This window comes from Duganella radicis, assembly GCF_009720825.1.
In the GTDB taxonomy this organism is placed as follows: Bacteria; Pseudomonadota; Gammaproteobacteria; order Burkholderiales; family Burkholderiaceae_D; genus Rugamonas; species Rugamonas radicis.
This window is the reverse complement of sequence record NZ_WNKY01000051.1, coordinates 1-41,848: the sequence shown is the minus strand read 5'-3', so window position 1 is coordinate 41,848 and position 41,848 is coordinate 1. Positions and strand designations below refer to the sequence as shown.

Below are 41,848 nucleotides of genomic sequence, written 5' to 3'. Positions count from 1 at the left end.
CCGGCGCCGCGCGCGCGCCGGACGAATGGCTGGGGCAGTTGCGCCGCCTGGCCGAGCCGATGCGCGACGGCGAGGCCCGCGCGGCGGCCCTGTTCGCCGAGTGCGCGGCGGCGTTCGAGGCCACCTTCGGCGTCTGGGACCGCGAGGCCATCCAGCGCAGCCTCGACCAGCAGGACTTCGAGGGCGCCTACGCCGCCCTGCAATGGGTGATCCACAAACACGAATTGACATTATGGTAAAGCTTTTCCTCATCGTGGCCGGCTGGCTGCTGGCGGCCGCCGCGCACGGCCAGCAACTGCCGCTGCGCACCTTCGGCCAGCTGGACGGCCTGGCCAACCAGGCGGTGCAGGCGCTGGCGCAGGACCGCGCCGGCTATCTGTGGGCCGGCACCGAGAACGGCCTGTACCGCTTTGACGGCAGCCGCTTCCGCCGCCATGGCGCCCGGCAAGACCTGTACATCACGGCGCTGCACGTCGATCCGGCCGGGCGGCTGTGGGTGGGCGCGGAGCAGGGCTTGTTCGTGCTGGACGGCCAGCGCCTGCGGCCGGTGCTGCGCGTCGACGGCCGTGCGCTGCCGGTGCGGGTCGGCCAGCACCTGTTGTCGGCCGGCGCCGAGCAGGTGCTGGTGCAGTCCAACGGCCGCCTGCACCGGGTGCAGGCGGACGGCAAGGGCGGCTGGCACGCGGTGCAGGTGTTCACCCCGGCGCAGATCGCCGAGCATCCGCAACTGGTCGACCTGGAGGGCGTGCTGCGCGACCCCGACGGCACCCTGTGGCTGGGCTGCGGGGCCGGCCTGTGCCGCTACCGCGCCGGCGCGCTGAGCGTGCTGGGCGGCGCGGACGGTCTGCCGGCCCAGCACTGGAGCGGCCTGTTGCGCGACGTCAACGGCGCCCTGTGGATCAGCAACGCCAACCGCGTGATGCAGCTGGCGCCCGGCGCGCAGCGCTTTGGCGACCGCACGCCGCGCGACTACGGTACCGGGGTGCAGACGCGGGCGGTGCCGCTGGCGCAGGACCGCGACGGCCGCCTGATCAGCGTGACCGACAACGGCTTCTTCCGCCTCGGTGAAAAGGGCTGGGAACACTATGGCGCGGCGCAGGGTTTGCGGCTGGGCGCCGGCTTCCATGCCTTGCTGCTGGACCGCGACGGCGACGCCTGGCTGGGCCTGCCGGGGCGCGGCGTGGCGCAATGGCAGGGCTACCGCCACTGGGAGAACTGGACCCGCCAGGAGGGCTTGCCGGACGACGATATCTGGTCCATCCTGCGCGGCCGCGACGGCGTGCTGCACGTCGGCACCGGCGCCGGGCTGGCGCAATGGCGCGGCCAGCGATTCGCGCACGCGGCCGACGCTGGCGCCGAGCAGTGGGCGGCGCTGGCCGAGGACGCCGATGGCGCGCTGTGGGCCGGCGACATGACCGGCCGCCTGATCCGGCGCGACGCCGGCGGCAGCGCGCGCACCGTGGCCCAGTTGGCCACCGGCGTGATGTACCAGTTGCTGTTCGATCCCGACGGCCAGCTGTGGATCGTGTCCGAAAGCGGCCTGTATCTGATGGCCGATCCGCGCGGCAAGGCGCCGCCGCGCCGGGTCGAGGCCAGCGTGGCCTTGCTGGGGGACGACGCCGGCTTCACCAGCGCCTGCCTGGACGCGGGGGGCGGCCTGTGGTTCGTCGGCGACCGCAAGCTGCTGCGCCGCCAGGACGGCCACTGGTCGCGCCCGGCGCTGCCGGCGGGCGCCGACAAAGTCTCGCACGTGGCGTGCGACGGCCACACCGTGTGGCTGGCGCAGGACCATGGCACGGCGCTGTGGCATGCCGACAGCGGCGCCGCGCAACCGCAATGGCAGCCGCACCGGCACGAGGCGCTGGAGGGCCGCATGCTGCAATCGATGCTGGTCGACCGCCGCCACTGGCTGTGGCTGGGGACCGATTCCGGCCTGATGGTGTGGAACGGCCAGCGCTGGCGCATCTTCGACCAGCGCAGCGGCATGGTGTGGAACGACAGCAACCAGCACGCCCTGTACGCCGACCGCGACGGCTCGATCTGGGTCGGCACCAGCAACGGCCTGTCGCACCTGCTGCGGCCGGAGGCGCTGTTCGAGCCGCGCGTCATCCCGCTGCAACTGGCGGCGGCGCGCTATGGCGGCCCGCTCGCGCCGGGCGCCGCCGTGGCGTGGAGCGGCGCCGCGCTGGAGGTGCAGCTGGCGGCGCCGCTGTACCAGAATCACGAGACGCTGAGCTTCCGCTACCGCCTGCTGGGGCTGGAGAGCGGCTGGTCGGCCAGCGAGAACGGGGTGCTGCGCTATCCGGCGCTGGCGCCCGGCAACTACCGCTTGCAGGTGATGGCCCAGCACAGCTCGCTACAAGCCAGCTCGGCCGTGCTGGAGCTGCCGCTGACCATCGAGCCGCCCTGGTGGCAGACGCGCTGGGCCTACGCCGGCGCCGCGCTGCTGGCGCTGCTGGTGATCGGCCTGCTGCACCGCTACCGGGTGGCGCGGGTGCTGCGCCAGCGCGCCCTGCTGGAGCGGCGCGTGGCCGAGCGCACGGCCGAACTGGAGGCCTCGCGCGAGGAGCACCGCCTGCGTTCGCTCAAGGATGGCCTGACCCAGGCCTGGAACCGGGTGGCCCTGATGGAGCGGCTGGCGGCGCTGATGGCGCCGGGCGGCGCGCCGTTCCTGCTGGTGCTGCTGGACCTCGATTATTTCAAGCGCATCAACGACACCCACGGCCACCTGGCCGGCGACGAGGTGCTGCGCGAGGTGGTGCGGCGGGTGCAGGGCCAGTTGCGCGCCAGCGACACCGTGGGCCGCTACGGCGGCGAGGAATTCATGCTGTTGCTGCCGGGCCTGGACCTGGCCAGCGGCGCGCCGCGGCTGGAGCAGCTGCACCGCGCCATCTGCGCCGCGCCGGTGCGCATCGACGAGCAGCTGCAACTGCCCATCAGCTGTAGCTGCGGGGTGGTGGCCGGGCGCGCCGGCGCGGCGTGCAGCGCCGAGCAGTGGATCGGCCTGGCCGACGCCGCCCTGTACCGCGCCAAGGCGCTGGGGCGGGCCCGGATTGAGTACGCGGCGGACGACGCCTGTTGTAGCGATGAAACACCCGATTGATCTCGTGCCGGTGCAGACCGCATCATAGCAAGCGTTACCGGCACTGTTTTTGGAAGGTAAGACCCATGATACGAATTTTGATCGCCGACGACCACGCCATTGTGCGCGGCGGCCTGCTCCAGCTGTTCGGCCTGGCCGGCGACATGACCGTGGTCGGCCAGGCCACCAACGGCGGCCAGGTGATAGACAGCGTGCGCACCCTGGCGTGCGACCTGGTGCTGTTGGACATGTCGATGCCCGGCATCAGCGGCATCGACCTGATCGGCCGCATCCGCGCCCACGCGCCGGCCCTGCCGATCCTGGTGCTGAGCATGCACAACGAGGCGCTGGTGGTGCGGCGCGCCCTCAAGGCCGGCGCCAACGGCTACATGACCAAGGAGGGCGACCCGGAGACGCTGTTGCAGGCGGTGCGGCGGGTGGCCGCCGGCGGTCGCTACATCGACCCCGGCCTGGCCGAGCAAATGGTGTTCGAGAGCGAGGGCGGGCAGTACGAACAGGCCCACGCGCAACTGTCGAACCGCGAGCTGAGCATCTTCCGCCTGTTCGTGCGCGGCAAGACGGTCAACCAGATCGCCGACGAGCTGGCCATCAGCAACAAGACGGTCAGCACCCACAAGGCGCGCCTGATGCAGAAGATGGGCTTCCAGAGCAACGCCGACATGCTGCGCTACGGCATCGATCACGCGCTGGGCGAGTAGGGTAGGGATTTCCTTACCGCGGATCGGCCTTGCCTGATAGGCGAGGACCGCGTCCTCCCGCATACTGGCCGCTGTCTTGGATGAATCTGGAGCGGGGGAATGGGGGACGGGCGCGCGCCCGCCGGCGGTTTGCTGCTGGCATTGCTGACTTGCTGGCTGGCGCCGGCCGTCGCCGCGGAATCGCTGCAACAGTGGCGCCTGGCGGTGACGCAGGCCGGGGTGCTGGCCGAGCAGGACGTCAAGCAGGCGCACGCGCAGGCGCTGCGCTTGCAGGCGGCGCCGCCCGACGCCAGCGGCGCCGACCGCACCAGCGCGCTGAACCTGCTGGCCCGCACCGAGATGTTGATGGCCAACACCGACGCGGCCGGCGAGCTGGCCGCGCGGGCGCTGGCCCAGGCTCGCCAGCAGGGCGACCGCATCGGCCAGGCCGAGGCCAATCTGGTGTTGGCGCGCAACACCGTGAATCAGGGCCGCATCGACCGCCTGTACGGCGTCACCACCGACGCCATGGCCAGCCTGGACGGCGTGGCCCGGCCGGCGCTGCTGGCGGAAGTGATGCTGCACACCTCCCTGATGTACAACCGCCAGGGCAAGCTGGACGAGTCGGTGGCGATTTGCGTGCAGGCGCTGGATATCGCCCGCCTCAGCGCGGTGCCGCGCGCGTTGGCGTTCGCGCACCGCTGCATGGGGCTGGCGTTCGGCCAGGCCGGCAAGAACGGCGAGGCCATGCCGCACTATCTGGCGATGGCCCGGATGGCGCGCCAGGACGGCTCGCGGCTGCTGCTGGGCGAGGCGCTGCTGGGCGAGGGCAATCTGCTGGTCAACAGCGGCGAGCCGCGCCGCGGCGAAGCCGTGATACGCGAGGCCCTCTCGCTGTTCCGCGAGCTCGACAGTCCGTTCAACACCAGCAACAGCCTGTACAGCCTGGGCGCCGTGCTGTCGCAGCAGGGACGGCATGCCGAGGCCCTGCAGGCGTTCGGCGAAGGCGCCGCCATTTACCAGCGCCATCCGAATCCGATCGCCCAGTGGTGGGCCCTGTCGGCGCTGAGCGCCGAGCAAGACAAGCTGGGCAACCCGGGCGCCGCCCGCGGCGACGCCGAGGCGGCCTATCGGCTGGCCCAGAAGGTGGGGCAGGAACCCTACCTGGGCAACAGCGCGCGCCAGCTGGCGGCGCTGGCGGCGCGCCGCGGCGATTACCGGCAGGCCTACGCCTACCTGCGCGAGGCCGGCGAGCGCGCGGCCCAGATCGCGCGCGCCCAGACCGGCACGCGGGTGATGGAACTGGCCGCGCGCTACGAATCCGAAAGCAAGCAGCGCCGCATCGACGCGCTGACCCGCAGCAACGCCAGCCAGCAGCTGGAACTGGAGCGGCGCGCCGGCCAGCAGCGCTGGATGTGGACCGTGCTGGGCGGCAGCCTGGCGCTGCTGGTGTGCATCGTCATCTTCATGACCCGGCTGCGCCGCTCGCATCGCCTGGTGGCCCGGCTCAACGCCGACCTCGAACGCACCGTGCAGCGGCGCACCGCCGAACTGCGCCAGCAAAGCCGCTACCTGCGGGTGCTGATCGACACGCTGCCGTGGTGGGTCTGGTTCAAGGACACCGACAGCCGCTACCTGGCGGTCAACCGCACGGTGGCGGCCACCTGGTCGCGCGGCGTGGACGAGATGGTGGGCCTGTCCGAGGACGACGTGATGCCGGGGCTGGCCGCGCATTTCCGCCAGGAGGACCAGGAGGTGATGGCCAGCCGCCAGGCGCGCACGGTGGAGACCCGGCAAATGGGGCCGGACGGCCTGCGCTGGGTGGAAACCTTCAAGGCGGCGGTGGTGGACGAGGATGGCAGCGTGCTGGGCACGGTGGGGCTGGCGCGCGACATCACCGAGCGCAAGCAGGTGGAGGCGGCGCGCGAGGCGGCGCTGGAGGAGGCGCGCCAGCTGGCGCGGCTGCGCAGCGAGTTCCTGGCGCAGATGAGCCACGAGTTGCGCACGCCGCTGAACGGCATCCTCGGCTATTCCCAGCTGCTGCGGCGCGATCCCGCCCTGAGCGAGCGCCAGCGCGCCGGCGCCAGCGTGATCCACGACAGCGGCGAGCACCTGCTGACGCTGATCAACGACCTGCTCGATTCGGCCAAGATCGAGGCCAACAAGCTGGAGGCGCAGCCGGCGCCGGTGGCGCTGCGCCAGTGCCTGCAGGTGCTGGCCGACATGGTGCGCGTCAGCGCCGAGCAAAAGCGGCTGCGCTTCGATTGCGAGATCGGCGCGGCGGTGCCGGCCATGGTGCTGACCGACGAGCGGCGCCTGCGCCAGGCCTTGCTCAACCTGCTGGCCAACGCCGTCAAGTTCACCGACCGGGGCGGCGTCAGCCTGCGCGTCAACGCGCTCGAGGACGGGCGCGTGCGGTTCGAGGTGCGCGACACCGGGGTCGGCATCGAGGCCGGCCAGCGCGAGCGCATCTTCCTGCCGTTCGAGCAGGCCGGCGAACTGCTGCGGCGCCAGGACGGGACCGGCCTCGGCCTGGCCATCAGCCGCCAGTTCGTGCGCCTGCTGGGCGGCGAGATCTCGCTCGACAGCCAGCTGGGGCAGGGCTGCCGCTTCTGGTTCGACCTGACGCTGCCGGTGGTGGAGGCGCCGGCGCCGGAGCTGGCCGCGCCGCAGTGGATCACCGGCTATCACGGAGCGCGCCGGCGCCTGCTGGTGGCCGACGACCAGCCCGGCAACCGCCGCCTGCTGTACGACATGCTGGCGCCGCTGGGCTTCGCCGTGGACCAGGTCGGCCACGGCCAGGCGGTGCTGGACCAGCTGGTGCTGGAGCCGCCGGACCTGATCCTGATGGATATCGCCATGCCGGGCATGAATGGCCTGGAGACGGTGCGCCGGCTGCGCGCCGATCCGGCCTGGGCGGCGCTGCCGGTCATCGCCGTGTCGGCCAGCGCCGGCGGCGCCGACCGCCAGCAATTGCTGGACGCCGGCTTTAGCGACCGCCTGTCCAAGCCGGTCGACCTCGACCTGCTGCTGGCCATGCTGCGCCGTTGCCTGCAACTCGACTGGCAGCACCGGGCGCCGCAGCCGGCGCCGGGCGAGGACGGCGGCGCCGACCTGCTGGCGCCGCCGCCGGAGGAAATGGCGGTGCTGCACGACCTGGCGCAGCTCGGCAATATGCGCGCCATCAGCGAGCGCGCCGACTACCTGCAGCGGCTGGACCCGCGCTACCGCCCGTTCGCCGCGCAACTGCGCCAGCTGGCCCGGGGTTATCAGTCGCAAGCCTTGTTGCAACTTGTGGAACGTCATCTGGGGAGTACATCATGACACAGCGGAAACTGGCCTGGGGTTGCCTGGGCTGCGGCGCGCTGGCGTGGGCCGCCTGCGCGCAGGCGCAGGAGCCGCCGCCGGCGGTGCTGGTGGAGGGCAAGCGCGCCAGCCTGATGACGGCGCGGCAGATCAAGCGCGACCAGCTGGCCATCGTCGACGCGGTGGTGGCGGACGAGGTGCAGGCGCTGCCCGACCTCAGCGTGACCGACGCCCTGCAACGGATCAGCGGCGTGCAGGTGGCGCGCGACCGCGGCGAGGGCGCCAATGTCGCCCTGCGCGGCCTGACCCAGATCGAGACCACGCTCAACGGCCGCGAGGTGTTCACCGCCGGCACCGGCCGCAACCTGGACTTCGCCGACGTGCCGGCCGAGCTGGTGGCCGGCATCGACGTCTACAAGAGCGCCAGCGCGGCCCAGGTCGAGGGCGGCCTGGGCGGCACCATCGATCTGCGCACCCGGCGTCCGCTCGACTTCGCCGGCGCCCATCTGGCCGGCAGCGCGCGCCTGGTGCGCGACGCCCTGGCCGGACACAGCCAGCCGCAGTGGTCGCTGCTGGCCAGCCAGCGCTGGCGCGGCGACGGCGGCGCCGAGTGGGGCGCGCTGGTGAGCCTGGTGCACCAGCTGCGCGCCTGGCGCGAGGACCAGTACAGCTTTGGCGCGCCGCAGTGGCGCGACGACCTGCTGCCCGGCCGCCGGGTGGCGGTGTCCGGCAGCACCACCGAATCGGCCAACGCCGGGCGCCGCCAGCGCGACACCGTGGCCGTCGCGCTGCAATGGCGGCCCGCGCCCGGGGTCGAATGGTATGCCGAGGGCAACTGGCAGCAATTCCTGACGCGCCAGGACACCGCCCAGCTGGTGCTGGGGACCGGGACCGCCTTCGTGCCGGGCAGCGTGGCGCTGTTCCCCGGCACCAGCGACGTCAGCCGCATTGACTGGCTGGGCGTGCCGACCAGCATCTTCAGCTTCGCGCGCGACACGGTGGACCGCAACCGCGCGCTGGCGCTGGGCGGCAGTTGGCGCAGCGGGGCGTTGCGGCTGGCGGCCGACCTGAGCTACAGCGACAGCCACAACAACCTGTACTTCGCCGGCCCGACGCTGAAAGGCACGGCCGACCTGGTGCGCGCCGATCTGTCGGGCCCCCACCCGGCGGTGACCGTGGCGGGCGACGGCCTGCGCGATCCGGCCCGCTTGCAGCTGGACAGCATCGCCTATCGCGCGCGGCCCTACGACGGCCAGTTGCAGGCGCTCAAGCTGGACGGCAGCTATGCCCCGGACGGCTGGCTGGACAGCCTGGCGGCCGGCCTGCGCCTGGCGCGCCGCACGGCCGGCAACGCCCCGGGCCAGATCAACGGCGACTTGCCGGCGCCCGCCGGGCAGAGCCTGGCGGCGTTGCCGGCGCTGGCGACGGCCTATCCGTATCCGGTGTTTTTCCCCGACGGCGGCGCCGGCGCCAGCAACTACCTGATCGGCAGCCTGGCGCTGGCGCGCGACGCCGCCGCCCTGCGCCGTCAGGCCGGCCTGACGGCGCCGCTGCCGCGGGCCGGCGGCGCGCTCAGCGTATGGCGCATCCGCGAGCAGACCGACGCCGCCTATCTGCAGGCGCGCTTCCACGGCGACGCGCTGGCGCTGGAGGGCGAGGCCGGGCTGCGCGTGGTGCGCACGCGCGAGGCGGTGGCGGGCACGCAATCCACGCCGTCGAGCGGCACGCTGGCGCCGATCGCGCTGGACCACGATTATCTGGACTACCTGCCCAGCCTGAACCTGCGCCACACGCTGGCGGACGGCTGGTACTTGCGCGGCGCGGCCTCGAAGTCGCTGACGCGGCCCAATTTCGATCAGTTGTCTCCCTCGCTGACGCTGACGCCCAACAGCATCACCCCCAGCGCCAACAGCGGCAGCGCCGGCAACCCGGCCTTGCAGCCGGTGCGCGCCAACAACCTGGACCTGGCGCTGGAGCGCTACGTCGGCGCCAGCGCCGCCGCCACCGTGACCGTGTTCCACAAGCGCATCGATGGCCTGATCGGCAACGCCAACCGGACCGAGTTGCACGACGGCGCGCTATACCAGGTCAGCCGGCCCTACAACCGCAGCCCGGCGATCGTGCGGGGCGCCGAGCTGGGCTATCAGCAAATGTACGACTTCCTGCCGGGCTGGATGAGCGGGCTGGGGACGCAAGTGAATTTCACCCTGGCCGACAGCGCCACCCCCAACGCCCAGCTGGGCGGCGACACCGCGCTGCCCAATCTGTCGCGCCGCAGCGCCAACCTGATCGGCATCTATGAAAAAGGGCCGCTGTCGGGCCGGCTGGCCTACAACTGGCGCGACCGCTTCCTCAGCAGCATTAACAGCAGCGGCGCCGGGGTGTTGCCGGTGTACACCGAGGGCTATGGCTGGCTGGATGCCTCGTTCGGCTACCGGGTCAGTCCGGGGCTGACGCTGGCCATGGAGGGCAGCAACCTGCTGCGCACGGTGCGCCGCGCCAACTTCGGCAGCGACAGCCGGCCGCAAAGCCTGTGGACCAATGACCGCCAGTGGAGCATCACTGCGCGCTTCCATCTATGACGCATGAAAAAGGAAAGAACATGCAAGTAATGTCGTTTTACGAGCAATACTTAACGGGGCTGCGCTCGGCCCTGCTGTTGCTGGAGCAGGCGCTGGAAAATCGTCAGCCGGCGCATGGCGTGGGCGAGCATTTCTTGCGCTTGCGCCTGCTGTTCGAGGACGCCACGGTGAGTTTCGACCACGTCATGCGCTGCATGCAGGCGCATGCCCAGACCGGCGGACCGCAGATCGAAGGCGAACTGGCCGCCCGGCTGGACGAATGCCGCGACAAACTGGTGGCGCTGCGGGTGCGCTGCACCCCCAGCCACCAGGTCTCGTAGCGGGGCGACCTTGCCGCGTGGTGTCAGGCGGCGGCCGGCGCGTATTCGATGCGGTTGCGGCCGTTTTCCTTGGCGCGGTACAGGGCCTGGTCGGCCAGCTCGATCAGTTGCGCCATCGACAGCGGCCGTTGCGGGTCGAAGGCGATCGCGCCAAAGCTGCCGGTGACGGCCAGGGTCTGCCGCTCGTCGATGCGGACCGGCTCATGGCGGATCGCGTGGCGCAGTTCCTCCACCCGCCCGTGGCCGTTGGCCTGGTTCAGGCCCGGCAGCAGCACCAGGAATTCCTCGCCGCCGTAGCGGCCCACCGCGTCGCTCTGGCGCACGGCCGCGCTCAGGCGCGCCACCGTTTCGCGCAGCACGGCGTCGCCGGCGGCATGGCCGTAGTTGTCGTTGATGCGCTTGAAATAATCGAGATCGAGCAACACCAGCAGCAGCGGCTGCCGCTGGGCCAGCGCCTGCGCCAGCGCGTGCTCGACGAGCTCCAGGATGGCGCCGCGGTTCCAGGCGCCGGTCAGGCTATCCCGCAGCGCGCGCTGGCGCAATTGCTCGCGTGACTGTTCCAGTTCGCGCGTGCGCTCGCGCACCAGTTGCTCGGTGTGCAGCTGGCGCTTGAGCAGATGCCGCACCCGCAGACGGTAGGCCAGCGCCAGCAGCAGCGCGCCCAGCGCCGCGCACAGCAGATAGAACGGCCAGGTGCGCCACCACGGCGGCAGGATCGAGACCGCGTGGGTCTGCACCGGCGACCTGCTGTGGCTGTAGTCATTGCTGGCGTAGTATTCGAATTGGTAGTCGCCCGGGGGCAGGGTGGCGTAGCGCAGGTGCGGCGTGGCGGTGACGGCCCAGTCGTTCTCCAGTCCCGCCAGCCGGTAGTGGAAACGCAGCGCGCCGCGATTCTGCGCATGCAGGCTGGCCAGCTCCAGTTCCAGCGGCGCGTTGGCCCATGGCAGTTGCCATTGCCGGTCCGGCGCCAGCGGTTCGGCGCCGCGCCGGGCCGTCTCGATGCGCACGCTCAGTTGCCGCGGCGCGAACAACAGTTCCGGATGCAGCACATGGGAGGCGCCGTTGCTGGTGGCGATCCACATCGACCCGTCCGTCGCCTCGTAAAAGCCCTGGCCGTTGGTGTCGTTCCAGACCAGGCCATCGTCCTGGTTGAAGAAGCGCCAGTGGGCGCGATTCCAGATGGCCACGCCGGCATCGGTGGCCACCCACAGCCAGCCGCGCCGGTCTTCCAGCAGCCCCACAATGCTGGCGCCGGCCAGCAGCGGACTGTCGACCGCCTTGAATTGCACGCCGGCGGCGCCGACGGTGGCGCGCCAGAGCCGGCCACGGGTGTCGCTGAGCCACAGCGCGCCGTCGGCGGCACAGCTCATGACCGACAACTCGGCATCGCCGTCCGGGATGGCGACGTGGCTGTGCCAGCCTGTGCTGTCCAGTTGCAGCAGTTGATTCATTTTCAGGAACCACAGGCTGCCGTCCGGCGCCTGGCATTGGCTGAGGGATGCGGTCGCATCGTTGCCTTTGGACTGGGTCAGGCCCTCGGGGGCGCGGACCGGCTGGCGACCGTCGCCGGTGCCGCTCACGGCCACGCCGTCGTAGGTAGAGAGCCAGAGACGCTGCTGGCGGTCGACCAGCAACGAGGTCACCCCCGTCAGATCCTGGGCGTGAATACGCGCGCGGCCATCACGGGCCAGGCGCGCCAGCACGCCGGAAAAGGTCGCGCCCCAGATCTGGCCGTCGCCGTCAAGCGCCAGGCTGGACCATCGGAGCGGGGGCAGGCCGGTGGCCACCGGCGCGAACTGCCGCGCCCCCGGCGGCAAACGGGCCAGGCCGGAACGGGTGCCGGTGTAGAGCACGCCGTCGGCAGCGTGCACAAAGGACAGCACCACATCGTTCGGCAAGCCTTGCGCGGTGGTCCAGTTTTCCCAGTTGCCATAACCGCGCCAGTTGACCAATCCCAGGCCGCGCGAGCCCAGCCACAGGCCGCCATCCGCATCGAATTGCAGCGCGGTGACGCCACCGGCCGAGCGCAGGCCATTGGCGGCGCCGTAGTGCTCCCAGTGATCCTGGCTCCAGCGTATCACGCCATCGTCGGCATTGCTCAGCACCCGGCCCTGGCGGTCCTCGGCCAGGACCGGCCGCAGCGGCTCCTGGCGGAACATGCCCGGCAGCGTGCGGTCGACAAACCGTTGCGCCCCGGCCGGCAAGGCGATGATGTGGCGATCGCCGCGCACCCATAACTGGCCGCCGCGGTCGCGCAGGAAGGCGCGCCAGTCCTCCTTTGGCACGCCCTGCGCCGGCCCCCATACGGTCAGCCCATCGGCTCCCTGGTGGCAGAGCGCGCCATCGCAGCCGAACCATAACGCGCCGCCGGCCTCGGCCAGCACGCCGCTGACGCGGGCCAGCGCCATATTCTGCGCGACGCGCTCCTCCGAATACACCGGCCGCACTTCCGTCTTGCCGTCGCGCAGCGTCAGCGTATAGATGCGCTGGCCGGTGATCAGATAACGCGTGCCATCGGGCGCGATGGACATGTTTTGCGACGGCCACATATTGATCTTGCGGCCGTCGTCACGCAACACGGGGCGCAGGCGGCCGCCGGTTTCGAGATAAAGATTGCTGTAATTGGAGACCCAGACATGGCCCTCGTGGTCCACCGTCACGCCGGTCACCTGTACTTCGCCCAGCCCCTCACGCTGCGCATAGCGCTGGAAACTGGTGCCGTTATGGCGATACAGGCCGTTCTCGGTGCCCAGCCACAGATAGCCGTCGGGGGACTGGGCCATTGCTGTGACGGCAAGGTTGCCCAGCCCTTCCTGCTGGCCATAGTAGCGCGCGGGCACCTGCTGCCCCATTGATATGGCCGGCACCAGCAGTGCCAGCGTCAGCGCGGCCGCAGCCCGCAACATGCCTTGTGTAATCGCTCTTCCCAGCAAAACGTATCCCCGTGATTCCTGACCGCATTATTGATGCAAGACAAGCTTATGGCGGAGTTCGGTTTTTGCCAAGCGGATTTTGCGATGCCGGCGTTCAGGGCCAGTGCGATGGCTTGAATTCCTCCGGGTGGCAACTGAGTTGCTGGGCCGCCGCGAAGCGCGCGAACTCCGCCGGCCCCACGCGATTGGCGAAGATCGACCAGCTGAACATGCGGGCGTACAGCCGCATGCGCTCGCGCGGCGCCTGGCGGAAGGCGGCGTCGGCCGCCAGGGCCTGCTTCAGGCTGTCGGCGTCCAGGCGCTGCATGCCGGCCCGCACGCCGCCGCCGGCCGCGCCGTCGAACAGCATCAGTTTATCGGCGCCGACTTCCTCGTTCCAGCGCGGCCAGGCCGGCCGTTGCAGGCGCTCGCCGCGGCCCGGCGCGCCGTCGCGGGCAAAGCTGGTCCAGTAGCCGGCCATGGCGTCCGACACGGCCTGGCGGCTGGCGCGGTTGCCCTTGGTGGCGCAGCGCAGCGGATCGAATTCGCCGTCGAGATCGCGCAGGGCGAAGGCGATCTCGATCACGTGGGCCGCGCCCAGCAGCAACTTCAGACGCAGCAGCGGCAGCGGCGGATGCTCGTCCCAGTCGAAGCGGTACACCCACACCTGGCCGTGGCCGCCGGCCAGCATGGCGCTGGCCGGGGCGTCGACGCAATTGGCCTTCCACAGGTCGGACATGTAGCGCGCGTACAACTGGTAGCGGGCCGGATCGCGGATCAGCGGCAGCTGGCCGCCGAGCAGGCGCACGAATTCCGGGTTGTTCGCCATGAACAGCTTGTATTCGTCGCGGTTGCAGCCGATGATGACCGGCACCGCGTTGTAGCGGGCCGGATCGGTGAACCATTGCTCCAGCGGCGCCGCCGGCAGCACCACGCCGTCGCGCAGCACCACCGGGGCGTCGAAGAAGCCCAACCCGGCCGGCGTGATGGCCGTCATCAGCTCGGCCGCCGGGCGGGCGCGCAGCGCGGCCGCCAGCGGCAGGTCCGGCGCCGGCGCCCAGCGGCCCAGCAGTTCGGCCGAGCTGAGCGCGTGCCCGGGTTCGGCGGCGTCGCTGGCGTTGCGCGCCTCCGCCAGGCTGTGGCTGAGCGTGATCGGCGATTGCAGGATGGCTTGGTGGAACAGCCCCTTGGCCAGCGGGCTGGCCAGCATGGTGTAGATGTTCAGCCCACCGGCCGACTCGCCAAACAGGGTGACGTTGCCGGGATCGCCGCCAAAGGCCGCGATGTGCTCGCGCACCCAGCGCAGGGCGGCAATGATGTCCAGCGTGCCGAAGTTGCCGGAGCGGTCCAGCGCCGCGTATTCGCCGTCGCCGGCCGCCTCGTCCAGCGCGGCCAGGCTGAACCAGCCGAAGATGCCGAGCCGGTAGTTGAGCGACACCACCAGCATGCGGTCGTGCCCGGCCAGATTGCGCAGCGCGGTGTAGGCCGAGGCGCTGCCGGCCGTGTTGGCGCCGCCGTGGATCCACACCATCACCGGCAGGCGCGGCGCGTCCTGCGCCAGCTGCGCCGGCGTCATGCGGGGCGCGAACACGTTGAGCGTCAGGCAGTCTTCCGAGCCGGTCACGCTGCCCCATTGCTTGCGCGGCGCGCCGATGGTCTCGCCGGCGAACTGCATGGCGACGGCGCCGTAGTGCAGCGCCTCGCGCACGCCGCTCCAGGCTTGCGGCGGCCGTGGCGCGCGCCAGCGCAGCTCGCCCACCGGCGGCTGGGCGTAGGGAATGCCCAGCCAGGCGTGGGTCTCATGGCGTTCGCCGTAGCCGACCACCGCGCCTTGTGCGGTCACGCGCAGCGAGTCCGGATCGGGCCGGCGCCGGGGCTGGCCCGGCAGCAGGAAGTGGGCCAGCGCCGGCAGCAGCACCAGCGCGCCCACCATATTCCACAGGAACATGAAGGCCAGCAGGATACCCATGTCGGCCTGGAACTTGATCGGCGACCAGATCCAGGTGGCCACGGCGATGGCCAGCGTGACGCCGGTCAGCATCACCACCTTGCCGGTGAATTGCAGCGCGTGGTGGAAAGCCTCGGACAGGCTGGCGCCGGCGCGCTGGCGCGCCAGCACCACGCTCAGCACGTACAGCGCGTAATCGACGCCGATGCCGACGCCCAGCGCGATCACCGGCAGCGTGGCGACCTTGACGCCCATGCCCAGCCACACCATCAGCACCTCGCACAGGATGGAGGTCAGCACCAGCGGCAGCACCGCCACCGCCACCGCGCGCCACGAGCGGAAGGTCAGGTAGCACAGCACGATCACCGCGCCGTACACCCAGTACAGCATGTCGTGCATGGCTTGCCTGACCACGATGTTGGTGGCGGCCTCGATGCCGGCGCTGCCGGCCGCCAGCAGGAATTGCTCCTGCGGCGTGTTGTTCGCGGCGGCGAAGCGTTCGACCGTGCCGACCACGCCGCTCAGGGTGGCGGCCTTGTGGTCCTTCAGGTAGACATACAGCGACAGCAGCGAGCAATTCTGGTTGAACAGCTCGCGCGGCGCGCGCGTCTGCACCGCCCCCAGCGCGCTCTGGTTGGGCGTCAGGTTGTACCACTTGAAGTTGCCCTCGTTGTAGCCGCTGGCGGCCAGCTTGCTGAGCGAGGCCATGGAATTGGTCGAGTCCACGCCCGGCAGCTGTTCCAGCTGCCAGGCCAGGGCGTCGACCTTGGCCAGGGTCTGGTACTGGGTGCACTGGTCGGCGCCGGTCTTGACCATCACCACCAGCACGTCGGCGCTGGCGGCGTAGTTGCGCACCATGAAGGCGTTGTCGCGGTTGTAGCGCGAGTCGGCCCGCAGTTCGGGCGCGCCGGGATCGAGGTCGCCCACCTGCAATTGCAGGCTGACCAGGAAGCCGGCCACCGCCAGCACCGCGCTGGCGATCACCGTCAGCGTGGCCCAGCGGCGCTGGGTGAAGCGGTCGAGCAGGGTCCACAGCCAGGGCTTGCGGCCCTGTTGTGCCTGGTCCGCTTGCAGGCTGCGCGCGGCCGCCCTGGCGCTGACGCCGGTGTACGACAGCAGAATCGGCAGCAGCACCAGGTTGGTGAAGATCAGCACCGCCACGCCGATGCTGGCGATCACCGCCAGATCCTGAATCACCTTGATCTCGATCATGGCCAGCACCAGGAAGCCGACCGCGTCGCACAGCAGCGCCGACATGCCGGCCGCGAACAGGCGGCGGAAGGTGTAGCGCGCGGCCACCACTTTGTGAGTGCCGCGTCCGACGTCCTGCATGATGCCGTTCATCTTCTGCGCGCCGTGGCTCATGCCGATGGCGAACACCAGGAAGGGCACCAGCACCGAGTACGGGTCGAGCTCGTAATGCAGCAGCGACAGCAGGCCGAACTGCCACAACACCGCCACCAGCGAGCACAGCATCACCAGCAAGGTGCTGCGCCAGCAGCGCGTGTACCAGTACAGCACCGCGCTGGCGATGGCGATGGCGGCCACGAAGAACAGCAGCACCTGTTGCAAGCCCTCGATCAGGTCGCCGACGATCTTGGTGAAGCCGGTGATGTGGATGTCCACACCCTCGGCCTGGTACTTGGCGCGGATCGCCTCCAGCTGCTGCGAGAACTGGCGGTAGTCGAGCGCCTGGCCGGTCTGCGGGTTGATGTCCAGCAGCGGCACGAACAGCATGGTGGACTGGAAGTTGGCGGCCACGATCTGGCCGATCTCGCCGGAACGCTCGACGTTGGCGCGCAACACTTCCATGCTGCGCGGCGAGCCGTCGTAGTCGTCCGGGATCACGGTGCCGCCGTCCAGGCCCTCCTCGGTGACGGCGGTCCATCGGGTGTTGGCGGTCCACAGCGATTTCATGAACGGCCGGTCCACGCCCGGCAGCAGGTAGATCTCGTCGTTCATCTGTTGCAGCGTGGCCAGGTAGCGGGCGTCGAAGATGCCGCCCTGGCGCGCGGCCACGGCGATGCGCAGCGAGTTGCCCAGTCCGCTCAGCTCGGTCTTGTGCTCCAGGTAGTTGCGCACGTAGGGATGCGAGGTGGGGATCATCTTGTCGAAGCTGGCGTTCAGCCGCAGGTGCGTGGCTTGCCAGCCCAGCAGCGCGGTCAGCAGCAGGCACAGGGCGATGATCAGCGGGCGGAAGTTGAATAGCGCGCGCTCGGCCAGGTTGCCGGAGCGGGTATCGAAATCCTGTAGCCGCCGGATGACGGGCTGCTGGTCCAGGTCGGGTTCGTTATGCATGGGGTTTCCTGCCTATTTGGTTGAAGATGCCAGCCGCGTGACGCCGCGCAGGCCGGCCACCACCAGCGCGCCATCGGCGGCCTGCGCCAGCGCGGCGGCCGGCAGCGGCCGCGATTGCGGCTGGCGGGTGAAGCTGCGTCCCTGGTCGCGGCTGAGCAGCACGTCGCCGCCCTGGCTGAGCAGGGCCAGGCTGCCGTCGGCCAGCGCGATGCCGGCCGTGATGGCTTGCTGCACCCCGGTCTGGACTTGGGTCCAGCTGCGGCCCTGGTCGCCGGACCACCAGGCGCTGCCGCGCAGGCCGTAGGCCACCAGCTCGCCGCCGGGCGCGGTCAGCAGGCCGAAGTAGCTGCCCTTGTACGGCGAGGCCAGGGTGTCGAAGCTGGCGCCGCCGTCCAGCGAGCGGAACAGCGTACCCTGTTCGCCGGCCAGGTAGAGCGCGCCGCCGGCCGCGCGCATGCCGTACAGGTGCAGACTCTTGGGATTGGCCACGTGCTGTTGCCACGGCTGCCAGCTGCGGCCGCCATCGCCGGTGCGGAACAGCAGGTTGTAGGCGCCGACGATGTAGCCGTTGCTGGCGTCGGCGAAGTACAGGTCGAGGAAGGGCTTGTCCGGGCCGTCCGCCTGCAACTGCGCGGCGGCGCTGGCCTCGGCCGGGGTGGCGGCGGCGCGTGCCAGGGTGTCGGCCGCCTGCACGCCGTCGAACTGCTTGCGCCAGGTCAGGCCGCCGTCGTCGGTGTGCAGCACCACGCCCAGGTGGCCGACGGCCCAGCCCAGTTGCGGCGTGACGAACTGCACCGCCACCAGGCTGACCTGCACCGGCGTCGGCGCCTGGCGCCAGCTGTTGCCGTTGTCGTCGGACAGCAGCACGATGCCGCGCTCGCCCACCGCCACCAGGCGGGGGCCGGCCTGCGCCAGCGCCAGCATGACGGCGCCGCCGGCCTTGGCCGACAGGATGGCGGGGCTGGTCAGCACCGCCGGAGCGGCCGGTTGCGCGGCCGCGGCATGCGGCAGCCAGCCAGCGGCCAGCGTCAGCAGCAGAGTCTTGAGGAGTGTCATGGCGTCGCCCCGCATCAGCGCGAACCCTGGTTGGCCAGTTCCTCGGGACCGAAGTAGCTGACCGGCAGGCGCGGGATGGCCTTGTACTGCACCGGCAGTTCATTCGACGAGGCGTTCAGCAGGTAGGCGCCGGTCTGCACGTTGTAGGTGCCCCACATGACGCTGCCCAGCACCGCCGGCAAGTCCGGCGCCAGCAGGGTCAGGGTGTAGTTGCTGCGCCAGATCTGGCCCTGCGCGTCGTAGCCGTCGATCAGGATCACTTGCCAGGTGTCTTCATCCAGGTAGTAGCGGCGCTTGGCCACCACGTGGCGCTTGCCGGGCGCCAGCGTGGCTTCCACTTCCCACACGCGGTGCAGTTCCCAGCGCACCAGGTCCGGATTGAGGAATTGCGGCCCCACCAGGTCGGCGATCTTGGCGGCCGCCGCGCGGTTGTTGTTGTAGGGGATGTACAGCTCCTTCTTGCCGACCAGCTTGAGCTCGTGATGGTCGATCGGGCCGAACATCATGAACGCTTCATCGAAGAAGCCGATGCCGGAGGTGACCGAGTCCGGCGTGTCGTAGGCCACCGACGGCGCGCGGCGCACGCGGCGCTGGCCCACCAGGTATTGCCATAGGGCGCGCGGCGAGGCTTCGTTCAGGCCGTCGTGCGCGAGGATGCCTTCGCCGGCCTTGGACGCCGGCGCGCGCGTGACCAGGCGGCCATACTGGTACATGCCTTCCATCTTCTCGGCGCTGCCTTCCTTGAAGTAGTAAGGGCGCATGATGGTCTGCTCGGCCTCGTTGGCCAGCGAGCGCTTGCCGTCCGGCGTGACGATCCAGGTGCGGGTGGCGTAGATCGCGGTCTCGCCGGTCCAGGCCAGGCGGTGGTTCCAGATCGCCTCGTAGCCGCTTTTTGGGATCGGGAACGGAATGCCGCCGTAGGCGCCTTCCACGCCGTAGCCGCCGTCCACCGTCTTGGCGCGGGTGGCGTTTTTGAAAGTGTTGTCGTAGACCCAGTTGGGGGCGCCGCCGGTGCGGTGGGTCGGATAGACATCGACCCGATAGGCTGGATATTTCTTCAGCATGGCCACGGTGCCGGCCGACAGCCTGGCCGCATACTGGTCGACGTTCTTGCCGGTGATGGACAGCAGCGGCTTTTCGGCGGCAAACGGATCGGCGCGGGCGTCGCCCGGCTTGTAGCCGGCCGGCACCTTGGCGTACACGCCGTCCCAGGCCGGGATGCTGCCATCCTTGTTGCCGGCTTTTTCCGCGCCCAGCGGGGTCAGCGTGGTTTTCAGCGCGGCCGCCTCGTCGGCGGTGACGGCCGCCATGGCCAGGCTGTTGGTGAGGATCAGAGCGGCGGCCAGCAGGTGTGCGTTGGATTTCATCTTGGTGTCCATTCTCAGAAAGCGCGTTTGATATTGAGCGAGATGTAGTTGCGGTCTTTCAGCGACTGCGCATAGCTCAGGATCGGGGTGTTGGTGGCGGGATTGTTTTTCAGGAAGGTGCCGGCCGCGCCCAGGAAGCGCACATAGCTGATGCCGAACTTCCAGTCCTGCTGGTAGCTGCCGCTGATGCCGATATTGAAATCGCCGCCATGCTCGCTGCCGCCGTTGAAGTTGAAGATGGTGGAGGAGCGGCCGGAGAGGTTGTAGCCGATGCCGATCGGCACGGTCAGGTCCAGCCCGGTCAGAACCTGGTAGTAGGCCGGTTCGAAGATCATGCGCACGGCGGTGGCGTCGCGCGTGGTGTTGGGATCGAGCGAACCCTGGAAGGTGGTGCTGGTGCGGCGGTTCCAGGCCAGCTCGCCGAGCAGCGAGCCGCCCTGGAACAGGCTGTTGGTCGGCAGTACGTAGATGGCCGACAGGTTGACGTGGGCGCTGTTGCCGACCGCGTAGCCGGGATTGCCGCTGTTGTCGGCCAGCGCGCCGCCGCCCAGACGCGACAGGAAGTTCGGCGTCGGGTCGCTGACCAGCGGCGTATTGCGCCGCACCGACACTTCGGCCGCGACGTTGACCCCGCCCAGCACCGTGCTGGCGCTGGCGCCGTAGGTCTTGATGCCTTCCGCGTACACCGCCTGCACCGTGGCCGGCGCGCCGGGCGGGAAGGCTGGCGCGAAGCCAAGGTAGAAGTAAGGTGTCTTGTCGTGATAGCGCGCCGCGTACACGCCGAACTCGACATCGCTGCCGGCCGGGGTGAACTTGATCTGGGCGCCGCCCTGGCCGGAATTTTTGGCCTTCATGTCGGGCTGGGTGTAGAACGCCGGCGCGCCGGAATTGGTGGGTGCGACCAGGAAGGCGCTGGCGCCGGCGCCGGCGGCGTCATAGCTGCTCAGGTAGCTGCCGGCGCCGGGGATCAGCGTCGGCCGCCATTCGAACTGGTAGTAGGCGCCGAGCGAGACATTCGGCAGCACCTGCAACTGGCCGGACAACTGGTTCACCGGGCGCAGGATTTCCTTGAATTGCGCGCCCGGCACGGACAGCAGCTTGACCAGGTCGACCGGGCCTTGCGCGTTGGCGATGCCGTTGGCGCCGAAGAACAGGCTTTCGCCGTATTGCAGGGTGTGGCGGCCCAGCCGCACGGTGCCCGGCAGGTCGCCGAGGCTGCCCTTGCCGAACACGAAGGCGTCCAGCAGCTCGGCGTTGCGGCCGTGCAGCACACGGGTGCCCTTGGTGAAGTCGCGGTTGCCGTTGCCGGTCAGGACGGCGGCGTTGCTGGCGGCCGAGGCGTTGTCGTTGCTGCCGTTGTAGACCGAGTCGTACCAGGCGGCCGCGCTGATGCGCAGGCCGGCGTTGCGGGTGCCGACATCCAGTTCCGACAGCCAGTCGACCCGGTTCGAGACGATGCCTTTGTTGCGGAAGTTCTGGTTGCCGTCGTCCAGATTGAAGCCGGTGAAGTCCGCCGGGCCGTAACCGGGATAGCCGCCGGCCAGCAGGCGCGGATCGGCGTCCTTGAGACGGTAGGCGGCGCTGTACTTGATGGTGTTGTTCCAGCTGACCTTGACGTCGGAACCGGTGTCGAATTCAAACGCCAGGGCCGCGTGGCAGGGCAAGGCGGCTGCTACCGCCAGCGCCAGCAGGCGCAGTGCAGGTGATTGTTTCATGTCTCCCCCAGGGATAGTTTTAGGTATGGGTGGTTTGTGCTGCCAACTGCGTCAGATAAAGGTCGAGGCCAGTCCTCCATCGACAGGGATGTTGACACCGTTGATCCAGCGCGCCGCATCGGAACAGAGGAAGGCCACCACCGGCGCGATTTCGTCGGCATAGGCCGGGCGCTTCATGCGGCCGGCGTCGCGCTGCACGCGCTCCTGGCCCAGCATGGAGACGAAGTCGCCGAGGATGGGCGTGAACACCGGCCCCGGCGCCACGCAATTCATGCGCACCGATTTCTCCAGGAACCACGGCTGCGACTGCGCGTAAGTCCAGACCAGCAGCGCTTCCTTGAAATACTGGTAGCAGGTGTCCTGCGGCACCGGATGGTCGCGCAGCCAGTCGGCGCCGGCGTCGTAACCCTGCACGGCGGCCAGTTCCTTGTGCAGCGCCACCCGCTGCGGCCATTCGGCGCCGAGGATGGAGGCGATGTTGACGATGGAAGCGCCGGCCGGCATGCGCTCCAGCACGCGTTCGGTCAGGTGGCGCAGCCCCAGGTAGTTGACCTGGCCCACCAGCCTGGCGGGCGCGGTGCCGGGCACGCCGGCCACGTTGCACAGCGCGTCGATGCGGTCCGGCAGTTGGGCCACGGCGGCGTCGATGCCTTCCACGCTGCCGAGGTCGGCCTGGATGAAGCCATCCAGCGTCAGACCCGGGGTGTTGCGGTCGATGCCGATCACGGTGGCGCCGCGGGCGCGCGCCAGCCTTGCCGTTTCCGCGCCGATGCCGGAGCAGGCGCCGGTGATGACGATGGTTTTATTGTGTAATTCCATGGTGTCTCTCATGTTGTTGTTGGAGGTTAGAAGGGGTAGCGCGGCGCCTGGCTCTTGATGGTCAGCCACTGCCATTGGGTGAATTCGTCCCAGTCGGCAGGGCCGCCGTGGCGGCCGCCGTTGCCGGAGCTGCCGCTGCCGCCGAATGGCGCGTGCACCTCGGCCAGCACGGTCTGGTCGTTGATGTGGGCATGGCCGCAGGGGACGCGGTTGACGATGTGCATGGCGCGCGCCAGCGACGGCGATATCACGCCCAGCGCCAGGCAGCCCTCGGTCTGCGAGGCCAGCGCGATGGCCTCGTCGTCGCTGTCGAACACGGTGATCGATGCCACCGGGCCGAACAGTTCCTCCTCGAAGCAGCGCATGCCGGGCTTCACCCCGGTCAGCACGGTGGGCGGGTAGAAGCGGCCGTCGTGGGCGCCGCCGGCCAGCAGCCTGGCGCCGGCCGAAATCGAATCCTGCACGATGCCGTGCAGGCGCTCGACCTGGCGGCCGTTGATCAGGGGGCCGAGCGCCACCGTGCCACTCATCGGATCGCCCACCGGCAGCTTGGCGGCCTTGTCCAGCAGGCGTTCGGTGACGGCGGCGGCAATGCCGCGCTGGAGCAGGATGCGGCCCGAGGCCATGCAGATCTGGCCCTGGTGCAGATAGGCGCCCCAGGCCACGTTGGCGGCGGCGATGTCGGGATCGGCGTCGTCCAGGATCACCAGCGAATTCTTGCCGCCCAGTTCCAGCGACACCTTTTTCAGCGAGCGCCCGGCCAGCTCGGCCACGCGGCGGCCGACGGCGGTGGAGCCGGTGAACGACACCATGCCGATGTCCGGATGGCTGCACAGCGCCTCGCCGGCCTCGGCGCCGCCAGGCAGCACATGCAGCACCCCGGCCGGCAGACCGGCCTGTTCGAAGATGCGGGCGATGATGACGCCGCCGGTTACCGGGGTTTGCAGGTCTGGCTTGTGGACCACCGCGTTGCCCACCGCCAGCGCCGGCGCGATCGAGCGCAGCGACAGGATCAGCGGGAAGTTGAACGGCGAGATCACGCCCACCACGCCGTGCGGCACGCGCCGCGCGATGCTGAACTGATCGTGCGGCGCCGCCAGCAGCTGGCCCTGCGGCTGGGTCAGCATGGCGGCGGCCTCGTGCAGGTGGGCCACGCCCTCGCGCAGTTCCAGCTGGGCCTTTGGCAGAATGCCGCCGGTTTCGCGCGCGATCCACTGCGACAGCTCGTCGCCGTGCAGTTCCATCAGCGTGGCGGCGCGGCGGAAGATGGCGGCGCGTTCCTTGTAGTCGCTGGCGGCCCAAGCGGGTTGGGCGGCGCGGGCCAGGGCGGCGGCGCGGGCGACGTCGTCGCCATTGGCCTTGCCGGTATGGCCCAGCGTGGCGCCGGTGGCCGGTTCGATGATGGGCTGGCTGCCACCTTGCGCGGCGCGCCAGCCGCCGTCAAAGATGTGGCCTTGCCAGATGGTGTCTTGCAATAACGCGGTGGCGTCGGGTGCGCCCATATTGGTCTCCTGTGGCGTGGGTTGTTGTGGCTTTTACGTTGGTATTAGCCAGTTCCGTGCCACACTGCGGACGGGCACGGATGCCGCACTGCGTTTCACTGCTAAAAACGGGATTTGCTGTTGCGCCGCAGCAGAGCGGCGCCGCAATAATGATTTGATCAAATGATTAAAAGCCGGCGGCGGCGTTGTACCATTTGATCAACTCATACCAACAACGATAAGCAGGAGACCGATGAAGAAAGTGCAGCAGGTATCGCTGGCCGAGATGGCCAGGGCGGAAAGCCGGGTGCTCAACCGCGGCGACAGCGCCCACATGAATGCCGGCGCGCCGCCGACGCTGGACGACCTGACCCAGAGCCTGCAATTCTCGCCGGGCGACGGCCGCATCTGGCTCAACGGCCAGCGCATGCAGCTGATGCACACCAGTTCGCTCGGCGACTTGCGGCGCGAACTGATGGACAGCCTGGGGATGGAAAAGACCCGCGGCCTGCTGACGCGGGTGGGCTATTCGGCCGGCATGCGCGATGCGCAGCTGTTGCGCGAGCGCTGGCCGGACGCCGAGCCGGCTGCGCTGTTTGCGGCCGGTCCGCGCATGCATGCGCTGGAAGGCGCGGTCAAGGTGGAGCCGGTGCACTTTGAGTTCGACGTCGAGCGCGGCACCTATCACGGCGAATTCCTGTGGCACCACTCCAGCGAGGATGAAGGCCACATCGCCCACTTCGGCATCGGCACCGAGCCGGCCTGCTGGATGCAGACCGGCTATGCGATCGGCTACACCAGCGCGCTGGTGGGGCGGCTGATCGTCTACCGCGAGGTGGAGTGCCTGTCCATGGGCCATCGCCAGTGCCGGCTGCTGGGCAAGCCGGCCGACGAGTGGGACGATATCGAGGAAGACCTCAGTTATTTCAACGCCGAGACTTTTGTCAGCACCGCCTATGGCCAGCGCGGCGGCGCCACCTCGAAAAATACCGCCGTGCTGTTTCCGGCCGAGGGCGGCGGGCAGGACAAGCAAATGGTGGGCGTCTCGTCCGCCTTCAACGCCGCCTGCCATATGCTGCGGCGGGTGGCGCCGACCGAGGCCACGGTGCTGTTTACCGGCGAGTCCGGCGTCGGCAAGGAAATGTTCGCCTCCATGCTGCATCAGATCAGCCCGCGCAAGCAGCAACCCTTTGTGGCGGTCAACTGCGCGGCGATTCCGGAGACGCTGATCGAATCGGAATTGTTCGGCGTGGAGCGCGGCGCCTTCACGGGCGCCTCGGAATCGCGGCCGGGGCGGTTTGAGCGGGCCAATGGCGGCACCCTGTTCCTCGACGAGATCACCACCCTGAGCATGGTGGCGCAGGGCAAGCTGCTGCGCGCCTTGCAGGAAGGCGAGATCGAGCGGGTGGGCGGCGCGCGCAGCATCCGCGTCGCGGTACGGGTGGTGGCGGCCACCAACGTCAACCTGCGGGAAGAGATTCGCGCCGGCCGCTTCCGAGAAGACTTGTTCTTCCGCCTGAACGTGTTCCCGATCCACTTGCCACCGCTGCGCGACCGGCGCGACGACATCCCTTTGCTGATGAGTTATTTCCTGCGTCACTATGGGCAAAAGCACCAGCGCCGCGTGACCGGTTTCACGGCGCGCGCGGTCGACGCGCTGCTCAACTACGCTTTCCCGGGAAATATCCGCGAGCTACAGAATCTGGTCGAGCGCGGCACCATCTACGCCAACGAGGACGGGCCGATCGACCTGCCGCATTTGTTCACCAGCGGCGAGGATGCGGCGCAATCCTATTTTTCGCTCAGCGTGGCCGGGCAATTGCGCCAGCGCGACGCTGCCGAAGGCGAGAGCGGCGCGGCGGGCAAGCAATTGCTGGACATGGTGCCGGGCATGCTGAACGCATCCGGTGGCGGCTGGTCGCTGGATCAGCTGGAGCAGGCCCTGATCGATGCCGCGGTGGAGCAGGCACAGGGTAACCTGTCGGCGGCGGCGCGGCTGTTGGGCCTGAGCCGGCCCAAGCTGGCCTACCGCATGCGCAAGCGGGAGGAGGAGGCGGGCAAGCCTGAGCCCGACGCGGCTTAAGCTTGGTGCTGCCTTGATCGGCTGGTGTGTGCTACGTTAGTTGTGGTGATTTTTTTTAGGAGATAACGCGTGTCGCTTACTTGGTTCCATTCGATTGAAACGCTGGACTGGGAAGAACTCAGCGCCCTGTATCGCGTTGCGCCGCTGGGCAATAAAAATCCGGCCGACTTGAAAGTCGCCTTCGGCAACAGCCGCTTTATCTGCTTCGCGCGGGAGGACGGACGGCTGGTGGGCGTGGGGCGGGCGCTGGCGGATGGCATCGACTGCTCCTACATCTGCGATGTGGCCGTATTGCCCAGCCATCAGGGAACCGGCCTGGGCAAGGAGATCGTGGCCAATCTGGTGAGCCAGTCGGCCGGGCATAAGAAAATCATCCTGTACGCGGTGCCGGGCAAGGAGCCGTTCTACAAAAAGTTCGGCTTCAAACGCATGCGCACGGCGATGGCGATTTTCGAGAATCCGCTGGCGGCGCGGGAAAATGGTTATATTGACGAATCCTGAGGTGGTTGGGTATGCCGCAGATCCAGAGGCTCTCGACCAACGCCGCACCGCCAAGGGAGGAGTTCGATTAGTGGTATTTTCATGCTTGCGAGCGGGGTTTTCCTTTCCAGCGCAAGCTGCTGGAGGGGGCGCCTTTCCGGGCTGAGCGGAGTCGGCGCGACGTGGCCGGCATCCACCTTGCCAGCCATGTCTCCAGCCCGTGCCAGGTCGACTGGAGTTCCAATCTCACGCAAATCGTCTGCATGGGCGTGCCGCGCGACATGCTGGCCGGCAGCGTCAGCGGGATCGACCGGCTGACTGGCGGTGCATTTGGCAAGGCCAGCGGCTTGATGCCGCTGGTGCGCGACTATGCGGCGGGGCTGCTCTTGTCCGTCCCCGACCTTGATGATAGTACGGCTGGCCGGGTTGCCGGAAATCTGGCTGACCTGGTCAGCGCCTGGCTGGCCGATGTGCTGAGCCGGGGCACGCTCGATCTGTCGGAACCGATGGCTTCGCATTTTCCAGTTACGGGATCGCCCGCCTGGGCGGCGAGGATGGGGGTGCCCAGGATCAGCCCGAATGCTAAAGGAAGAATTCGTTTCATGTGCCCTCAATGAAGGAAGTGGTTGGAGTCGCCATCATGCCTTCCTTGCCGGGTATGTGCCGTGTTGTGTCGCCGCACTGAAGTAAATCAGCCTGCGGAGTGAAGTGAGCTGTTGCAATGCCGACCCGGTCGCGAATGTGACAACGTCGAATCCACATTGATAACGTTTGTCGTCAGTATCTATTAGAGGTATGATCAGTCATGCCGATTATTTCATTTGCCTGTACTGAAACCGAGAGCCTGTTTTTGGGACGGCGCGTAAAACGTTTCGTCAGGATCGAAACCGCGGCGATGCGAAAATTGGCGATGCTGAACCGTGTGGCTGCGCTGGATGATCTTCGTGTGCCACCAGGCAATCGACTGGAAGCGCTCAAGGGCAAACGTGCCGGGCAGCACAGCATTCGTATAAACGATCAGTTTCGAATTTGCTTTCATTGGAGCCCAGCCGGCCCAATGGATGTTGAGATCGTTGATTATCACTGAAGAGAGCAGATTATGCGCAAGGTACCTTACCCTCATCCGGGCGAGATTCTTCTTGAAGAGTTCCTGAAACCCATGGGAATCACGCAGTATCGTTTGGCGAAGGAGATCGCCGTGCCGCAACGCCGTATTGGTGAAATCGTAGCCGGTACCCGTGGCGTAACTACTGATACTGGCTTGCGTCTGTCTCGCTTCTTCGGCATGTCTGATGGATTCTGGACTGGACTGCAACTAGACTATGATGCAGCAGAGGCAAAGGACCGCATGTCGGACACCTTGGCTAAAATTCGTCCTTGGGCCAGCGGCGATGTCTTGGCCTGAAACATATAGGAGACAGCAGGCGTGAGAATAGAAAAAACTCGCTACATCCTGCTCGGTGGGCTGATCGCGGGCGCATTGGACATTACTTTTGCCATCTGCTTTAACGCTTACAACGGCACGCCGCCGCTGCAATTGTTGCGGATCGTTGCCAGCGGTGCGTTTGGCAAGGATGCACTGAGCGGTGGCATACCGATGGCTGCGTTTGGGCTGGCCGCGCATTTCGGATTGTCGTTGGCCTGGACGGGCGTGTATCTGATGCTGGCGCGGTTGAAACCGTCCCTGGTGCGGCATGCGCTGGTATGTGGCGCCGTTTTTGGCGTGCTGGTGTTCCTGGCCATGCGGTTGGTCGTGTTGCCGGCTTCCGCATTTCCGTTCCCGGTACATTTCAAGCCGCTGGCAAGCGCTCTTGATCTGCTATCCCATATGTTTCTGTTCGGCGTCCCAATCGCCTTGGGCGTCCGCAAAGCCCTGATACGTACATAGACCATGAGCTTGTCATTCCATATCGATTTCAACGGGCAGTGTGAGGAGGCCTTTCGGTTTTATGCCGAGCATCTGGGCGGCCGGATTGGAACGCTGTTGCGGGTGAAGGATTCGCCGGTGCCGGCGGTCTCGGAGGCGCATGCGCAGATGATCGTTCATGCGAACATCAACATCGATGGCGTCGAGATCGCGGGCGCCGATGTGGAGCCGGCCCGCTATCAACAGCCCAAGGGCTTTTATGTGCTGCTTGGCGTGGACTCCGAGGCGAAGGTGAGGGCTTTCTTCAACGCGCTGCAAACCGGCGGGCAGGTGGTGCTGGCCCCGCAGAAAACCTTCTGGTCGCCTTGCTACGCCATCGTGACCGACCGTTTCGGCGTTCCTTGGAAGCTTAATTGTGGCACCTGATTGCTGATAGCTCATTGAGGTCCATCAATTCAGCTTACAATAGCGTCTGATATATATGTACGGTAAATTCTCGTACAAAAAAGGAGTATGTCATGGCCACCACCTCCACAGCCCGCCTTGATCTTCGTCTTGAAACGCGAGAAAAGGACCGCATCACGAAAGCTGCTGCGTTGCGTGGGATGGCAGTGTCGGCTTTTGTGCGTGATGCCGTGCTGCGTGAAGCTGATACCACGATAGCTGCCGAAGGCGTAGCTACGCTGTCCGAACAAGAGTCTCGCCGCTTCCTTGCTGCGCTGGATGAACCATTCCGCCCTAATGATCGCCTGAAGAAGGCGATGAAAGCTGCTGTTCGTCTCACCCGGCGTTAATGATGGCGCTTGCCGTCACGGTCTTTGACGGTGCTCTTCATGACCGAAACGGGTTCACCTGTGGTGTCGTGGCGCTGGACTGCTACTTGCGGCAGCGAGAGCACAGCATCAGCATCCTGATCGATGAAGCACACCCAACGCGTATCCTGGGTTACTGCGCCTTGTCAGCCACTCAGCTTTACTTGCATGAGCTACACGTAGGTGACCGTAAGCGGCTACCCAAGTATCCAGTACCCGCAATGAGGATAGGGCGCTTGGCTATATCCCAATCTGAGCAAGGAAAAGGTTACGGGCAGTTATTGCTTGGTCACGCCGTCAATTTGGCGCGGGCAGTGAGAAAACGATGGGTGTGCGAGCGCTAATTGTGGATGCCAAGGATGAGCAAGTGGCTGCCTTCTACGAGGGCTTTGGGTTTCGGCGCACGGAAACCACGGCCTTGACGTTGTACTTGTCGATTGGCCGGGCTTGAGTTCAGTTACGCAGGCAGTAATAGTGAATGCTGGCTGGCGGTGTGGAAGTCGCGCCAGACGCGGTTGATGGTGCTTTCCGCGTGGGCGGCGTGCAGGCCGCAGTAGGGATACAACTCGTCGACGGCGGCGCGCGCGGTGGCGACTAGCTTCAGTGAGCTGGTCTGGATGGACAGCATGTCGTCATCGCTTAGTGTGATGCCGCCAGCCACCTGGGCCCAGCTGCGGTCCAGCGTTTGGTAGAAGTGCGTGCGGGCGGCGTGCAGGCTTTGTTCCTTTTCTTCCAGTAGCGGCATGCCTTTCTGACGGCGGCCGATGCATTCGCGCGCCAACCGCACGAAGTGGCTGGCCATGCCCGCCACGTTGGCCGCCAGCGTGACGTAGGCCAGCGAGTAAAACGGGAAGCGGTAGAGCGGGCCATTTGCCGTTGCGGCATCGGGGCGGATGGTGAAGCCGTGTTCTTTGCTCACCCACGCGTCTTCGATGCGATAGCTGTGGGAGGCGCTGGCGCGCATGCCGATGCTGCGCCAGTTGTCCTCGACCCGCACCAGCGCCGCCGGCACCAGGAAGGCGCGGCTCCGCGGTGCGCCCTGTTCGTCCAGCAGCGGCTGGCCGTTGGCGCGCAGAATGGCGTTGAGGGTGAAGTGGGTCGCCATTGGCGCGCCGCTGGCGTAGTCCCAGCGGCCGCTGATGCGGTAACCGTCGTCGTCTTCATCGGCGTAACCGGTCGATGCGCCGCTGCCGCCCAGGCAGACGCGCGGCGTGCCGATGATCTGGCGCGCCAGTTCCGGCGCCAGAAATCCGGCGAACCAGCCCGCGCCCGCGCACAGTGTCAATACCCAGCCCATGCTGCCATCAATTGCGGCGACGGCTTCTTCCAGCCGCACGACCTCCGGCAATGGCAGTTCGGCGCCGCCGGCCGCGCGTGGCGCCAGCATCTTCAGCCAGCCACGCCGGTGCAGCAAGGCCTGATGGACCGGGTGCAGGAAGCCCGCGGCATCGGCCGCTGCGGCGTGGCGTTCAATACGGTGTGCATCAACGGGCGAGAGCGGGGACGTGGCTGGCGGATTCATGCCGACATTGTCGCACAGCCGGCGGCGCGGCGCCGCGTCAGTAGGCGGTCGATAGCACCGGCATCTGGCCCATGGCGTATTGTTCGGCGGCGCTGCGTTCGTCCTTGAGCAGGCGGCCGTTGGCGATCCAACGCACCAGCCACGGGATGCGGCCGATCGGCAGGCCCGCACTGGTCGCCAGCACGTAGGCTTTGGCGCATTTTTCCAGCAGTTCGGCATTGAAGACGGTGCGCTCCGGCAGGGTACCGAAACAGAGCACGTGGCCGGGTGCGACCCACGCATTGGCGCCGCTGCGCAGGCGCACCTGGATGGCGGGCAGTTCCACCGGGCCTTCCAGCAAGGCGACCGAACGCCCGAGGTGGCGGATTTGTTCGTCGAATACGCCGGGCATGTCGCCCGCCAGCGTGTGCAAGGCGGAAGCCCAGGGCTGCCGGTTCAGCAGCACGCAACCGACATCGGCGCGGGCGCGATAGACCGCCAGATGTTGTGCCGTCAGCGAGCCCCGTGTTCCGCCTTCCGCCAGCGGAACGATGTCGACCTGTTGCGCCGGGCCGGAGCCGGTTTGCAGCAGGATGTTGCCGCAGCCGGCCAACCGCATGGAGAGCGTGTCGTCCGGCTCCAGCAAGCCTTTGGCGCGCAGGCGCGAGGCGGCTTCGTTCAGGCGCGCGATGGCGCTGTCGTAGTTCATTGACATCGCTCCCGCTCAGACCAGCCGCAGCACGGTTTCGAAGCGGTTCAGCGCCTCGTCGATGATGGCGTCGGTGTCGGCCATGCTGGTGTAGATGCGGCTACCGGCCAGCGTCACCAGGCCATGCGCCATGTAGGCCGCGCCCATCTCTTCCATCATGTGCTTGCGCGCGTTGACCTCCTTCATCAGCTTGATCGGATTGCGCATGCTCATGAGCAGCACGGCCGAGGTTTGCAGATGCACGATGGAGCCTTGGTTGTAGACCACATACGGCAGGCCCAGGCGATCGACAATTTCGCTCAGCCCCTTGCACAGGCGGTCGCCCGCGCGTCCGGCCACCACCGCCGCATTGGTGCGCGCCATTTCGGCGATAGCGTGGTAGCCGGCCACGCAGGACAGCGGGTTGGCCGACAGCGTGCCGCCCACAAACGCGCGCTTGCTGGTCGAGCCGATGCCGCCGGCCAGCAGCATCATCACGTCCTTGCGCCCACCGATGCCGCCGGCCATCAGGTAGCCGCCGGTCAGGCATTTACCGAACACCGTCAGATCCGGGCGCACGTTGAAGTAGCCCTGCGCGCCACCCATGCCGATGCGGAAGCCGGTCACCACCTCGTCAAAGATCAGCAGCGCGCCGAATTCATCGCACAGCGCCCGCACCTGACGGTTGTAGTCTTCGTAGATGGGGCGCGTGCCGCTCTCAGGTCCCAACGGCTCGACGATGACCGCCGCCGTCCCGCCACGCAGCTTGTTCAGCCAAAGCTTGCGCCGCAGCGCATCCAGATCGTTGGGGAAGCACTCCTGCGTGTACGCGGTGGAGCCGGAAGGAATGCCGATCGCCTCGCGCCGGCCGGTGCCTGGCAGGCGCATGCCGTACACCATCTGGTCGCTCCAGCCGTGATAGGCGCCGCCGATCTTGATGATCCATTTCTTGTTGGTGTAGGCCCGCGCCAGACGGATCGCGCCCATCACGCCTTCGGTGCCGGAGCCCAGCATGCGGAACATCTCGATATTCGGCATGTACTGGCGGATCAACTCGGCCAGCTTCACCTCGTATTCATGAAACAGACCGGTCACCGGGCCGCAGTGATCCAACAGTTCGTGCACCTTCTTGCGCACCGGCGCGTAGTTGGAGCCGAGCAGGGTGGGGCCGCCGGCTTGCAGGAAGTCGATGTACTGGTTGCCGTCCACGTCCCACAGGTGGGCGCCATCGCAGCGGTCGGCCGCGATGGGGAAGGGATAGTTGAAGGCCAGGTTGTGCTGCACGCCGCCCGGTATCACCTCCGCCGTGCGCGCGGCCAGCTGTTTGGAGCGCTGGCATTTCTGCTCGAAGTAATTCAGCACCGCGTCCATCTTGTCACGCTTGATGGGGCGCACCGGCTCGCGCAGCAGCGCTTGCAGGCGGGCGTACACGGTGGCGGTATCGTGCCATTGGCTGATCGCGTATTGATCGGCTACGGGCTGGAGATCGGTGGCGGCAAGTGTCATGGTCATTCCTCAGGGATGGGTATTCAATGCGGCCAGCGCCATCTGGCGCACGGCAGCAGGCGCGGTGTTGGCGGCGGCGATACGCCGGCGCAGGAAATCCGCAGCCGCCGCTTCGATGCGTCCGACATGCGCGATCGCTTCCGTCATATCGGGAGCGGCGCAGATCACGCCATGATTCTTCAACAGATAGCCATGCAGATTGGCGCGCAGCTTGCGGCGGAAGGCGCGCACCAGCAGGCCGGTGCCGGACGGCGCATACGGCACGATGGCCACGCGCTCGCCCAGCGCGCGCCGCTGCGCTTCGTCCTGCACTGGCAGGTCGATATTCAGCAGCGCCACCGCACTGGCCAGCGGCTGGTGGGTGTGGACGCTGGCTTGCATGTCGCGTTTGAAGCGCAGCATGCAGGCGTGCATGGCGCTTTCCACCGAGGGCTTGAGCGAGCCTTCCACCTGTTCCAGCGTATCCAGCCGCAGCACGCAGATATCATCTGGTTTCAGCGCGTAGTAGTCGGCGCCGGACGGCGTCACGGCGAACAGTTCATGGTTGATGCGCAGGGCGAGATTGCCGCCGGTGCCGGCCAGATAGCCTGCGTTGGCCAGCGTCAGGCAGGCGTCGATCACCTGCGCCTTGTGGGTGGTGTATGAGCTCATAGTCCTTGATGGTTCAGCCGCTGATACAAGGGCGCTAGCCGCCGATGCAGTTCGGTGAAGGCGCCGAAGCTGTCGTTGTACAGGTTGCGGTGCACGTGGTTCGGTTGGTAGGTGGCGCGGTATCGCGTTTGTGCGGCGGCGGTGGCAAAGTCCAGCTGACGCAGGCCGACAAAGGCGATATAGGCCGCGCCGATGGCATTGGCCTGCATCGGTTCGGCCAACTGGCGGATCGGCAGCCCCAGTACATCGGCAAAGATCTGGCACCAGACGTTGGACGTGGCGCCGCCGCCCACCGCCGTCAGGCAGTCCAGTTTGCGGCCAAGGAAGCGCTGCACCGGATCGACCATCCAGCGCGTGTTCAGCGCCACGCCTTCGAGGATGGCGCGGATCACGGTTTCGCGCGTGTGGTCGAGCGACAGGTTGAACAAGCCGCCGCGCAGCGAGCGGTCTTCCACCGGACAGCGTTCGCCATACAGCCACGGCGCATACAGCAAACCCTGGCTGCCGGCCGGCACCTTGGCGGCGATGCGGTCGAAGATTTTGTACACGTCCGGCAGCTGTTCCTCGTTCAGCAGTTCGTCTTGGTGATAGAGGATTTTCTCTTTCAGGAAGCTGAGGTTATTGCCGGCCGAGGTTTGCATCGCCATCATCAGGTATTTGGACGGAACGGCGCACGGGATGGCGGCGATCATGGCCGAGATGTCGGTTTTCTTCTGCGGGACGTGCGCGCCTATCCACGACGAGGTGCCGAGATAGAGATGGGCGTCGCCATCGGCCAGCGTGCCGGCGCCGATGGCGGCCGCGCTGTTGTCGATGGCGCCCGCCACCACGGCGGTGCCGCGTCGCAGTCCCAGAGCATTGGCCACGTCGGCGCGCAACACGCCAATCACTTCGGTGCAGGGCACCAGTTCGGGGAATTTGTCCGCCTCGATGCCGCTGGCTTGCAGCAGCTTGTCGTTGTAGCGGATGCGGTCGACGTCGCGGTTATCGGTCACCCACGAGGTCTGGATGGAGTCGTGGGTGGCGACGAAGCGGCCGGTCAGGCGGAAGTTCAGGTAATCGAGGACGTTGAGGAATTTGTAGGTGTTGTGGTACACCTGCGGGTACATGTCGCGGATGAACAGCATGTGGGCCGCCGGATCTTTCCCCGACAGCGCCGGCGCGCCGCCGCACAGGCGCAGCCAGCGCGCCAGCTTGAGCGGGTCGTAGCCGGCCACGTTGACCCAGCCGCGTACCTGCTTGCGCAAGGAGGCCGCGCCGCGCATGTCCATCCAGGTGATGGCGTTCATCAGCGGGATGCCTTCGCGATCGACCGGGATGGTGCCTTCGCCTTGCGTCGAACAGCACACCGCGGCCACGCGCGACGCGGACACGCCGGCCTTGTCCAGCACTTCGTGCGCGGTGGCGAGCAAGGCTTGCCACCAGTCTTCCGGCACCTGCTCGGCGCCAGCGCCGTCCAGCAGATGCAGCGTCACCGGGCGATAGGCCCAGGCCAGCACTGTGCCGCTGCGCGACACCAGCGCGGTCTTGCAGCCCGAGGTGCCCAGGTCGACCGCCAGTACCAGTTGTTCGTCCATGCCGCGTTACGCCTCTGTCGTGATGGTATGGCACGACTATAGAGGCAGGGCTGGGCGGGGCGTTATTGCAAAAGCGGTCGGAATAGGGGGCGATTCCGGCCAAGTTCCTGACCGGGGTTAGCGCATTTCGCTGGGTGTGTTGCCGGTCCAGCGCTTGAAGGCGCGGCGGAAGTTATGCGAGTCGCAGAAGCCGATTTCAAACGCCACCTGCTCGATCGACAGGCGCGGATTGGCCAGCATTTCCAGCGCCCGGTTCTTGCGCACGTTGTCCAGCAAGGCCTGGTACGACACGCCATTCTCGGCCAGCCGCCGGCGTAAGGTGCGCTCGCTCAGGCACAGTTTGCGGGCGATGTCGGCAAAGCTGGGCTGCTCGCGCAGGTTGTGGCGCACCGCCCGCTCTATCGATTCGAACAGATCCACCTTTTCGCGCTCGCGCGAGAAGCCGATTTCCATGAATTCCAGCGCCTGCCGGTGGCTGAGCGGATCGTAGGTCAGCAAGGGCCGCGCGGCCCATTCGACATCGGTGACGAAAGCGTTGACAGGCTGGCCGAATCGCACCGGGCACTGGAAGATGCGCTCATATTCGCTGGCGTAGGCCGGCGCCGCATAATTCAGGTCCACGCGGCGTGGCAGGAAACTGTTGCCGGCCAGGCCGCGCGCCACTTGCAGGAAGCTGGCAAAGGCTTCCTCGACCAGGAACATCTGGATGTCCGGTTCGTGAAAGCGGTTGCAGGCGCTGACGCTGACATATTGTTCGTCCTGCCGCATCTCGAATTCCAGCATGCTGCCGGTGAACTTCTGCTGGCTCATGCCCAGCGCCACAGCGTCGCCGAGGGTGGCGCAGGTCATCATGGCGTAGCCCACCAGGCCTATCGAGGCGATGGTTTCGCGCTCGCCGATCAGCAGGCCCAGGCCCTTGCCCGGCGCCAGCTGCAAGGCGCGGCGTATCAGCGCGCTGCCCTGGCGGAACGAGACGCGGCAGGCCGGATTGCTCAAGTCCTCGATGGTGAAACCGAGGCCGAGGCACAGGCGCGCCGGATCGTGGCCGAATTCGGCCATTGTCGCGGCCAGGCAACGCAGCAGGTAGACCGGAATATTGGCTGTGGTGTAGCCGTTATAGTTGTCGGTGTCAGTCATGGTGCAGAGCGTCCCATGGCCGGATCGGCCCCGTCAAGTGCGGGCGTGGCTATCCTGCCACGGCCTTGCATGAACGGAGCTTGTCCTGCGAACACCCTGCGTGTGGCCGGAAATGACCCACCGCCCGCCGGCGGCTTGGCGCTATTCTTGTCAATATTCCATTCCGGGAAAGAGTTGACTATGCCTCCAGTCATGTCATCCAGCGTTCTCCGCGTCGGCGGCTTGAGCGCAGCCTTTGCCGCAGCCCTCAACGGCACCATGGTGATGCCGCTGATCGTGATGGCGCTGTGCCGCATTCCCGGCATCGACGAGGCCACGGCGACGGCGGTGGCCAGCGCGGAGATCGGCGGCATTGCGCTGTATTGCCTGCTATGTCCACGGTTGGTGCGGCATGCACACTGGCAGGTGGCGGCCGGCGGCGTGCTGGCCATGGTGGCCGGGCAGTTGCTGAGCCATGTGACGGACAGCGTGGCGACCCTCAGCCTCGCGCGCCTGCTGGCCGGCGTAGGCGAGGGCGCTTTATTCAGCCTGATTACCTATAACGTGGCGGCGCAGGCCGAGGCGGAGCGCATCTGGGGCCAGATTAACCTGGTGGGAGGCGTGTGCATGGGCGGGCTGCTGTACGTGTTGTCCGTGCTGCCGCCGCAGGCCGGGCGCGGGCCGATCTTTCTGTGGCTGGCGGCGTTTGGCGTGGCGCTGGCGCCACTGATCCTCAGCATCCGGCCGCGCGGCGCGGCATCGACAGGGGCGGCGCAGGCAGCACCCGGCGCATCGGCTGCATCGGCTGCATCGGTGGCGCCTGCGCTGGCCTCGCGCTTGTCGCGGTCGCGGTTGGCGCTGGTGCTGGTGGTCGTGCTGCTGGTGTATGGCGTGCAGGCCGGCCAGTGGGCGGTGAGCGGCTACGTCGGCGAGCGCGCCCGCATCGCGGCCGAAACGGTAGGCCTGTTCCTCGCGCTGTCATCCATCCTTGGCTTCGTCGGCGCCATTGTGCCTTCGTTGACGCGCAATCCAGCCCGGCGCGCGCCGCTGGTGGCGCTGGGCTTCTTGATACTTGGCGCTTCGGTGTACGCCTTCTTCAATATCGCCGGTCAGTGGCCGTTCCTGCTGTCGCAAATCATGATCAACGTCGGCTTTTACATGCTGACGCCATTCCTTACCGGCCTGCTGACCGAGAACGACCCGGATGGCGCGCTGGTGATGCGCACCCTGATTATCGCCATGCTGGGCGCCGGCATCGGCACCGCGCTGGCCGGCGAGCTATTCGTCAGCGGCGGACCAGGCATGTTCAGTGTGATTGCGGTGGGAGTCGTGGGCCTGGCATGGGCTGGCGCCATGGCCGTGTTTAATACAATAAAAAGGACGAAACATGAGCACGAAGAAGCACAAGTTGGCACTCGCAATATCGCAGGCGCTGATGGCCTTACCGGCCATGGCGGCCGATGACGCGGCCGTCCCCAGCGTCATCGTCACGGCGCAAAGCCGCGCGCAATCGCTGCGCGACGTGCCGATTTCGATGCAGGTGGTGAGCGCGAAAGATATCGCCGACCTGGGCGCGGCCAACCTGTCCGACATGAACGGCTACATTCCCGGCCTGTCGGTGGACGGCTCGCAGCCCACCCAGCCCAACTTCGCGCTGCGCGGCATCGGCACCGGCGATTTCGGTATCGCCACCGACGCGCCGGTGGGCGTGTATCTGGATGGCGTCTACCTTGGCAAGACCGGTGGCTCGCTGCTGGACTTCAACGACGTGCAGCGCGTTGAGGTGCTGAAAGGCCCGCAAGGCACGCTGTTCGGCCGCAACAGCGCCGCCGGCGCGATTGCCATTGTCGCCAATGAACCGTCGATGGAACGCGAGGCCAATGCCACCGTCCGCGTGGGCAGCCATCGCAGCGTGTATGGCGAGGGTGTGCTGAACCAGCCCTTGTCGGATACGCTGGCCTTGCGGCTGTCGGCGGTGCGCAATCGCAGCGATGGCTGGGCCACCAACGCCTACAACGGCGAAAAGATGGGCGGCGAGGGCGCCTGGGGCACGCGCATGTCGCTCAAGTGGGCGCCCTCCAGCCAGACCAAGGCGATTCTCAGTTGGGAGCATCAGGACATCGACCAGACCGCGCGGCCGGCGTTTGGCGTGTCGCCGCAAGTGGCGTCGGGCGAGTTGCCGCCATTCGATCCCGATCCTGCGGTGCTGGCCCGGACTTTTGTCAACCCGCTGCACACTACCTTGCGCAACGACGCGCCGGCGCGCGAAACCCTGTCGTTGAATGGTGTGACGCTGCGGTTTGAAACACCGCTGGCCGGCGCCACTTTCGCTTCCACGACTTCGTGGCGCAAGTTCAGAAGCTACAACCGCCAGGACAACGACGGCACCGCCAACATCGCCACCTATCTTGATACCGCCAACGCCGAGCGCAACACCACCTGGCAGCAGGAATTCAAGTTGAGCAGCAAGAACGATTTGCTGGACTGGGTGGCCGGCGTGAGCCTGTTCCGCGCCAAGGTCACGCAAATCTCGGACGTCAACACCACCACCGATACGCTGGATACGCTCAACTACAACACCGGTCCTTTCGCGGCGGGCGGCATTCCGGCCGGCGTGCCGCTGTTCCCGGTGTTGTATGGCTTGGCGCTGGGCGACGGCACGCCATTCTCGGGCGGTGCACCGGCATCCGGCACGCAATGGCACGAGCAGATGATCAATGGCCTGACCTCCAAATCCGCCTCCATCTACGGCGACGTGATATGGCATGCCACGCCCTCAACCAACGTCACGCTGGGCGTTCGCTTCACCCGCGATAGCAAGACCACCAGCTGGGACGTGCCGGCCGCCACCAGCTCCGATCCGACCGCCGCCATGGTCGCCAGCGGCGTGCTCGGACTGAACGCCATCGTGCTGGCCAATGCGGCCATGGTGGCGCCACTGTTCCCGACAGCCAGCAAGAGCTGGCGCGATACCAGTCCGCGCCTGGTGATCGACCATAAGCTGGATGCCAGCACCATGCTGTTTGCCTCGCTGTCCAAAGGCTATCAGTCGGGTGGCTTCAACGTGTTCCAGCCGAGCGATGCTGGCGGCGCGTTCGCGCCGGAGAAAATGACCAACTTCGAAGCCGGCTTCAAGACCTATTTGCCGGCGCTGCGGTTGTCGCTGAATGGTTCGGTGTTCTCGTACCGCTTCAAGAACTTGCAAGGGATCGAGCTGGTGTCGGTATCGGGCGGTGGCGTGCCGACTTATAACATCACCAGCTCCAACCAACGCGGCAAGGGTGTGGATCTGGATGGCAGCATCAAGGTATCGCAATCGGTGCGCCTGTTTGGCGCGCTGGAATATCTGGACCACACCTACGACCAGAAACAGTTCACCGACTGGGCCGGCAACATCGTGAATCTCTCGGGCCAGCCGGTCGGGTCGCCCAAACTGACCATGATGGCGGGCGTGAACGTCACCTGGCCGGCATTCGGCGGCCATGCGGACCTGAGTCTTCAGGGAAATTACACCAGCAAGACACGCTGCAATGCGCAGATCATCCGGCAGTGGGGCTGCCTGCGCGGCGGCGCGTTTGAAACCGGCGTCGCCACCGAGCGCGCCGACCTCAAACTGGGCTGGATGAATGCCGACCGCCGCTACGGCGTGGCCCTGCTGGTGAATAATCTGTTCAACAAGCGTTACATCGGCACGCCGGGCGGGCAGACCTCCAGCATTCTCGGCACGCCGTATGCCAGCATCAGCGCGCCGCGCTACATTGGTCTTGCACTCAGCGCCAATCTGTAAGCGATGAAAAAGCTGTTGTCGCGGGTGTGGCATTACGACTTCGCCCACAGCGAGGCGCATACGGTGGCGCGCCTCGCGGTGGCGATGGGCGTGCTGTTAATCGCCTTCGGAGCGTTCGACATGCTGGCCGATACCGGCAGCGGACTGTATCGCTTCCTCACCGGGCATGTCGATGCGCGCACCAATCCGCTGGCGGGCATGCTGGATCAGGCGCAATTCGATCGTATGGCTTGGCTGTTGATCATAGCGTTGGGTGTGTACATCTCGTTGTTTGCGATGGTCAGCTTCGGGTTGTCGTTGCGGCGTTATGGGCGGCAGCGGTTCATCCCCATCTTCATGGCGCACTTCCTGTCCAATCTGGTGGCGATGGCGGTCGGGCTGCTGCTGTTTGCGCTGCTGGGCGGCGTGGCTTATTTGCTGGGCTTTCGTTACGAGGCTGGCGCCAACCTGCTGTCGGATGGTTACACGGTGGCGCTGGACCTGCTCAAGCGGTACATTCCAACGCTGGTGGCGCTGCCGTATCCACTGGCGCTGGCGCTTGGAATGGTGTTTGGCGCCTTGCCGGGATACTTCTCGCACTGGCTGGCGCACCATTCGCGGCTGGTGTGGTATGGCGCACATCGATGCCATCATTCGGCGGAGATCATGCATCCGGTTGGAGTGGGGCCGTTCATGTTTTTGCCGGAGATATTCGGCAGCTTCCCGTCGATTGCGTTCGCGGCCATCAGCACCAAACTGTTTTACCACGAGCCGCTGCTGGCCGAAACGCTGGTACTGGGCAGTCTTGGCATCGTGCTGGAGAAGTTCAATCACACCAGCGTGTTCTACGATTTCGCCTACCGCAATCCGCTGGTGCGCTGGACATCGGCGTACTTTGGCAACGGCGTGTATCACTACATGCACCACACGTCGAAGGAGGGCGACGAGATTATCAACATTGGCGGCAGTCCTTTCCTGTTCTGGGACCGCGTGTTTGGCACTTACCGCACGCCGACCCGCACCATGCCGCGCGTCGGGCTGACCAACAACCCGCATATCCGCCTCAGCCCCTTCGCCATCGTGCTGAGTGGCTGGCAGCAAATCGGCTATGAACTGAAAATGAACAAATCGTGGTCAACGCGCTTCTGGATCGTGTTCGGCAGCGTGTACTGGTCGCCGCCGGTCAGTCGCGACTTCCTCATCCTTGGCTATCCGGAGCAGTGACATGCGCATTGCAAAAATAATGGCCGCCGGCGTGTTGATGCTGGCCGTGCTGCTAATTGGTTGCGTGTATCTGGCCCCGGGGCCGACCACGCGTTTCTTCATCAACGTCGAACGCATGCGATCAGGCCTGGAGCGCAAGGAAGTGACGCTGTCCGATGGCGCGCGAGTGGTCTATCTGGAAGGCGGCAACGGCGAGCCGCTGATGCTGTTGCACGGCTTTAGCGACGACAAGGACAACTTCGTCTACGTGGCGCGCGGACTGGTGGGCAGCTACCGGGTCATCATCCCCGATATCAACGGCTTTGGCGAATCCTCACGGCCGGAGGGCGCCAACTATGGCGCAGAAGCGCAATCGCAACGCATGCGCGCGTTTGCCGCAGCGCTGGGATTGAAACGCCTGCATCTGGGCGGCAGTTCGATGGGCGGGCAGATCGCGCTGCTGTATGCGGCGGATCATCCGGACGAGGTGCAAAGCCTGTGGCTACTGGACGCCGGCGGCCTGCGCACCGCACCGCCGAGCGACATGGACAAGATGAAGGTCAACCCGAAAAAAGATTTCGACGCCGAAGCCGACCTGGCGATGAGCGACCCGCCGTTCATCCCCAAGCCGATGATGGACTACATCGGTCAGGAGCGCGCCAAAAACGAGGGCATGGAAAAAATCATCGCTCAGCACCTGAGCCATGAGCCGGGCGTGGAAGAGCGCATCAAAGGCCTAGGCACGCCATCGCTGATCGTCTGGGGCGCCCAGGACCGCATGCTGAACCCAGCTGGTGCCCAGATCCTGCACCGCCTGCTGCCGCGCTCCCAAGTCATCATCATGCCCAACACCGGCCACCTGCCCATGCTGGAGCAACCCGAAAAAAGGATTGTGTCCCACGACGTGGTGTATGAAGACTTCGCCGGAATCGGCGTTTAGGAAGGCAGCTTGAGGGCGGCCATTGTGATTCTTAAGGTAAATTTGGGTTTGCGAAGACTCAACTCAACCAGAGG

32 protein-coding genes are annotated in these 41,848 nt (G+C 67.0%); 19 read left to right on the top strand and 13 right to left on the bottom strand.

Going from position 1 to position 41,848, the window contains the following annotated elements; all coding sequences use genetic code 11:
- The 6 genes from GM676_RS31635 to GM676_RS27150 all read left to right on the top strand — a co-directional run.
- On the top strand, positions 1-239 hold a 239-nt coding region (locus GM676_RS31635), incomplete at its 5' end, for a hypothetical protein (RefSeq protein ID WP_170304371.1).
- On the top strand, positions 233-3,103 hold the full coding sequence (locus tag GM676_RS27170; RefSeq protein ID WP_170304370.1) for a diguanylate cyclase: 2,871 nt from the start codon (positions 233-235) through the stop codon (positions 3,101-3,103). The genes GM676_RS31635 and GM676_RS27170, both read left to right, overlap by 7 nt.
- 65 nt (positions 3,104-3,168) lie before the next feature.
- A complete protein-coding gene (locus GM676_RS27165) occupies positions 3,169-3,801 on the top strand; it encodes a response regulator transcription factor (protein ID WP_155467372.1) in 633 nt (210 codons plus the stop codon).
- 99 nt (positions 3,802-3,900) lie between these two features.
- Positions 3,901-7,104 carry an ATP-binding protein gene (locus GM676_RS27160; protein WP_155467369.1) on the top strand — a complete coding sequence of 1,068 codons (3,204 nt, stop codon included), beginning with the start codon at positions 3,901-3,903 and terminating at the stop codon, positions 7,102-7,104.
- On the top strand, positions 7,101-9,668 hold the full coding sequence (locus GM676_RS27155; RefSeq protein WP_155467366.1) for a TonB-dependent receptor: 2,568 nt from the start codon (positions 7,101-7,103) through the stop codon (positions 9,666-9,668). The genes GM676_RS27160 and GM676_RS27155 overlap by 4 nt, the downstream gene beginning before the upstream one ends.
- A gap of 20 nt (positions 9,669-9,688) precedes the next feature.
- Complete coding sequence (locus GM676_RS27150) at positions 9,689-9,988, top strand: hypothetical protein (RefSeq protein WP_155467363.1); 300 nt, start codon at positions 9,689-9,691, stop codon at positions 9,986-9,988.
- A gap of 23 nt (positions 9,989-10,011) precedes the next feature.
- Here the strand turns inward: GM676_RS27150 and GM676_RS27145 are convergent, their stop codons facing one another.
- From GM676_RS27145 to GM676_RS27115, 7 genes are all read right to left on the bottom strand, one after another.
- Entirely contained in the window at positions 10,012-12,894 is a 2,883-nt protein-coding gene (locus GM676_RS27145) for a diguanylate cyclase (protein ID WP_155467360.1), read from the bottom strand.
- A 121-nt stretch (positions 12,895-13,015) separates the two neighbouring features.
- A complete protein-coding gene (locus GM676_RS33010) occupies positions 13,016-17,146 on the bottom strand; it encodes a carboxylesterase family protein (RefSeq protein WP_155467357.1) in 4,131 nt (1,376 codons plus the stop codon).
- Between the two features lie 12 nt (positions 17,147-17,158).
- Entirely contained in the window at positions 17,159-18,202 is a 1,044-nt protein-coding gene (locus GM676_RS27135) for a WD40/YVTN/BNR-like repeat-containing protein (RefSeq protein WP_229262890.1), read from the bottom strand.
- Positions 18,203-18,216: 14 nt separating this feature from the next.
- The gene (locus GM676_RS27130) at positions 18,217-19,569 is read right to left on the bottom strand and encodes a DUF1329 domain-containing protein (protein WP_155467351.1); all 1,353 of its coding nucleotides are present in this window, start codon (positions 19,567-19,569) and stop codon (positions 18,217-18,219) included.
- Positions 19,570-19,583: 14 nt separating this feature from the next.
- Positions 19,584-21,284, bottom strand: coding sequence for a DUF1302 domain-containing protein (locus GM676_RS27125; protein ID WP_155467348.1), 1,701 nt, complete (start codon positions 21,282-21,284; stop codon positions 19,584-19,586).
- 51 nt (positions 21,285-21,335) lie between these two features.
- Positions 21,336-22,103: a coniferyl-alcohol dehydrogenase gene (locus GM676_RS27120; protein WP_155467345.1), complete on the bottom strand. Its 768-nt coding sequence runs from the start codon at positions 22,101-22,103 to the stop codon at positions 21,336-21,338.
- 26 nt (positions 22,104-22,129) lie between these two features.
- Entirely contained in the window at positions 22,130-23,605 is a 1,476-nt protein-coding gene (locus GM676_RS27115) for a benzaldehyde dehydrogenase (protein ID WP_155467342.1), read from the bottom strand.
- 232 nt (positions 23,606-23,837) lie between these two features.
- Here GM676_RS27115 and GM676_RS27110 point away from each other — a divergent pair, with 232 nt between their 5' ends.
- From GM676_RS27110 to GM676_RS33005, 9 genes are all read left to right on the top strand, one after another.
- Positions 23,838-25,667 carry a sigma-54-dependent Fis family transcriptional regulator gene (locus GM676_RS27110; protein ID WP_155467339.1) on the top strand — a complete coding sequence of 610 codons (1,830 nt, stop codon included), beginning with the start codon at positions 23,838-23,840 and terminating at the stop codon, positions 25,665-25,667.
- Positions 25,668-25,736: 69 nt separating this feature from the next.
- Positions 25,737-26,168: a GNAT family N-acetyltransferase gene (locus GM676_RS27105; RefSeq protein ID WP_371866389.1), complete on the top strand. Its 432-nt coding sequence runs from the start codon at positions 25,737-25,739 to the stop codon at positions 26,166-26,168.
- Between the two features lie 161 nt (positions 26,169-26,329).
- Positions 26,330-26,764, top strand: coding sequence for a hypothetical protein (locus tag GM676_RS27100; protein WP_155467336.1), 435 nt, complete (start codon positions 26,330-26,332; stop codon positions 26,762-26,764).
- Positions 26,765-26,952: 188 nt separating this feature from the next.
- Positions 26,953-27,234 (top strand): type II toxin-antitoxin system RelE/ParE family toxin, encoded by a 282-nt coding sequence (locus GM676_RS27095; RefSeq protein WP_155467333.1) that lies wholly within the window; start codon positions 26,953-26,955, stop codon positions 27,232-27,234.
- Positions 27,235-27,246: 12 nt separating this feature from the next.
- Positions 27,247-27,552 (top strand): HigA family addiction module antitoxin, encoded by a 306-nt coding sequence (locus GM676_RS27090; RefSeq protein WP_155467330.1) that lies wholly within the window; start codon positions 27,247-27,249, stop codon positions 27,550-27,552.
- Positions 27,553-27,573: 21 nt separating this feature from the next.
- A complete protein-coding gene (locus tag GM676_RS27085; RefSeq protein ID WP_155467327.1) occupies positions 27,574-28,035 on the top strand; it encodes a hypothetical protein in 462 nt (153 codons plus the stop codon).
- A gap of 3 nt (positions 28,036-28,038) precedes the next feature.
- The gene (locus GM676_RS27080) at positions 28,039-28,440 is read left to right on the top strand and encodes a VOC family protein (RefSeq protein ID WP_155467324.1); all 402 of its coding nucleotides are present in this window, start codon (positions 28,039-28,041) and stop codon (positions 28,438-28,440) included.
- 92 nt (positions 28,441-28,532) lie between these two features.
- A complete protein-coding gene (locus tag GM676_RS27075; RefSeq protein WP_155467321.1) occupies positions 28,533-28,808 on the top strand; it encodes a type II toxin-antitoxin system TacA family antitoxin in 276 nt (91 codons plus the stop codon).
- The gene (locus GM676_RS33005) at positions 28,808-29,170 is read left to right on the top strand and encodes a GNAT family N-acetyltransferase (RefSeq protein WP_211923298.1); all 363 of its coding nucleotides are present in this window, start codon (positions 28,808-28,810) and stop codon (positions 29,168-29,170) included. The genes GM676_RS27075 and GM676_RS33005 overlap by 1 nt, the downstream gene beginning before the upstream one ends.
- A 113-nt stretch (positions 29,171-29,283) precedes the next feature.
- On the opposite strand, the gene GM676_RS27065 is transcribed toward GM676_RS33005, so the two are convergent.
- The 6 genes from GM676_RS27065 to GM676_RS27040 form a co-directional block, all read right to left on the bottom strand.
- Positions 29,284-30,348 (bottom strand): acyl-CoA dehydrogenase family protein, encoded by a 1,065-nt coding sequence (locus tag GM676_RS27065; RefSeq protein ID WP_155467318.1) that lies wholly within the window; start codon positions 30,346-30,348, stop codon positions 29,284-29,286.
- A gap of 37 nt (positions 30,349-30,385) precedes the next feature.
- On the bottom strand, positions 30,386-31,036 hold the full coding sequence (locus GM676_RS27060) for a class II aldolase/adducin family protein (RefSeq protein ID WP_170304369.1): 651 nt from the start codon (positions 31,034-31,036) through the stop codon (positions 30,386-30,388).
- A 15-nt stretch (positions 31,037-31,051) separates the two neighbouring features.
- Positions 31,052-32,521 (bottom strand): aspartate aminotransferase family protein, encoded by a 1,470-nt coding sequence (locus GM676_RS27055; RefSeq protein WP_155467314.1) that lies wholly within the window; start codon positions 32,519-32,521, stop codon positions 31,052-31,054.
- Between the two features lie 9 nt (positions 32,522-32,530).
- Positions 32,531-33,172 (bottom strand): class II aldolase/adducin family protein, encoded by a 642-nt coding sequence (locus GM676_RS27050; protein WP_155467313.1) that lies wholly within the window; start codon positions 33,170-33,172, stop codon positions 32,531-32,533.
- Positions 33,169-34,749: a xylulokinase gene (locus GM676_RS27045; protein ID WP_155467312.1), complete on the bottom strand. Its 1,581-nt coding sequence runs from the start codon at positions 34,747-34,749 to the stop codon at positions 33,169-33,171. Before GM676_RS27045 ends, GM676_RS27050 begins: the two co-directional genes overlap by 4 nt.
- Positions 34,750-34,866: 117 nt before the next feature.
- Positions 34,867-35,886, bottom strand: coding sequence for an AraC family transcriptional regulator (locus GM676_RS27040; protein ID WP_155467311.1), 1,020 nt, complete (start codon positions 35,884-35,886; stop codon positions 34,867-34,869).
- A gap of 180 nt (positions 35,887-36,066) precedes the next feature.
- Between GM676_RS27040 and GM676_RS27035 the strand changes: the two genes are divergently transcribed.
- Genes GM676_RS27035 through GM676_RS27020 form a run of 4 tightly spaced genes read left to right on the top strand, consistent with a single transcriptional unit; the run spans position 36,067 to position 41,774 of the window.
- Positions 36,067-37,329 carry an MFS transporter gene (locus GM676_RS27035; RefSeq protein ID WP_155467310.1) on the top strand — a complete coding sequence of 421 codons (1,263 nt, stop codon included), beginning with the start codon at positions 36,067-36,069 and terminating at the stop codon, positions 37,327-37,329.
- Positions 37,253-39,652 carry a TonB-dependent receptor gene (locus GM676_RS27030; protein ID WP_155467309.1) on the top strand — a complete coding sequence of 800 codons (2,400 nt, stop codon included), beginning with the start codon at positions 37,253-37,255 and terminating at the stop codon, positions 39,650-39,652. Before GM676_RS27035 ends, GM676_RS27030 begins: the two co-directional genes overlap by 77 nt.
- Before the next feature lie 3 nt (positions 39,653-39,655).
- Entirely contained in the window at positions 39,656-40,855 is a 1,200-nt protein-coding gene (locus GM676_RS27025; protein ID WP_155467308.1) for a sterol desaturase family protein, read from the top strand.
- A 1-nt stretch (position 40,856) separates the two neighbouring features.
- On the top strand, positions 40,857-41,774 hold the full coding sequence (locus GM676_RS27020; protein WP_155467307.1) for an alpha/beta fold hydrolase: 918 nt from the start codon (positions 40,857-40,859) through the stop codon (positions 41,772-41,774).
- Positions 41,775-41,848 lie beyond the last annotated feature (74 nt).

Excerpts from the sequence above, each read along its gene's own strand:
- GM676_RS27170 (WP_170304370.1), top strand. The coding sequence starts at position 233 with ATGGTAAAGCTTTTCCTCATCGTGGCCGGCTGGCTGCTGGCGGCCGCC.
- GM676_RS27165 (WP_155467372.1), top strand. The coding sequence starts at position 3,169 with ATGATACGAATTTTGATCGCCGACGACCACGCCATTGTGCGCGGCGGC.
- GM676_RS27160 (WP_155467369.1), top strand. The coding sequence starts at position 3,901 with ATGGGGGACGGGCGCGCGCCCGCCGGCGGTTTGCTGCTGGCATTGCTG.
- GM676_RS27155 (WP_155467366.1), top strand. The coding sequence starts at position 7,101 with ATGACACAGCGGAAACTGGCCTGGGGTTGCCTGGGCTGCGGCGCGCTG.
- GM676_RS27150 (WP_155467363.1), top strand. The coding sequence starts at position 9,689 with ATGCAAGTAATGTCGTTTTACGAGCAATACTTAACGGGGCTGCGCTCG.
- GM676_RS27145 (WP_155467360.1), bottom strand. The coding sequence starts at position 12,894 with ATGTTGCGGGCTGCGGCCGCGCTGACGCTGGCACTGCTGGTGCCGGCC.
- GM676_RS33010 (WP_155467357.1), bottom strand. The coding sequence starts at position 17,146 with ATGCATAACGAACCCGACCTGGACCAGCAGCCCGTCATCCGGCGGCTA.
- GM676_RS27135 (WP_229262890.1), bottom strand. The coding sequence starts at position 18,202 with ATGACACTCCTCAAGACTCTGCTGCTGACGCTGGCCGCTGGCTGGCTG.
- GM676_RS27130 (WP_155467351.1), bottom strand. The coding sequence starts at position 19,569 with ATGAAATCCAACGCACACCTGCTGGCCGCCGCTCTGATCCTCACCAAC.
- GM676_RS27125 (WP_155467348.1), bottom strand. The coding sequence starts at position 21,284 with ATGAAACAATCACCTGCACTGCGCCTGCTGGCGCTGGCGGTAGCAGCC.
- GM676_RS27120 (WP_155467345.1), bottom strand. The coding sequence starts at position 22,103 with ATGGAATTACACAATAAAACCATCGTCATCACCGGCGCCTGCTCCGGC.
- GM676_RS27115 (WP_155467342.1), bottom strand. The coding sequence starts at position 23,605 with ATGGGCGCACCCGACGCCACCGCGTTATTGCAAGACACCATCTGGCAA.
- GM676_RS27110 (WP_155467339.1), top strand. The coding sequence starts at position 23,838 with ATGAAGAAAGTGCAGCAGGTATCGCTGGCCGAGATGGCCAGGGCGGAA.
- GM676_RS27095 (WP_155467333.1), top strand. The coding sequence starts at position 26,953 with ATGCCGATTATTTCATTTGCCTGTACTGAAACCGAGAGCCTGTTTTTG.
- GM676_RS27090 (WP_155467330.1), top strand. The coding sequence starts at position 27,247 with ATGCGCAAGGTACCTTACCCTCATCCGGGCGAGATTCTTCTTGAAGAG.
- GM676_RS27080 (WP_155467324.1), top strand. The coding sequence starts at position 28,039 with ATGAGCTTGTCATTCCATATCGATTTCAACGGGCAGTGTGAGGAGGCC.
- GM676_RS27075 (WP_155467321.1), top strand. The coding sequence starts at position 28,533 with ATGGCCACCACCTCCACAGCCCGCCTTGATCTTCGTCTTGAAACGCGA.
- GM676_RS33005 (WP_211923298.1), top strand. The coding sequence starts at position 28,808 with ATGATGGCGCTTGCCGTCACGGTCTTTGACGGTGCTCTTCATGACCGA.
- GM676_RS27065 (WP_155467318.1), bottom strand. The coding sequence starts at position 30,348 with ATGAATCCGCCAGCCACGTCCCCGCTCTCGCCCGTTGATGCACACCGT.
- GM676_RS27060 (WP_170304369.1), bottom strand. The coding sequence starts at position 31,036 with ATGAACTACGACAGCGCCATCGCGCGCCTGAACGAAGCCGCCTCGCGC.
- GM676_RS27055 (WP_155467314.1), bottom strand. The coding sequence starts at position 32,521 with ATGACACTTGCCGCCACCGATCTCCAGCCCGTAGCCGATCAATACGCG.
- GM676_RS27050 (WP_155467313.1), bottom strand. The coding sequence starts at position 33,172 with ATGAGCTCATACACCACCCACAAGGCGCAGGTGATCGACGCCTGCCTG.
- GM676_RS27045 (WP_155467312.1), bottom strand. The coding sequence starts at position 34,749 with ATGGACGAACAACTGGTACTGGCGGTCGACCTGGGCACCTCGGGCTGC.
- GM676_RS27040 (WP_155467311.1), bottom strand. The coding sequence starts at position 35,886 with ATGACTGACACCGACAACTATAACGGCTACACCACAGCCAATATTCCG.
- GM676_RS27035 (WP_155467310.1), top strand. The coding sequence starts at position 36,067 with ATGCCTCCAGTCATGTCATCCAGCGTTCTCCGCGTCGGCGGCTTGAGC.
- GM676_RS27030 (WP_155467309.1), top strand. The coding sequence starts at position 37,253 with ATGAGCACGAAGAAGCACAAGTTGGCACTCGCAATATCGCAGGCGCTG.
- GM676_RS27025 (WP_155467308.1), top strand. The coding sequence starts at position 39,656 with ATGAAAAAGCTGTTGTCGCGGGTGTGGCATTACGACTTCGCCCACAGC.
- GM676_RS27020 (WP_155467307.1), top strand. The coding sequence starts at position 40,857 with ATGCGCATTGCAAAAATAATGGCCGCCGGCGTGTTGATGCTGGCCGTG.